The organism is Xanthomonas sp. WHRI 7065, from assembly GCF_040203115.2.
Taxonomy (GTDB): Bacteria; Pseudomonadota; Gammaproteobacteria; order Xanthomonadales; family Xanthomonadaceae; genus Xanthomonas; species Xanthomonas arboricola.
The window spans coordinates 2,166,116-2,223,065 of the sequence record NZ_CP168194.1; the positions used below are offsets into that span (position 1 = coordinate 2,166,116).

Consider the following 56,950-nt stretch of genomic DNA (forward strand, 5'->3'; position numbering starts at 1 on the left):
TCGCGCAACTGGCGCATCTGCGCCAGCGGCGTGCGGCAGACCCGGCTGTCGATGATGGCTTCGATATCGTGGCGGTGCTGCGGGGTTTCGGTCAGCCCCACGTAATCGCCCGGCAGCACGAAGCCGGTGACCTGGCGGCGGCCGTCGGCTAGCGTGCGCACCATGCGCAGCGCGCCGGAGGTGAGCGTATAGACGTGGTGGCGGGTGTCGCCGGCGCGCACCAGGGTGCTGCCGGGCGCGTAGGACTGGGCGCTGGTGGCCTGGTCGAGCGCGTCCATTTCCTGCGGCGACAGCGCCGCGCAGATGGCCCGGCCGCGGACCGCACACTGTGCGCAGTCGGAACCGCGCGCATCGGTGCGCGCGGCCGCGCTGGGCGCCGGGCAGGTCGTGCTGGGGTCTGGAAGCTGCCGGTACATGAGTCACGCACTGCTGGAACGCGTGTGAATGATACGCCATGCGGTCAGCGCGGCCGGCAGCCGGTAGAATTGCGCGTTCGCCACATTGCCCTGCAGGAGTTTCGCTCGTGATCAAGCCCCGTACGCCGCCCGGCATCATGGAATTGCTGCCGCGCGAGCAGATCGCGTTCCAGCGCATGCTGGACGTCATCCGCCGCAATTACGAGCGGTTCGGGTTCCTGCCGGTCGAAACCCCGGTGTTCGAGCTGTCCGACGTGTTGCTGACCAAGTCCGGCGGCGAGACCGAACGCCAGGTCTACTTCGTGCAGTCCACCGGCGCGCTGGCTAATGCCGCCGCGGCGGCAGACGAGGGCGGCGAGGGCGGCCTGCCGGAGCTGGCGCTGCGTTTCGACCTGACCGTGCCACTGGCCCGCTACGTGGCCGAGCACGAGCACGACTTGAGCTTCCCGTTCCGCCGCTACCAGATGCAGCGCGTGTATCGCGGCGAGCGCGCCCAGCGCGGGCGGTTCCGCGAGTTCTACCAGTGCGACATCGACGTGATCGGCAAGGATGCGCTGAGCATCCGCTACGACGCCGAAGTGCTGGCGGTGATCCACGCGGTGTTCGCCGAGCTGGGCATTGGCGCGTTCAAGGTGCAGTTGAACAACCGCAAGCTGTTGCGCGGCTTCTTCGAAAGCCTGGGCGTGGCCGAGGGCGAGCTGCAGCTGGCGGTGTTGCGCGAGGTCGACAAGATCGACAAGCGCGGCGCCGACTACGTGCGCGACACGCTGGTGGGCGAAGGCTTCGGCATCGCCGCCGCGCAGGTCGACAGGATCCTGGCCTTCGTGGCGGTGCGCTCGAACGGGCATGCCGATGCGCTGGCACAGCTGCAGGCGCTGGAGGCCTCGGTCGCTGCGAGCGCGACCCTGGGCGAGGGCATCGCCGAGCTGCGCGAGGTGCTGGAACTGGTCAAGGCACTGGGCGTGCCCGAGAGCGCGTACTGCCTGAACTTCTCGATCGCGCGCGGGCTGGACTACTACACCGGCACGGTCTACGAGACCACGCTGACCGACCACCCGCAGATCGGCTCGATCTGCTCGGGCGGCCGTTACGAAAGCCTGGCCAGCCACTACACCAAGTCCAAGTTGCCCGGCGTGGGCATCTCGATCGGCCTGACCCGGCTATTCTGGCAGCTGCGCGAGGCCGGCCTGATCCAGGGCATCGCCGAGAGCAGCGTGCACGCGATGGTCGCGCTGATGGACGAGTCGCGCCTGGGCGACGCGCTGGATATCGCGCGCCGGCTGCGCATCGGCGGCATCAATACCGAAGTGCAGATGGAGCCGAAGAAGATCGGCAAGCAGTTCCAGTACGCCGCACGCGCGGGCATCCGCTTCGTGGTGCTGGCCGGCGACGACGAGCTGGCGCGCGGGGTGGTGGCGGTCAAGGACCTGGTGCGCGAGCAGCAGTTCGATGTGGCCCGCGACGAGCTGGCCAGCACCTTGCTGGTGGAGCTGGAGCAGGCCAGGGCGATGCTGGTGGCCGGTAACGTCAACGGCGATTGACGCCTCCGGAAGCAGCGCTATGGCGCCTCCAGGGTGGTAAAACGGGTAGCAGCGCTCACGCCTGCCGAAGCATGCACAGGCCCACTGGCACCTCGGTGTCGGTGGGTTTGTCGTTTCTGGTCCGCCGCACGGTCCGGGGCTTATCTGAACGCTTTGCCCGTCGGACTTGTCCCGCCGCCTATGTTTGCGTTAATGTACTAACACGCTATTACATTAACGCAATGAAACAACGACCTGCCCCCCGCGAAAGTGCCGATGCCGCCGCCTCCCTCAAGATGCTGGCCGATGCGCTGGCGTGCCTGAAGGACCCCGGCGCGGTCGAGGCCTTTCTGCGCGACCTGTGCACGCCCGCCGAGCTGGAGGCCATGTCCGACCGCTGGCGGGTGGTGCCCTTGTTGATCAAGGGCGTGCCGTATCGCGAAATCCACGAGCTGACCCAGGTCAGCGTGACCACCATCGGGCGCGTTGCGCGCACCCTGGAACACGGCGCCGGCGGCTATGCCGAGGCCCTGCGCGAGCAATCGTCGCGCCCTGTCGAATCCCACTGAGAGAACAAGATGAGTGCTTCCACGGCAGCACCGGCACGTGACCGGTTGCGTATCGCCATCCAGAAGAGCGGCCGCCTGGCCGAACCGGCGCGCAGCCTGCTGGCCGCCTGCGGGCTGAGCTGGCGGCAGAGCCGCGACAAGCTGTTCTGCTACGGCGAATCGCTGCCGGTGGACCTGCTGCTGGTGCGCGATGACGACATCCCCGGCCTGATCGCCGATGGCGTCTGCGATCTGGGCATCGTTGGCCAGAACGAACTCGAAGAGCAGGCATCCGAGCGCCGCCGCAACGGCCTGCCGGCCGCGTATCACGCAGTGCGCGGGGTCGGTTTCGGCCAGTGCCGGTTGATGCTCGCGGTGCCGGAAGAGTGGGACTGGCAGGGCGTGGCGCAACTGGCCGGCAAGCGTATCGCCACCAGCTACCCGTCAATCCTGGCCGACTGGCTGGAGCGCAAGGGCATCGACGCGGCGGTGGTGGAGCTGTCCGGCTCGGTGGAGATCGCCCCGCGCCTGGGCACCGCCGATCTGATCTGCGATCTGGTTTCCAGCGGCGCCACCCTGGCCGCCAACCAGCTCAAGCCGGTCGAGCTGGTCATGGAGAGCGAAGCGGTGCTGGCCGGTGCGGTGCGCGAGCCGGCCGACGCACGCGCCGCGCTGCTGGCGATGCTGCTGCGGCGCATGGACGGCGTGCTCAAGCTGCGCGACAGCAAGCTGCTGATGTTCCGCGCTGAACACGGCGACGTGGATGCGCTGCGCCGTCTGCTGCCCGATGCAGAGCCGCTGGTGCAGCTGCCCGACGATGGCAACGGTGCGTTGCGCTTGCAGACCATGTGTCATGGCGCGGTGACCTGGCAACGCTTGGAAGAACTCGAACGCGCAGGTGCGCAAGGTTTGATGGTGTTGACGGTGGAGCGCTCGCTGGCATGAATATTCTCGATTGGTCGCAACTGGATGCCGCTGCGCGGACGCAGGCATTGACCCGTCCGGTGCAGACCGTGGCCACGCAGACGCGCGACGCGGTGGCTGCATTGATTGCCGATGCGCGCGCGCGCGGCGATACCGCCTTGCGCGAGATCACCGCGCGTTTCGATGGCGTGGCGCTGGACAGCTTTGCCGTGAGCGAGGCCGAATTCGCCGCCGCCGAAGCGGCGGTGGCGCCGGAACTGCGTCAGGCCATGCAGGATGCGGTGGCGCGCATCGACACCTTCCACCGCGCCGGCATGAGCGAGGGGTATGCGGTGGAGACCGCGCCGGGCGTGGTGTGCGAAAAGATCGTGCGGCCGATCGGCCGGGTCGGCCTGTACGTGCCGGCCGGCAGTGCGCCGTTGCCGTCGACTGCGTTGATGCTGGGCGTGCCGGCACGTCTGGCCGGATGCCGCGAGGTGGTGTTGTGCACGCCGCCGCGCAAGGACGGCAGCGTGGATCCGGCAGTGCTGGTCGCCGCGCAGCTGACCGGCGTGCGCCGGGTGTTCAAGCTCGGCGGTGCGCAGGCGATTGCGGCGATGGCGTATGGCAGCGAATCGGTTCCGAGTTGCGACAAGCTGTTCGGCCCGGGCAACAGCTTCGTCACCGAGGCCAAGCAGCAGGTGGCGCAGTCCGGCGCGGCGGCCATCGACATGCCGGCCGGTCCGTCCGAAGTGCTGGTGATCGCCGATGCCGGTGCGCAGCCGGCCTTCGTTGCCGCCGATCTGCTGTCGCAGGCCGAACATGGCCCGGACTCGCAGGTGCTGCTGCTGTCCGACAGCGATGCGCTGATCGCAGCGGTGCAGGTGGAACTGGACACCCAGTTGGCGCAACTGTCGCGCGCCGGGATCGCACGCCAGGCGCTGGCGCAATCGCGCCTGATCAAGGTGCAGACCCTGGACGAGGCGTTTGCGATCAGCAACCGCTACGCACCTGAGCATTTGATTCTTGCGCTGCGCGAGCCGCGTGCGTGGCTGAGCCAGGTCGAAGCGGCCGGCTCGGTATTTCTCGGCGATTACACGCCCGAAGCATTGGGCGATTACTGCAGCGGCACCAACCATGTGTTGCCGACCAGCGGCGCGGCGCGCGCCTACAGCGGCGTGAGCGTGGCCAGCTTCCAGAAAATGGTCAGCGTGCAGGCGGCCAGCAAGGCCGGGATCGACGGCATCGGCGCATGCGCGCTGATTCTGGCGCGCGCCGAAGGCCTGGATGCGCACGCCAATGCAGTGGCATTGCGCATGGGAGTGGCAGCATGAGCACGTCATCGATTCTGGATCTGGTGCGCGAGGATTTGCGTGCGTTCGCCGGCTATTCGTCGGCACGCACCAGCGCCTTGCAGGGCGATGTGTGGCTCAACGCCAACGAGTCGGCTTGGGGCAATCCGGCCGACCCGGGCGCAAGCACGCGGCGCTACCCGGATCCGCAACCTAAGGGTTTGCGCAGCGCACTGGCGGCGCTGTACGGCTGCGCGCCCGAGCAGCTGTTGATCGGCCGCGGCAGTGACGAGGCGATCGATCTGCTGGTGCGCGGCCTGTGCGCCCCCGGGCGCGATGCGGTGGTGGTGACGCCGCCGGTGTTCGGCATGTACGCGGTGTGCGCACGCCTGCAGAACGCACCCCTGGTCGAGGTGCCGCTGGTGGACGGGCCTGCGGGTTTCCACGCGGATATTCCGGCGATCGTTGCGGCAGCGCTGGCATCGCAGGCCAAGCTGGTATTCCTGTGTTCGCCGTCTAACCCGGCCGGCTCGGCGATTGCCCTGGACGAGATCGAAACCGCGGTGCAGGCCCTGCAGGGGAAGGCGCTGGTGGTGGTCGACGAGGCCTACGGCGAATTCTCCGACGTGCCGTCGGCAGTGGGCCTGCTTGCGCGCTACGACAATCTGGCGGTGTTGCGCACGTTGTCCAAGGCGCATGCGCTGGCAGCGGCGCGCATCGGCAGCCTGATTGCCAACGCCGAGCTGATCGCCCTGCTGCGGCGCTGCCAGGCGCCGTACCCGGTGCCGACGCCGTGCGCGGCAATGGCCGAGCAGGCCTTGTCGGCGCCTGCGCTGGAGGTCACGCGTCGGCGCATCGCCGAGGTGCGCAGCGAGCGCACGCGTGTGCACCAGGCGCTGGAGCAGCTGGCCGGGGTGCGTCAGGTGTATCCCTCGCAGGGCAACTTCTTGCTGGTGCGCTTCGACGATGCCGAAGCGGCATTCCAGGCGCTGCTGGAGGCTGGTGTGGTGGTACGCGACCAACGCGCGGTTGCGCAGCTGTCCGACGCGCTGCGCATCACCCTGGGCACGCCCGAACAGAACGAGCGCGTGCTGAGCGCGCTGCAACGCAAGCAGGAGGCCGCCGCATGACCCCGATTCTTTTCGTCGACCGCGACGGCACGCTGATCACCGAGCCGGCCGATTACCAGATCGACGCCTACGAAAAACTGCGCCTGGTCGACAACGTGATTCCGGCGATGCTCAAGTTGCGCGATGCCGGCTATCAGTTCGTCATCGTCAGCAACCAGGACGGGCTGGGCAGCGACAGCTATCCGCGCGCGTCCTTCGATGGCCCCAACAACCTGATGCTGCAGATCTTCGCCAGCCAGGGCATCGTGTTCCGCGAGGTGTTGATTGATTGCAGCTGGCCGGCCGACAACGCGCCCACGCGCAAACCCGGTGTCGGCCTGATGGTGCCTTACCTGCAGGACCGCACGATCGACTGGGCACGCTCGGCAATGGTGGGCGACCGCATCACCGACATCCAGTTCGCGCAGAATCTCAATATCCGTGGCTTCCAGCTGCGCACCGACGAGTTCGGTGGCGAGTGGGACTGGCCCGGCATCGCACACGAGCTCGCCGATGCACCAAGGCGCGCGGTGGTTCAGCGCAACACCAAGGAAACAAAGATCCGCGTCGAACTGGATCTGGACCGCGTGGCCGAGCCGAAGACCGCCACCGGCCTGCCGTTCTTCGATCACATGCTGGAACAGATCGGCAAGCACGGCGGTTTTGCGCTGGACATCCGTGCCGAAGGCGACCTGCACATCGACGAGCATCACACCATCGAAGACACCGGTCTGGCACTGGGCCAAGCCTTGCGCGAAGCGCTGGGCGACAAGCGCGGCATCGGCCGTTACGGCTTCGATCCCGACGACAGCCCGTGGCGCGTGGCCGGCGCCACCGCGCAGCATGGCTTCACGCTGCCGATGGACGAAACCATCGCCAGTGCCGCGCTGGATTTCAGTGGCCGGCCGTACTTCGTGTTCGACGGCGAGTTCAAACGCGAGCGCGTGGGCGACATGCCGACCGAGCTGGTGCCGCATTTCTTCCGTTCGATCAGCGACGCCTCGGGTTTGAACCTGCACCTGAGCGTGCGCGGTGAGAACGATCACCACAAGGTCGAAGCCTGCTTCAAGGCCCTGGCGCGTGCGTTGCGCCAGGCGATCCGTCGCGAAGGCACCGCCTTGCCCACCACCAAGGGTGCGCTATGACCGATGTCGCGTTGATCGATGCCGGCGGCGCCAACCTGGGCTCGGTGCGCTACGCGTTGGAGCGGCTGGGCGTGGAAGCGCGCCTGGTACGCGATGCAGCCGGGTTGCAGGGCGCGCAGCGGGTGATCCTGCCTGGCGTCGGCGCTGCGCCCGAAGCGATGTCGCGCCTGCGCGCACAGGGCCTGGTCGAGCCGTTGCGACAACTGCAGGTGCCGCTGATCGGCATCTGCTTAGGGATGCAATTGCTGTTCGAACATTCCGAAGAAGGCGATGTCGATTGCCTGGGTCTGCTGCCGGGCATCGTGCGTCACATGACGCCGGCGCTCGGCATTCGCGTACCGCATATGGGCTGGAACCAGCTGGTGCCGATGCGCGCGTCCGCGCTGCTGGACGGCCTGCCGGAGCGTGCCAGTGCGTATTTCGTGCATGGTTATGCCGCGCCGGTGACGGCCGACACCGTGGCCGCCTGCGATCACGGCGGCCTGTTCACGGCGGTGGTGCAGCAAGGCCTGCGCTGCGGCGCGCAGTTCCACCCCGAGCGTTCGGCCGAAACCGGTGCACGCATCCTGCGCAATTTTCTTGAGATGAGCTTCCCATGAGTTTCACCGTTTACCCGGCCCTGGATATCCGCAACGGCCGCGTGGTGCGCCTGCTGCAAGGCGACTACGCACGCGAGACGCAGTACGGCGACGATGTGCTGCCGCGCGCGCAGGCGTTTGCCGATGCCGGCGCGCAGTGGATGCATCTGGTCGATCTGGATGCGGCAAAGGCCGGTGGTTACACCCTGGCCACCACACTGGGCGAGATCGCACGTGCCACCGGCTTGCGGGTGCAGACCGGTGGTGGCGTCCGCTCACGCGAGGACGTGGCGCGCATCCTCGATGCCGGCGCCGCACGCGTGGTGATCGGCTCGTTGGCGGTGCGCCAGGCCGACACCGTCATCGCCTGGCTGCAGGAATTTGGCGCCGATCGGCTGACCATCGCGCTGGACACGCGCCAGGACGCGGACGGCGTATGGCAGTTGCCTGTGCACGGCTGGACCGAGGCCGCCGAGGCCACGCTGGATCAGTTGGCCGTACGTTACGCGCAGGCCGGCCTGCAGCATCTGCTGTGCACCGACATCGCGCGCGACGGCATGCTGTCCGGCCCGAACATGGATTTGTACGCGCACCTGCGCACGCTGGCGCCGCAGTTGCAGGTGCAGGTGTCCGGCGGTGCGCGCAACCTGGCCGATGTCGCGGCCGCCAAGGCTGCCGGCTGCGCCGGCATCGTGCTCGGCAAGGCCTTGCTGGAAGGGCATCTGGTACTGAAGGAGGCACTGGCATGCTGAGCCGCCGCATCATTCCGTGCCTGGACGTGCGCGACGGGCGCGTGGTCAAGGGCGTCAAGTTCCGCGACCACATCGACATGGGCGACATCGTCGAACTGGCGCTGCGCTACCGCGACCAGGGCGCAGACGAGTTGGTGTTCTACGACATCGGTGCCAGCCCGGAAGGGCGCTCGGTCGACTACACCTGGGTCGAGCGGGTGGCGCGGCTGATCGATATCCCGTTCTGCGTGGCCGGCGGCATCGGTAATGTGGAAACCGCGCGCGCGGTGCTGCATGCCGGTGCCGACAAGATTTCGATCAACTCGCCGGCGCTCGGCAGGCCGCAGTTGATCTCCGAGCTGGCCGATGCCTTCGGCGTGCAGTGCGTGGTGGTCGGTGTCGACTCGATTCGTGAGGACGATGGGCAATGGCGCGTGCGTCGCTATACCGGCGACCCGAGCAAGACCCAGGCCTTGCCGATGCGCACGCTGGACTGGGTGGCCGAAGCGCAGCGCCTGGGTGCGGGCGAGATCGTGCTCAACTGCATGGACAACGACGGCGTGCGGCGTGGTTACGACATTGCACAGCTGCGTCAGGTGCGCGCGCTCTGCCACGTGCCACTGATTGCCTCCGGCGGTGCTGGCGAGATGCAGCATTTTGCCGACGTGTTCGACCAGGCCGATGTCGATGGCGCGCTGGCGGCAAGCGTGTTTCACAGCGGCGCGATTCCGATCCCGGCACTCAAGCAATTCCTGCGCGCGCAACAGATCGAGGTACGTGATGGGCAGTAACGAGATGACAGCGGGCGACGCGCTCGCCGCGCTGGACTGGAGCAAGGGCGAGGGCCTGTTGCCGGTGGTCGTGCAGGACGCCGACAACCTGCGCGTGCTGATGCTGGGCTACATGAACGCCGAAGCGCTGGCGGTGACGCAGCAGCGTGGCGAAGTGACCTTCTTCAGCCGCAGCAAGCAGCGCCTGTGGACCAAGGGCGAGAGCTCGGGCAACGTGTTGCGGGTGGTGTCGATCGAGACCGATTGCGACGCCGACACGCTGCTGGTGCAGGCACGCCCGCACGGGCCGACCTGCCATCTGGGCCGCACCAGCTGCTTTCCGGGCGCGCCCGGCCAGTTCCTCGGCAGCCTGGACGCCTTGATCGCCACGCGCGAGCAGGAGCGCCCGCACGGCAGCTACACCACCAAGCTGTTCGAGCAGGGCATCCGCCGCATCGCGCAGAAAGTGGGCGAGGAGGGCGTGGAAACCGCCTTGGCCGGCGTGGTGCAGGGCGATGCCGAGTTGCTCGGCGAGTCGGCCGATCTGCTGTATCACCTGATCGTGCTGCTGCGTGCGCGCGGCCTGGGCCTGGGCGATGCGGTGGCGCTATTGGAGTCGCGGCACAAGTAACGTAGTCATGTAGGAGCGCACCCGGGCGCGACGGGCGTTATCGGTAATGCCCGTCGCGCCCAGGTGCGCTCCTACGGAATGTGTCGGCGTGTCTTTCGCGCCGTGCGCCTGGCGAGGGCGGGTACAATTTCCGCTGATCTTCGCGCGGGAAAACGCATGCAGCTTCGCTTCGCTCTGTTGGCCCTGGGTGTGCTCGCGGGAAGCGCCTACGCGCGCGATGCCGTGGTCGATGGCACCGTCTACGAAGAACGCGACGGGCGTGCCGGGCGCAGTGCCGATGAGCCGGGCATTGCCGGTGTAGTGGTCTCCAACGGCGAGCAACTGGTACGTACCGACGCGCAAGGCCGCTATCGCCTGCCGGTGCGCGACGGGCAGACGGTGTTCGTGATCAAACCGGGCGAGCGCAGCTTCGTGCCAGCCGCCGACGGACTGCCTGGTTTCTGGCGTCACTACGCGCCCAAGGGCTCGGCCAAGCGCAAATACCCAGGCATCGCCGCAACCGGGCGCAATACGCAGCACTGGGATTTCGCGCTGACCCCGCGCGCCAGTGCCGGCGGCAAGGAAGGCTTCCAGATGCTGGTGTTTGCCGACAGCCAGACCGCCAGCCTGACCGATGTGGGCTACTACCAGCGCGACATCGTGGCACCGATCGTCGGCAAGACCTCGGCCAGGCTGGGCACCACGCTGGGCGATATCGTCAGCGACGATCTGAGCCTGTACCCGGCCTTGAACAAGGTCACCACCCAATTGGGCGTGCCGTGGTTCCATGTGCCGGGCAATCACGATCTCAACGTCGACGCCGGCGACGATGCGCATTCGCTGGACAGCTGGCGTGCCGTCTATGGCCCGGACACCTATGCGGTGGAAGAGGCCAACGCCAGCTTCGTGTTCCTGGACGATGTGATTTATACGCCAGGCGGCAAACCGGCTTATGTGGGCGGCCTGCGCGAGGATCAGTTCACGTTCCTGCAGGCCTATCTGGCGCAGCTGCCGCGCGAGCGGCTGCTGGTGCTGGGCATGCATATTCCGTTGTTCGACGCAGCGCCGGGGCAGGAGACCTTTCGGCATGCTGATCGTCGCCGCCTGTTCGCCTTGTTGAAGGATTTTCCGCATGTGCTGGTGCTCAGCGCACACAGCCATACCCAGCGACAGGTCGATCACGGCGCCGATGAAGGTTGGCAGGGCACCCGCCCGCTGCACGAATACAACGTCGGCGCGGCCTGCGGTGCGTTCTGGTCCGGTGCCAAGGATGCCGACGGCATTCCCGACGCGACGATGAGCGACGGCACGCCGAACGGGTACGCGGTGCTGCAGGTCGCGCCCGGCGGTGACTACACGCTGGCCTATCACGTCGCGCGCTCGGTCGATGACGCGCAACTGCTGCTGCACGCGCCCAAGGTGCTGCGCCAGGGTGCGTATGCGGCCTGGGGGATCTACGCCAATGTCTTCATGGGCCAGGACGACACCCTCGTCGAGATGCGCATCGACAATGGCGCATGGCAACCGATGAAGCGGGTGGAGCGTGCCGATCCGCGCCTGCTGGCCGAGAACGTGCGCGACGATGCGGCCGAGCAATTGCGCGGCTACGACCGCTCGCCCGAGGCCACGCCGTCCACGCATCTATGGCGTGGTGCGCTGCCGACCACGCTGGAAGTGGGCGAACACGCGGTGGACGTACGCGCATCGCTGCCGACCGGGCAGTACAGCGCACGTACGGTGTATCGCTTGCAGCGCGCCGATCCCTGAGGGGGAGGCGTGTGTGGGGCGGGGTTCTGATGTGGAGCCCGTCGCGCATAAATGCGCTCCTACGGTGATTGGTTGTTGGTTCGTTGACGCTTGAACCCTATCGCCGGAAACACAAACGCCTCCACGAGGGAGGCGTTTTGGGATCCGGGCTGGCAGGCGATGGCGCGCTGGCGGGGATCGATGCTGGCTGGCGTGAGCTGGCTGGCCGGGCGAGTGTAGCGAGGCTGCGCCAGCGCTGACGAAATGAGAATTAGTCTCAGCGCGTGGCAATCTTCATGGCGTCGCGGATGCTGGCACGGGCGACGGTTTGCGCGGGCTGGCCGGTGCGGCCGGCACCTTGACCTTGGTCGGGTCGTCCAGCGACTTGCTATCGGGACCGGCTTCCGGATCCTGGTCCTGCCCGGCGTCCGGGGCGGTCTCCAGCGGCGGATACGGGTAGGCTACGGCCGCACCTGCATGTAGCCCTGCACGCCAGCGTGCCAGCACCGGCGCGATGCGCTTGCCGAGCGATTGCTGCGGCAACGACGGCAGTTCGCCTTCCTGCTTCTCGCGCGCGGTGATCGCCGTCTTGGCCATATCGAACGCGGCCAGCGGGTCGTCGCTGCGGTTCATCGCATCGATCAGCCAAGCCTGGCCGAAGTAGGTTGCATTGGAGGTGTTGCCGCAGCCGAACGAGGGCCGGTCCGCGCGCGCGGCGGTGAGGATCAGCGTGTCCGGCGAACGCAGCGCCGGAATGAAGCCGCCCGAGTAGCACGCCGACAGCACGATGATGCGATTGCCGATGCCGGCATCGTCCAATGCCTGCCGCAGATCCTGCGGGCTGATGAAGTCTTCCTCGTCCTGGTCCACCTGCACGTACAGCGTGTGGTCTTCGGTGCCATGGGTGGTGACGAACAGCAGCAGCGCGTCTTCCTTGCGATCCATGCGCTTGCCGATTGCGGCAAGCGTGTCGTACAGGTTGTCGTAGGTTGCCAGCGGTGCGTACGGCTGCTCGCCCAGATTGTCGGGGTTGTTGACCAGCGTCACCACGCGGCCGCGCGCAGCGAAGCGTTGTTCGAACAGTTGCCTGAGGTAGAGCGTCTCGTTGCGAAACACATCGTCGCTGGCATCCCCGGCGAAACCGACCACATACAGGTCGGTCACCCCAGGACGCTGTGGCTGCAGCGCGTTCAATGCCTGCGCAAGCGCCGCCTGGTCGACCGGGTCCACCTCATCCTTGCCTGCCGCCGCCTGGTTCGGCAGTGCGGCACCGGCATCGGGATGACAGCCGGCCATCAAGGCCACGATGACGATCAACAAGGAGAGTCGCCGCAACAAGGCGTTCGGTCCGAAGGGGGAATGCAGCGACATGACAAACGCCGAGGTCTGGGAGAACGGGTGGAGCGCCTGGGCGCAGTGATCGCAACGCAGGCCATGACGTTGCACAACGTCCATCGATCCGCTTCAAGCACATCTTGCAGAACACGTTGCCTGCAGCAGGCCTTGCCTGCCAAGTCTCGCCACTGCGCATCGTCAAGGCCGGCTGACCCATGCCTGCAATCGCGCCGCAAGCCTGCCGTCAAGCGGGTGCGGACGGCGCGCTTGAACCGCAATACATCAGGAGCGCATGCAACGCCGAGTAACGACTGCGCTCACCCGAAGATGAGCGCAGCAGGCTTGCCGACCGCGCCTACAGCGCCAGCTCGGTGAAACTCTCCACGCGCTGGTGGCTGCCGATCTCGTCGGCCGAGCGTGGGGTGGGGTAATCCTCGCGACGGTCCAGCAACGCGGTACGCATTCCGGCACGCTTGGCTGCGTCCAGCTCTTCGATCACGTCCGACAGGAACAGGATCTCGCCCGGCGGCACGCCGATGCGTTCGGCGATGCGGCGGTAGCTGGCGCTCTCTCGCTTGGGGCCGACCTCGGTATCGAACCAGTCGCTGACCAGCCCGCTCAGGTCGCCGGCATCGCTATGGGCGAAGAACAGCTTCTGCGCCGGCACCGAGCCGGACGAATACACGTACAGCGGAATGCCGGCCGCATGCCAGGCCTGCAGCTGGATCGCTGCGTCGGCATAGATGTGCGCGGTGAAGTCGGCGGTCTTGTAGCCGTCGCTCCAGATCATCCCCTGCAGCGCCTTGAGCGCAGTGTGCTTGCGATCCTCGTCGATCCAGGTCTGCAGGGTGCTGACCAGGACTTCGTCCGGTACGTCCTCGCCGATCTCGTCGGCCACCTGGTTGAGCCAGTGCCGCACCTGCGGGTGACCGCCGTGCTCCTGCACGTAGGCCGGCATGGCGCGGCGCGCATACGGAAACAACACGTCCTTGACGAACGAGATGCTGCTGGTGGTGCCTTCGATATCGGTGAGGATCGCTTGCGGTCGTGTCATCGTCAGCTGGCCTTTGGAGGTTTCTCGGGGGCGTAGCGGGGGAATTGTTGGGCGATTTCGGTGCCGGTGAAGTGGCCGACCCAGCCATCGGGCTCGGTGAAGAAGCGGATCGCCACAAAGTGCGGCTCCGGCCCCATGTCGAACCAGTGCAGGGTGCTGTCGGGCACGGCGATCAGGTCGTCCTTCACGCATTCGATCTCGTAGACCTTGTTGTCCACGTGCAGCGTGAACTGGCCCGAGCCGGCGACGAAGAAGCGCACCTCGTCTTCCTTGTGGAAGTGCTCGTCCAGGAACTTGGCGCGCATTTCCTCGCGCTTGGGATTGTCCGGCGCGATGCTGACCACATCGACAGTCTTCAGCCCGCGCTCGGCGCTGAGCCGCTCGATATCCTCGCGGTAGGCCGCCATCACCTGCTCGGGCGATGCGCCCGGCTCGATCGGCTGATTGGCCTTCCAGCGCTCGAAGGTCACGCCGATCTTGCTCAGCTCGGCGGCAATCTGCTCGCCGTCGCGGCTATCGAGCTGCGGCAGGTTGGGATCGGAATCGTTGTAGATGCGAAGTCGGCTCATGGCGATCTGGCTCACAAGGAAAGAGGGAGGTGGCGAGGACTTAGCGCGGGCCGCGCAGCTTCAGCAGTTCGAGTTCGCAATGCAGCAGAAATTCGAAGGCCTCCAGGTGACGGCGCGCCTCGGCCATGTTGCGGCCCCAGGCATACAGACCGTGTCCTTCGATGAGATACCCCCACAGGCTCTGTTTGTCCAGCAGGGCCTCGACCTGCGCGGCCAGCACCTGCATGTCCTGCGTATTGGCGAACACTGGCACGTCCACCGCCGTTTCATGTGTGGTGTTGCCTTCGAAGGCTTTCAACAGCTCATAGCCCTCCAGCCGGATCATGCCGCTGCCGGCGTACAGCCGCGAGGCAATGGTCTGCACCGGCGAATGCGTGTGCAGCACGCAGCCGATCTCGGGGAAGCGGCGATACAGCTGGGTGTGCAGCAGCGTTTCCGCAGACGGGCGCAACGGACGGCCAACCGCCAGGCCATCGAAGTCCACCACCATGATGTCTTCTTCGACCAGGCGGCCCTTGTCGCGGCCGGACACGGTGATCGCAGCGTGCTGTTCGTCCAGGCGATGGGAGAAATTGCTGCTGGTGGCCGGCGTCCAGCCGGCCTGGGCCAGCTCGCGGATATTGCCGATCAGCAGGTGCGCCAGCTCGTGCAGACGCGCGGCGCTATAGGGCAGGGGGGCAGTGGTCGCATTCATGGACCTATTCTACTGCCCCGCCGGATTACGGTCAGGTGCAGCGCAGCAGGGTTTTGTTCCTGCCAGGCCCGTACCCAGAGCGGCCGACAAAACGTGAGGAGCGCGCGCCTGGCAGTGAGCGAGGTGGTTTCGTCAGTCGTCTGTTGTCGGATGCAGTCACCAGCTCAGGTCAAATGCCTGTTCGGTCGAGGGCGCGGTGCCCTCACCGCCCGCGTGACACGCCGCAAGTACGTCCATGTAGGCTCGGTGGCGGCATCCATGCCGCCACACGGTCCCGCAATCGGCGAGGCCACCGCACCAGAGAGTGAATCGGTGGTCGTGTGAAAGCTGCTTGTTGCTCGGGTTGAATCTGAAAGCTGATCGGAAGCGATGCGATCCGAGCAACACACCGCGTGCTCTGCTCGCAACCATGCGTACCGACTATCTCGACAGGTCCTTGCCCGCCCACCGTCGCGGGACCTTACGCGGCATGGATGCCGCGTAAGAGCCTACAGGGACGTACTTGCGGCGTGTCCCGCGACGGTGGGCGGGCAAGGACCCTGCAGCCAAGCCGCAGACCAGCACCCACTAACCAACCAAGCTACAGATCAGCCGCGCTGCAATAGACCGGCGCGCAGGCGTTCTACCATCCGCTCAAACCACGGATATGCTCAGTGACCGTCGCGCAGACGGCTGTGGCGGTAACCGTAGCCGAAATAGACCACCAGCCCGACCAGCGTCCACACCCCCATCAGCATCCAGTTGTGCAGGGTCATCGCCGACAGCAGGGCCAGGCAGCTCAACACGCCGGCGCTGCAGATCAGCCAGGCCACCGGCATGCGGAACGGACGCGGCAGTTCCGGGTGGGTGCGGCGCAGGATCAGCACGCCGGCGCACACCGCGGCGAAGGCGATCAGCGTGCCCATCGAGGTTAGCTCGCCCAGCACATCCAGCGGGAACACCGCTGCCAGCAGGGCGATGCCCACGCCGGTGATCACGGTATTGACGTGTGGGGTGCGGTACTTGGGATGGATGCGGGTGAAGATCGACGGCAGCAGCCCGTCGCGCGCGATGATCATGAAGATGCGCGGCTGGCCGATGATCATCACCAGCACCACCGACGACAGCCCGATCAGCGCGCCGACTTCCACCACCACGCGCAACCAGGCCAGCTGCGGATGCGCCGCTACCGCGGTCACCACCGGCTCGTCGGTGCCGAGCAGGGTGTAGGGCACCAGGCCGGTCATCACCGCCGCCATGGCGATGTACAGCACGGTGCAGATGACCAGCGACAGGATCATGCCGATCGGCAGGTCGCGTTGCGGGCGGTGTGACTCCTGTGCCGCCACCGACACCGCCTCGAAGCCGATATAGGCGAAGAACACCATCGCCGCGCCGCGCAGCACGCCTTCCATGCCGTACTTGCCCGGACCTTCGTTGGCCGGAATGAACGGGTGCCAGTTGGCGGTATCCACGTACTTCCAGCCCACCGCGATCACCAGCAGGATCAGCCCGGTCTTGAGGATCACCATCGCCATGTTCATCGCCGACGACTTGCGGATGCCCACGTAGCACAGCCAGGTCAGCAGCAGCACGATACCGGCAGCGGGCAGGTTGGCGATTGCGCCGGTGCGCTGCAGCTTGCCGTCCAGCGGCGCGCTGACCAAGGCAGCCGGCAGGTGGATGTTGAAATGCTCCAGCAGGCTGAGGAAATAGCCGGTCCAGCTGACCGCCACCGCCGAGGCGGACACGCCGTATTCCAGCACCAGCATCCAGCCGATGAACCAGGCCGCCAGTTCGCCGAAGGTGGCATAGGTATAGGTGTAGGCGCTGCCGGATACCGGCACCATCGCCGCGAACTCGGCGTAGGCCATTGCGCAGAACGCGCAGCACACCGCGGCCAGCACGAACGACAGCATGATCGCCGGGCCGGCGTGGTCGGCCGCGGCCTGGCCGGTGATGACGAAGATGCCGCCACCGATCACCGCCCCGATGCCCAGGGCGGTCAGCCCCCACGGCCCGAGTGCGCGTTGCAGGCCCAGCCCGTCGGCCGCCTCGTGGCTGGCGTGCGGATGCTTGGTGGCCCAGAGTTGCTTGAACATGCAGCGGTTCCTGTTGAATCCCTGCACGTAGCAGTGCGGGCGTGTGCGAGATGTGCGGGCTGTTGCGAGGGACTCGTGTTGTCAAATCCCCGCACACGGATGTGCGGGCTGTTGCAAAGGACTCTTGTCGTCAAATCCCCGCACACGGATGTGCGGGCTCTTGCGAGGGACTCGTGTTGTCAAATCCCCGCACATGGATGTGCGGGCTCTTGCGAGGGACTCGCAGTTACGCCTTACGGGCCAGCCGGCTATGGCGAATGCCATAACCGAAATAGATGACCAGGCCGATCATGGTCCAGCCCACGAACACCTTCCAGTGTTCCTGGAAGGCCTGGAAGAACAGGAACAGGCAGGCCAGCGCGCCCAGCGGGCAGATCAGCATCGCCAGCGGCACCCGGAACGGGCGCGGCAGATCCGGCTTGGTGAAGCGCAGCACCATCACCCCGGCGCACACGGTGGCAAAGGCGAGCAGGGTGCCCATCGACACCAGTTCGCCCAGCACACTGAGCGGGATCAACCCGGCCAGCAGCGCGGCGACCACGCCGACGAAGATCGTGCCGACATAGGGGGTATGGAACTTCGGATGCACCTTGCCGAACAGTCGGGGCATCAACCCGTCCTTGGCCATGGTGTAGAAGATGCGCGGCTGCGCCATCAGCATCACCAGCACCACCGAGGACAGGCCGGCGATCGCGCCGATCTCCACTGCGGTCTTGAGCCAGGTCAGTTGCGGGTGCGCTTCCAGCGCAGTGGCCACCGGCTTGGCGGTGCCGAGCTGGGTGTAGGGCAACAGGCCGGTCAACACCGCACAAACGATGATGTAGATGACGGTGCAAACCGCCAGCGATACCAGAATGCCGATCGGCATGTTCTTCTGCGGATCCTTGGTCTCGCCGGCGGAGGTGGAGACCGCGTCGAAGCCGATGTAGGAAAAGAACACGATGGACGCGGCGCGGAACACGCCGTCCCAGCCGAACTGGCCCGGCCCGGTATTTTCCGGGATGAAGGGATGCCAGTTGGCCGGGTCGATGTAGGCGATACCGAAGCCGACGAACAGGCAGATCACCACCACCTTGATCGCCACCACGATGGCGTTGGCGAATGCCGACTGGGTGACGCCGACGTAGCACAGCATGCTCACCGCAGCCACGATCAGCACGGCCGGCAGGTTGATGAGGTTGCCGGAGCTGACAAAGTTGTGGCCGTCCCAGGCCAGTGGCGCGCCGGCCAGCTCGGCCGGGAACGGCAATCCGAGTGTGCCGGTCAGGAAACTGATCAGGTAGGCGGACCAGCCGACCGCAACGCTGGATCCGGCGAACAGGTATTCCAGCACCAGGCACCAGCCGATGAACCAGGCGATGCCCTCGCCGAGAGTGGCATATGAATACGAGTAGGCGCTGCCGGAGACTGGCATCATCGCCGCGAACTCCGCGTAGCACAGGCCGGCGAATGCACAGGCGATGCCGGCGAACACGAAGGACAGCATCACCGCCGGGCCGGCATGGTTGGCAGCGGCCTGGCCGGTCAGTACGAAGATGCCGGCACCGATCACCGCGCCGATCCCCAACATGATCAGGTGCTTGGCGGTGAGGGTGCGTTGCAGGGTGGCTTCGCCTTGCAGGCTGCCTTCGACCGGTTCGCCCCCATCGACATGTCCAGCGGGCTCGATCGGTTTGACCCTCAACAGAGACTTCAGCATTCGGTACATCCCTAAGTGGCAAAGCTAAGGCGCGCGCGCCTGGGCGAAGGTGGTGCGCCGCGTCCCGGTGGGACAGGCAAGCGGCCTACCTTGCCAAAGCTACACGCTCACGACAAGCACGTACGCAGCATGAATGGCGATAATGGCCGCCTGGCCCGCGACGGGCGACCGGGAACGACAGATGGTGGATGCAACCCTGCAACAGCGATTGGCCGACTACCGCGCACGCTGGCCTGACGAGGCGGAGCTGGCCGAGCAGTTCGCTCAGCTGCTGGACGATGCCACCAACCCGTTCCTGCGCGAGCGTGTCGAAGGTCATTTCACCGGCTCGGCGTGGGTGGTCAGCGCCGATGGCACGCGCACGTTGCTGACCCATCACCGCAAGCTGCAACGCTGGCTGCAACTGGGCGGGCACGCCGACGGCGACCGCGACCTGGCGCAGGTGGCCTTGCGCGAGGCGCAGGAGGAATCCGGATTGACCGGCTTGCGCCTGGCTGACGCGGCCATTTTCGACCTGGACCGGCACTGGATTCCCGCGCGCGGCGAGGTGGCCGGGCACTGGCATTACGACGCGCGCTATGTGGTGATGGCTGGGGCGGACGAGGCGTTCGAAGTCAGCGAAGAATCGCTGGCCCTGGCGTGGCGCCCGGTCGCCGAGCTGCTTGCCGATCCGCAACTGGATCCGTCGATGCGGCGCATGGCGGAGAAGTGGGTGGCGCGCGCGCGTTGAGCAGCTTGTTAAAGCCCCTTTTGTCGGGGCGATAAGGTGCTGCTTGCGCGCCACTGGCTCAGGTGCCGCAAGCGCGGGCACGCCTGTTACTTGCCGGCTTCGGTGGGCGGCAGCAGCGCGGCCGGGGATCGGCTGCTCGGCTCGGTCAGACATCCTGTCTGACTCGCCGCCGCGGCACATCCCTGTGCCGCTTTCCGCCAATCCCCGGCCACGCTGCTGCCTCGGCCATTCGCTGTCATGGCCTTGGAAGCATTGAGTGAGTGATGAGACGTTGCCTAACGCTTACGTCTGCGAACCAAAGCCCCTCTCCTGTCGGGGCGAGCAGGCACAGCTTGCGCGCCATGGGCGCGCGTGTCTGCGAGCGCCCGCGCCGCAAGCGCGGACCGGGGGAGGGTACGGTTGACTAATTGGGGGATAAAGCACTGCCTGCGCGCCACTGGCGCGGAGCGGGGGTTTGGGGGTGAGTACCGCCAGGTATCGGCTGCCAGTCTACGAGTCACCCTTACTGGCGCGGGGCGACGCGTTTGCCATGGCAGACGCGCCGAAATTGGCCGCAGCACCCCTCATCCGGCCCTTCGGGCCACCTTCTCCCGTTGGGAGAAGGGATCACCTCAGTACAAAGTCCGCTCAGTACAGAATGCGCGTCCGCAAGGTCCCTTCGATCAAGGCCAGGCCTTCCTTCAGTGCGGTGGCCTGCGCCTCGCTGGCGCTGACGTCGATCACCACGTAGCCGACCTTGGGATCGGTGCGCAGGAACTGGCCGTCGATGTTGACGTTGTGGCGCGAGAACAGTTCGTTGATCTTGGACAGCACGCCGGGCACATTGCGGTGGATATGTAGCAGACGCAGGCTGTCGGGGTGCTCGGGCAGGGTGACCTCGGGGAAGTTCACCGCCGACAGGGTGCTGCCGTTGTCGCTGTAGCGCACCAGCTTGGCAGCCACTTCGACGCCGATATTGTCCTGCGCTTCCAGCGTGCTGCCGCCGACGTGCGGGGTCAGGATCACGTTGTCGTGTGCGGTCAACTTTGATTCAAACGCATCGCCATTGCCCTTGGGCTCGATCGGGAACACGTCCACCGCCGCGCCGCCGATCTGGCCCGAGCTCAGCGCCGCGTCCAGTGCGTCGATGTCGATCACCGTACCGCGCGAGGCGTTGATCAAATGCGCGCCGTGCTTCATGCGCGCGATTTCCGCCGCGCCGATCATGTCCTTGGTCGACGGCGTCTCCGGCACATGCAGGGTCACCACGTCCGAGCGTGCCAGCAGGTCGTCCAGATCGATCGCCGCGCGCGCGTTGCCCAGCGACAGCTTGGTTTCGATGTCGTGGAAGATCACCTGCATGCCCAGCGACTCGGCCAGCACGCCGACCTGGGTGCCGATATGCCCGTAACCGACGATGCCCAGCACCTTGCCGCGCGTTTCGTGGCTGCCGGCGGCCGACTTCGACCACCCACCGCGATGGCATTCGGCGTTCTTCTGCGGGATGCCGCGCAACAGCAGGATCGCCTCGGCGATGACCAGTTCGGCCACGCTGCGGGTGTTGGAGTAGGGCGCGTTGAACACCGGGATGCCGGCCAGCTCGGCTGCGTCCAGATCGACCTGGTTGGTGCCGATGCAGAAGCAACCCACTGCGATCAGCCGCTTGGCATGCGCCAGCACCTCGGCGCTCAACTGCGTGCGCGAGCGGATGCCGACGATATGCGCCTCGGCGATGCGCGCGATGAGCTCGTCTTCCGGCAACGACTTGGCGTGCAGTTCGATCTGCGAATAACCGGCGGCGCGGAACACATCCACGGCAGTCTGGCTGATGCCTTCCAGCAACAGGACGCGGATGTCCTGCTTGGGAAACGAGGTTCTCTTCGGCGACATGGGGGAGCGCATTGCAGCAATCGGGTCGGCAACTATGCCAGATGGGCCGCGCGATGGGGCGCCCGCAACGCAGTGTTTGCGCAGGCAAAGTCCTTGCGGTGCAACGGTTTCAGCTGAATCCAACGCCGCGGCGGCGCCATGTCGTGCAACTGGACGAGGCTGGCGCGCACTGGCACGCTGTGCGGTTCCTACTGCAGCGCCGTGTGCCATGACCGATCCCCGCATCCTTTCGTTGCAACAGGCCGTGCCCGCGTTGCGTTTGAAGACCGAGCCGGCCGACCTGGAACACTACGGCCGCGACTGGACGCGGCGCTGGACGCCCAATCCGCTGGCGATCGCCTTGCCCGGTGCGGTGGACGAGGTGCAGGCGGTGCTGCGCTGGGCCAATGCGAACGCGGTTGCGGTGGTGCCTTCGGGCGGGCGCACCGGTCTTTCCGGCGGTGCGGTGGCTGCCAATGGCGAGCTGGTGCTGAGCCTGGAGCGCCTGAACAAGCCGCTGGAGTTCAATGCGGTGGATCGCACGCTCACCGTCCAGGCCGGCATGCCGCTGGAAGCGGTGCACAATGCCGCGCGCGAGCATGGGCTGGTGTATCCGGTGGATTTCGCCGCGCGCGGTTCGTGCTCGATCGGCGGCAACATCGCCACCAATGCCGGCGGCATCCGCGTGATCCGTTACGGCAATACCCGCGACTGGGTGGCCGGCCTGAAGGTGGTCACCGGTGCCGGCGAACTGCTGGAACTCAACAACGCGCTGGTGAAAAATTCCAGCGGCTACGATTTCCGCCATTTGATGATCGGCTCCGAAGGCACGCTCGGCGTGGTGGTCGAGGCGACATTGCGACTGACCGACCCGCCGCCGCCCAGCAACGTGATGCTGCTGGCACTGCCCTCGTTCGAGGTGCTGATGCAGGTGTTTGCCGCGTTCCGCGCGCAGCTGCGGCTCGAGGCGTTCGAGTTCTTCACCGACCGCGCGCTCGAACACGTGCTGGCGCACGGCGCGCAGGCGCCGTTTGCGCAGGTGCATCCGTATTACGTGGTCACTGAATTCGCCGCCGGCGACGAGGCGCAGGAAGCCGCGGCGATGGCGGCATTCGAGACCTGCATGGAGCAGGGTTGGGTCAGCGACGGGGTGATCAGCCAGAGCGATGCGCAGGCCGCGCAACTGTGGCGGCTGCGCGAAGGCATCACCGAAGCGCTGGCGCGCTACACGCCGTACAAGAACGACGTGTCGGTGCGCATCTCGGCGATGCCGGCGTTCCTGGCCGAAACCCAGGCGTTGCTGCACGATGCGTATCCGCATTTCGATGTGGTGTGGTTCGGCCATATCGGCGATGGCAATCTGCATATCAACGTGCTCAAGCCCGACGACACCAGCCAGGCCGATTTCGTGACGGCCTGCGATCAGGTGACCAAGTTGCTGGCGCAGGCCTTGCAGCGTTTTGGCGGCAGCATCTCTGCCGAACACGGCATCGGCCTGGTCAAGAAGGCCTATCTGTGGAGTACGCGCTCGGCCGAGGAGATCGTCTTGATGCGCGGGATCAAACATGTGCTCGATCCTCATCTTTTGCTGAATCCCGGCAAGCTGTTCGAGATGGACGACGCGCCTGCCGCCACGCGTGCCGGTTAGTCTTTCACCACCTTTACATGGAATCGATACGCCAATGATGCGCTCCCTCGTGTTTTGCGCTTTGACGCTGCTGCCGCTGGCGGCCTTCGCATCCAGCCTGGCCGGAACCTCGGCGGGTGCATCGTCGGCCGGTTCGTCCAATTCCTCCGGCAGCAGTTCCGGCGACGACAAGGTGGTGGCCGACGCACGCGAAGATGCCGCCGGCTTCGTCGCCAGCGATGGTGCGATCCGCGGCGCGCGGCTGGAAGCGGCGCTGCTGCAGTTGCGCAGCCGTAGCGATGCGGCGCGGCTGTCCAGCGACCTGGAACTGGCGCAGTCCATCCTGGCCCAGTGAGTTCTCTTCGCCGGTGCTGGTGGCTGTGGCTGGCCGCAGCGATCGCACCGGCGGCGCAGGCCGAATTACGCATCGATGTCGATCCGCAGGGCCTGTCTGCGGCGCAGATCGACACCACGCACGCATTGGTGAAACAGGTGGCGCAGCGTCTGCCGCCTGCCTGGATGCAGCGCATCGACGCACCGATCCAGCTGCAGTGGCGCACGGACTTGCCGGCACACGTGCACGGCCGCGCGATCGGCCGGCGCATCCTGCTTGATCGTGCGCTGCTGGATGCCTGGAGCGCGCAGGCGACGGCCACGCAGACCGACCCCGAGGCACCGGCCACGCGCGCGGCAATGGCCGCCGTGGTACATGAACTGGCGCATGTGCTGGACCGCGGTGCGCACGGCCGCCTGTCGCGCGACCCGCGGCTGCGCGACCTGGCCGGCTGGCAGGTGCGTCCCTGGCGGATCGGGCGTGGCGCAAACCGGTTCAGCGATCGCAGCCCCGACGATTACGAGCGGCGCAGCCCAGCCGAATTCGTCGCGGTGAATCTCGAACATTACGTGCTCGATGCCGACTATCACTGCCGGCGTCCGGCGCTGGCCGCCTGGTTCGCCGAGCAGGTCGGTGCCATGCCCGATGCAACGCATTGCGAGACGACGCTACCGTACCTGCAGGCTGATAACGATGCCGGCGCGATGTCGCTGCTGGCACTGGATCCAGCGCGTGTGTACGCGGTGGACTACCTGCTGGCCGAGGGCAATGCGCAGCCGATGAGCCGCTGGGGCCACAGCATGCTGCGTCTGGTGATCTGTGCCCCTGGCCGCACGCCCGGTCCCGATTGCCGTCTGGATCTGCAGTATCACCGCGTGCTGTCGTTCCGCGCCTTCGTCGGCGATGTGCAGATTTCCAGCTGGCGCGGGCTGACCGGCTCGTATCCCTCGCGGTTGTTCGTATTGCCGTTGAATCAGGTCGTGGACGAATACACCAAGGTGGAGCTGCGCGCGCTGTCGTCGGTGCCGCTGACACTGACGCGCGAGGAGATCGCCGCGCTGCTCGCACGCGCCGCGCAGGTGCATTGGAGTTACGACGGGCGCTACTACTTCATCGGCAACAACTGCGCGGTGGAGACCTTCAAGCTCCTGCACGACGGCGTGCCGCGGCTTGCCGCGGCCGGGCTGTCGTCGATCACCCCGCGCGGCGTGAGGCAGCGCTTGCAGCGCGCCGGCATCGCCGACATGCAGGTGCTGGACGACCCTGCGCAGGCGATTCGCCAGGGCTATTACTTCGAGTCGGCGGCAGCGCATTACCAAACCATGTTCGAGGTGATCCGCCGCGGCCTGCCGGTGCCGCAGACCAGCGTGGAGCAATGGCTGGACGCGCGCGCGGACGCGCGTGCGCAGTGGTTCGACCGCGGCGGTCTACGCGAGACCGCTGCAGCGTTGTTGCTGGAACAGGCCGCGTTGCGCCGCCAGGAGTTGCTGGCACGCGATGCGCTCAAGCGCCTGCTGACACCCGGCGCTGCCGGGCGCGACTCGGTGCAGGGTCAGCTGCAGTCGCTGTTCGCGCGGCAGGCCCAGCTCAGTCACCCGGCCACGCTGTTGGGCAGCGCCGGCTACGGGCTGCCGCAAGCGGAAGAGCAGCAAGACCTGAGCGTGCGCGTGGCGCAGGAAACCGGCGTACTGGTCGACGGCTGGAAACAGCTGCAGGCGCTGGGGCGGCAGCAACTGCCGGCCGACGTCCGCGCCGGACTAGAGCAGGGCGAGGCGAATGTGCAGCGCCTGCGCGCACGCCTGCGCGTGCTAGCGCGCGGTGATGCGGCTGCCGACAAAATGCGGTCGGAGATGGGTATACCTTTGCAGGCGCAATAGCGATTCGGACCACGCCGGGGGCGCGGTACCAGCCGCTCTCCCTGCGGGGCGAGAAGGCACTGCTTGCGCGCCATCGGGGCGCGGAGCTGAGGATAGGGCGAAGCTCTCGTGTGAGTCCAACTGCACGAGGCTTCGCCCGTACCCTCATCCGGCGCTTTGCGCCTACCTTCTCCCGATGGGAGAAGGTAGGCGCTGTGGCCTGCAGCTGTAAGTCCCAGTCCCCAGTGCTCCGGCCAGGGACAATGCATTGCACAGCTGGCACCTGTCACACCAGCCGGCGCACCTCAGCCAGCCGGTTGCAGATCCGCCTGCACCGAATACTTGCGCAGCCACTCGCTGACCCGCGCGTTGTTGCGGTATTGCTTCAGTAGCTTTGCAAGCCGTGCCGGTGCCGGCGTGCAGAATTGCGCGATCGCCACCTCGATCTCGTGGCGACGATCGGCGTCGTACGGGTCCTCGCCCGCGAAGTGCTCGCAGGTGTCGTAGTCCTCCACCAGCGTGCGCACATCCTCCGGCATGCCGCACAGGCCGGGCGGATGTTGCAGCCACTCCTCGTCCACCTTGGCATCGGTGCAGGCCACCGGCGCAGGTGCGTGCGTGGCTGTCGGCGCCGGGGCTGGTTGCGCCGTGCAGGCGCCCAGCAGCCCCAGCATCACCACAACGACCAGCTTGCGCATCAGTCGGCGCGGCCTGCGAATTCGCCGGTGGTGGTGTTGACCAGCACGCGCTCACCGTTGGTGATGTATTCGGGCACCATGATTTCCAGGCCGGTGTTGAGCTTGGCCGGCTTGGGCCGCTTGGTGGCGGTGCCGCCCTTGAGTTCGGGCGGGGTTTCGACCACTTCCAGCGTCACCGTCTGCGGTAGTTGCACGGCCACCGGTTGGTCGTCGATCACCTGCACGTAGATGCCGGTCAGCCCGTCGATGATGTAGCCGGCATCGGTGCCGATCACGTCCGCATCCAGCGTGTAGGGTGTGAAGTCCTCGTCGTCCATGAACACGAACGCCTCGCCATCCTTGTACGAGAACGTCGACAGGCGACGCAGCAACTCCACTTCCGGCAGGTTGTCGTCGGCGTCGAAGCTGGCGTCCAGCTTGGCGCCGCCGGGCACGCTGTACATGATAAAGCGGAAGCGCACGTTGCCACCGCGGCCCTGCGGCGAGCTACGCTCGATGTCGCGGATCTGGTAGATGCCGCCGTTGTATTCGACGACGTTGCCTTTCTTGATGTCGTTAGCTTTCATGGGAATCGGGAGTTGGGAATGGGGAATCGAAAAAGCCGGGGCCGGGGTGCTGAGAGTAGGGCGCCGTTACGATTCCCCATTCCCGATTCCCCATTCCCTGCTACTTGGGCGCCAACCGCACGCCACCGTCCAGGCGAATCACATCGCCGTTGAGATAGCGATTGCGCAGGATGAAGGCGACGGTGTCGGCGTATTCGCCGGGCTGGCCCAGGCGCGAGGGGAACGGGATCGTCGCGGCCAGCGATTGCTGCACCGCCTCGGGCATGCCGTCCACCATCGGGGTCCAGAACACGCCCGGTGCGATCGTCATCACGCGGATGCCAAAGCGGGCCAGCTCGCGTGCCATCGGCAAGGTCATGCCGACCACGCCCCCCTTGCTGGCGGCATAGGCGGCCTGGCCGATCTGGCCTTCGTAGGCGGCCACCGAGGCGGTGTTGATGATCACGCCGCGCTCGCCGTCGTCGCCGGCACTGTTGTGCTGCATCACATCGGCCGCGGCCTTGGCCACGTTGAAGCTGCCGACCAGGTTGACCAGCACGGTGGTGCGGAAGGTTGCCAGCGGCATCGGCGCTTCCTTGCCGAGCACGCGGCCCGAACCCAGGATGCCGGCGCAGTTCACCGCCAGGTTGAGCCCGCCCAGCGCCTGCGCGGCCTGCGCCACGTTGGCGGCGACCTGCGCTTCGTCGGTGACGTCGGTGGCGAAATACTGCGCGTTGCCGTCACCGAGCAGTGCCAGCGCCGCCTCGGCCTTGTCGGCGTTGACGTCGAACAGGGCGACCTTGCCGCCGTCGGCCACGATGCGCTGCGCCACGGCCAGGCCCAGGCCGGACACGCCGCCGGTGACGATGGCAAGAACAGAAGAAGGCTGCATGCGGTGGTTCCTTGGAAATCCTGGAAGCCGGTGGATGCCGGCAGGCGAACGGGTGACGACGCAGCCGGCGATTCTAGCCGAAGCGTCCGTGTGACCGCCCTGGAAGATGCGCGGGCGTGGCGGCGGCGTGCGGGACTAAAATCTTAGCCGGCGGCCGCCAAGGCCTTGCCGACCTTGCTGCCGGTCTCGCGACCCAGCAGCTGCGCCAGCCAGCGGCCGGTGCGGGCGAGGGCGGGCAGGTCGATGCCGGTCGGCATGCCCAGCCCATGCAGCAGATACACCACGTCTTCGCTGGCCACATTGCCGCTGGCGCCCTTGGCGTAGGGACAGCCGCCGGCACCGGACACCGCCGCATCGACCACGCGCACGCCTTGCTCCAGGCAGGCGGCGATGTTGGCCAGTGCCTGGCCGTAGGTGTCGTGGAAGTGCACGGCCAATGCCGGCATCGGGACCGCCTGCGCCACCGCGGCCAGCATCTGGCGTGCCTTGGCCGGGGTGCCGACGCCGATGGTGTCGCCCAGCGAAATCTCGTAGCAGCCCAGTGCGTACAACCGTTGCGCGACATCGACCACGTCGGCCACCGGCACCGCGCCCTGATACGGGCAGCCCAGCACGGTGGAGACGTAACCGCGCACGCGCACGCCGTCGAGCGCGGCCTGCTCCAGGATCGGCCGAAAGCGCGCGATCGATTCGTCGATGCCGGCGTTGGTATTGGTGCGATTGAAGGCCTCCGACGCCGCGGTGAACACCGCCACCTCCTGCACACCGGCGGCGCGTGCGCGCGCATAGCCCTGCAGGTTCGGCACCAGCACCGGATAGGCGATGCCCGGCGCCTGGGTGATGCCGGCGAACACCTCGGCCGCATCGGCCAGTTGCGGCACCCAGCGCGGGCTGACGAAGCTGGTCGCCTCGATGCTGCGCAGCCCGGTCGCGGAAAGTTGATCGATCAAGGCGATCTTGTCGGCGGTGGCGATCGGCGTCGCTTCGTTCTGCAGGCCATCGCGCGGGCCGACCTCGACAATGCGGACGAAGTCGCTCACGCCGCGCCCTCCGGCACCCAGGCCGGGCTACGCTTGTCGAGGAAGGCGCCCAGGCCTTCCTGGCCTTCCGCGGAAACGCGCAGGCGTGCGATCCACGCGGCATTGGCAGCGTCGATGGCGTCACGGTCGATCGGCGGCAGCACCGCGCGCACCAGCGCCTTGGCGCTGGCCGCCGCCAGTGGCGCGGCCGCCAGCAACAGGCGGACCTGGCGCTCCACCGCGATATCCAGTTGGTCGGCGGCCACCAGTTGATGCAACAGGCCCAGCAGCTGCGCGGTGGCCGCGTCGAAGATCTCGGCAGTGGCGAACCAGCGCCGTGCCTGGCGCGCGCCGATCGCTGCGATCACATACGGCGAAATCACCGCCGGCAGCAGGCCGAGCTTGCTCTCGGTCAGCCCGAAGCGCGCCTCGGTGCAGCCGATGGCGATATCGCAGCACGCCACCAGGCCCACGCCGCCGCCGAACGCCGCGCCGTTGACGCGCGCGATGGTCGGCTTGGGCAACTCGTCCAGCGTGCGCATCAAACGCGCCAGGGCGAGCGCATCGGCCGCGTTGTCGGCCTCGCTGGCACCGGCCATGCCGCGCATCCAGTTCAGGTCGGCGCCCGCGGAGAACGCAGCGCCGGCACCGGTGATCACGACGACGCGGATCTGCGCCGCCCGGCCGGCCTGTTGCAAGGCGTCGGTGAGCGCGCCGATCAAGGTCGCATCGAAGGCGTTGTGCACCGCCGGGCGGTGCAGTCGCAACGTGCGGACCGCTTCCTGGTCCTCCACGATCAAGCCGGTGTCGTGCATTGCGTCAACGTCCATGAATGGGATGCGAACCATGATAGCGGCACGGGTCGGCTGAGCCATGACGCGGTGCGTCGATGCTAGAATTGAGAACCATTCCTAACAATCAGGCCGTCTTTGTGACGCTGTCCGACATGCCCTTGCATCGCGCCGCCATCGTGGATTCCGTGGAGGATCGCCTCCCCAACGACACGATCGCCCGGCGTCTGCGCGAACTGGGTTTTGTCGCCGGCGAAGAAGTCACGGTGCTGGCGACCGGGCCGGTCGGGCGCGAACCGCTGCTGGTACAGGTCGGTTACACGCGGTTCGCCCTGCGCCGTAGCGAGGCCGCACGCGTGCAGGTACGCGTCGATGGAGCACAGGCATGAGCGTGGCAAGCGTTCCGTTGCGGCTGGCGCTGGTGGGCAATCCCAACAGCGGCAAGACCGCGCTGTTCAATCAGCTGACCGGCAGCCGGCAGAAGGTCGCCAACTACACCGGCGTCACCGTCGAACGCAAGGAAGGGCAGTTCCGTGCGCCGTCTGGGCGCGACTTCGCGGTGCTGGATCTGCCCGGCGCCTACAGCCTGCAGCCGGCCAGCCTGGACGAGGCGATCACCCGCGACCTGTGCCGTGGCTTCTACCCCGGCGAACCGGCACCGGACGTGCTGATCTGCGTGATGGATGCGACCAACCTGCGCCTGCATCTGCGCTTTGCGCTGGAACTGCGCGAGCTGGGCCGGCCGATGATCGTGGCCTTGAACATGGTCGACGCCGCGCAACGACGCGGCATCGTCATCGACCTGCCGGCGCTGGAACAGGCGCTTGGGGTGCCGGTAGTGGAAACGGTGGCGGTGCGCCGCGGCGGTGCCAAGGCGCTGGTCGAGCGCATCGACGCGCAGGCCGCGCGCCTGGCGGCACCGAGCGCCACGCCGCCTGCCGATGGCAACTACCATGCGCAGGTGCGACAGATCCTGAGTGCGGCGGTGACCATGCCGACGCGGACCTCGCGCGTGGACGATGCGCTGGACCGCTGGCTGCTGCATCCGCTCTGGGGCCTGGTCACACTGGCGGTGGTGATGTTCCTGATCTTCCAGGCGGTGTATGCCTGGGCCAACCCAGTGATGGACCTGATCGATGCCGGCACCGCGATGCTGGGCGAGTGGGCTGGCACCACGCTGCCGGAGGGCCCGCTCAACAGCCTGCTCAAGGACGGCATCATCACCGGCCTGGGCGGGGTGATCAAATTCCTGCCGCAGATCCTGATCCTGTTTGCCTTCATCCTGGCGCTGGAGGAGTCCGGCTACCTGCCGCGCGCGGCCTTCCTGCTCGACCGCATGATGTCTGCCGCCGGCTTGTCCGGGCGCTCGTTCATTCCGTTGCTGTCGAGCTTTGCCTGTGCAGTGCCGGGCATCATGTCCACCCGCAGCATCCAGGACCCGCGCGACCGACTCGCCACCATCATGGTCGCGCCATTGATGACGTGTTCGGCGCGCCTGCCGGTGTATGCCTTGCTGATCGGTGCCTTCATCCCGCAGAAGACCGTGTGGGGCATCTTCAACCAGCAGGGCCTGATCCTGTTCGGGTTGTATGCCGCGGCCATCGTCAGCGCGCTGCTGGTGTCGTGGACGATGAAGAAGTGGCGCCGCGACAAGAGCGAGCATCCGCTGATGCTGGAGTTGCCGTCGTACCGCCTGCCGCATCTGCCCGACCTGGCGCTGGGGCTGTGGGAGCGTGCGCTGATCTTCCTCAAGCGCGTCGGCGGCATCATTCTGGCCCTGACCATCCTGCTGTGGTTCCTGCTGTCGTTTCCGGCTGCGCCGGCCGACGCCACCTTGCCGGCGATCGATTACAGCTTCGCCGGGCGCATCGGCCATGCGATGGCGATCTTCTTCGCGCCGCTGGGCTTCAACTGGCAGATCTGCATCGCGCTGATCCCGGGCCTGGCCGCGCGCGAAGTGGCGGTGGCCTCGCTGGCAACCGTGTACGCGCTGTCGGCGGCCGACGACGATGCCGCGGCGCAGGCCTTGTCGCCGCTGATCAGTGATGGCTGGTCGCTGGCCACAGCGCTGTCGCTGCTGGTCTGGTACATCTACGCGCCGATGTGCATCTCCACGCTGGCCACGATCAAGCGCGAAACCAACTCGTGGAAGCAGATGACGGTCAGCGCGGTGTACCTGTTCGCGCTGGCCTACCTGGCCTCGCTGGTGACCTACCAGCTGGCCGTGCTGCTGGGAGCCGGCTGAGGTGGATCTCTCGCTCACGCTGCAATACGTGGTCATCGCGGTAGCGGTGTTGCTCAGCCTGTGGGTGGTGATGAAGAAGCAATTTCCCGGCACGCTGCGGCGTGTGCGTGGCGCAGTGGCGATCGGCCTGCTGCGCGATGGGCGGCCTGCGTGGATGCGGGCGCTGGGCCGCCGCGTGGCGCCGCAGGCGGCGCAGAGCGCCGCAGCCTGCGGTGGCTGCGACAGCTGCGGGCCGGCGCCGCCACGTCGTCACTGATCCATCGCATCCCTTACACTTGCGCGGCCGCAGGACGCGGTGATGCAGGGGGCGCAGATGCGGTTGTTGGTGTTATTGGCAGTCCTGGCGGCGGTTGCCGGCATTTATAACTACTGTGGCAACGCGCTGGACGAAGCGCAGGTGCGCGATTTCTACGCCGCGCACGACAAGGCGATGCTTGGTCAGGACGGCGAAGCGCTGTGCGCGATGACCGCGCCGGCGTTCGAAATGGTGGTGCTGTACCGCATGGATTCGCACCAGAAGCGGCAGACCACCACGCGCGAGCAGTACTGCAAGTCCAATGGCGAATGGGCGCAGGTGCTGCGTCAGATGCGTCATGTGGCTAACCCGGAAGAGGTGATCGACTACAAGCAGTCGATCACCAGGATCGAGATTGCTGCCGATGAGGCCTCAGCCATGGTCGAGACGCGCGCCACGCTCGGCTTGCCGGGCTTGCGAATGACCTTCCGCTCGCGCGACAAGCTGGTCCGCAAGCGCTGGAAGACCTTGATCGAACGCAGCGAAGGCACTGCCTGGGTCGGCCCGGCGTACGACTGAACGCCGTCGGCACGATTGCTGCCGCATTGTCGTGCCGGCGCCATCGATGCGCGGAAGGGCTGCCTGTGATCGGTACGCGCTGCCCTGGCTCGCGACCCAGCCGATTTGCGCACGTAACCCGCGTCGACGACAGAAGCCGGTGACCATCCTGGGCGAGGGGATGCGCGTGTAGCGATTGCCTTGCCGGCTGGCATCGGCGCCAGTGCATCGGCATCACTGCAGCGCGTGTTCGTTAGCGCCACCGCAACCCAGGCGTGTGTGGTGACGCGTGGCGATGGTCGGTGCAGCAGCGATACCGTCACTGGCCGGGTCGCGTAGCCGACGCTGCAGTGCACAGCGCGTCGGCCACGGGCCTTCGCTATGCTTGCGCGATGACGACTTCCTTCCAGATCTCCCGACGTGCGCAGGCGCTGACCAGTTCGGCGATTCGCGAAATCCTCAAGGTGACCGAGCGGCCGGAGGTGATTTCCTTCGCCGGCGGGCTGCCGTCGCCGGCCACCTTTCCGGTGGAGCGCATGCGCGCGGCCAGCGATCAGGTGCTGCGCGATGCGCCGCAGGCCGCGCTGCAATACGGCCCCACCGAAGGCTATGCGCCGCTGCGCGAATGGGTGGCCACACGCCTGAGCCGCGACGGCGCCAGCATCCGGCCCAGCCAGGTGTTGATCACCACCGGCTCGCAGCAGGGTCTGGACCTGCTCGGCAAGGTCTTCATCGACGAAGGCAGCAAGGTGCTGGTGGAAACGCCGAGCTACCTGGGCGCGCTGCAGGCGTTCTCGCTGTTCCAGCCGAGTTTCGTCGGCATGCCCTCGGACGAGGACGGGGTGGTGGTGGACGCGCTGGATCCTGCAGTGCTGGCCGATGCGCGCTTTCTGTATTGCCTGCCGAACTTCCAGAACCCCACCGGTCGCCGGCTGCCGCTGGCGCGCCGTCAGGCCCTGGTGGCGCGGGCGGCGGAGGCGGGCGTGCCGATTGTCGAAGACGATCCGTATGGCGAGCTGTATTACAGCGGCCAGCCGCTGCCGAGCCTGCTGTCGCTCAACCCGGAGGGCGTCATCTACATGGGTTCGTTCTCCAAGGTGCTCGCGCCCGGGTTGCGGCTGGGCTATGTGGTCGCGCCCGAAGCGGTGCTGGGCAAGCTGATCCAGGCCAAGCAGGCGGCCGATCTGCATACGCCCTCGTTCACCCAGCGCGTGGTCCACCAGACGTTGCAGGACGATTTCCTGGACACGCATATCCCGCAGATCCGCGCGCTGTATGCGCGTCAATGCAGCCTGATGCTGGAGGCACTGGATCGGCATTTCCCGCCCCAGGTGCAATGGAATCGCCCCGAAGGCGGCATGTTCCTGTGGGTGACCCTGCCGCCCGGGCTGGATGGCACCGCGCTGCTGGCGCGTGCGATCGCGCGCAATGTGGCATTCGTGCCGGGCGCGCCGTTCTACGCCACCTTGCCGCAGGTCAATACCTTGCGGCTGTCGTTCGTCACCGTGCCTGGCGACAGGATCGACGCCGGCATCCAGGTCCTGGGTGAAGTGCTACGCGAGGCGCTGGCCGAATTGCCCGGGCAGGGCGCGTGAGTACGCAGACCGCTGGCGTGCAGGCGCCTGCGCTTGCGACCACCATCGACAGCATTGCGATCGGCATCGCACGCGACTTCACCCGGCCCGGTAGCCGCAGCGCTATCGACAAGCGGGTGGTGGACGGCAGGGTGCACGTCGGTCCCGACGGTCTGCACGGCGACGAGCAGGGCGACCGGCGTGTGCATGGCGGGCCGGACAAGGCGATCCATCACTATCCCCGTGAGCACTACGCCGCCTGGCAGGCCGAGCTCGGTGCGCATGCGTTGCTGGAGACGGCCGGCGCATTCGGCGAGAACCTGAGCAGCCTCGGCCTTACCGAAGCCGACGTCTGCCTGGGCGATCGCTTTGCATTGGGTACGGCGGTGGTGGAGGTCTCGCAGCTGCGTCAGCCATGCTGGAAGCTGTCCGACCGTTTCGGCCTGCGCGACATGGCGCGCCGCGTGCAGGACACCGGCCGCACCGGCTGGTATTACCGCGTGCTGCAGTCCGGCGACATTGCGGCCGGCGATACGCTGACACTGCAGCAGCGACCGCATCCGCAATGGACGCTGTCGCGCCTGCAACAGCTGCTGTATGCGCGCGATGTCGATGTCGCCGCCATCACCGAGGTGCTGCAGCTGCCGCTGGTGCCGTCATGGCAGGCGCTATTCGAACGCCGCCTGCAACGCCGCGAAATAGAGAGCTGGAGCAAACGCCTGCACGGCGCAAGCGACTGAGAGCCGCCAACACCATCGCGCGCAATCAAAGGCCTCAGCCGCGCTAGCTGCAGGGCTGAGATTTGGGATTCGGGAGTCGGGATTGGGGAATCGCGGTCACGAAGTCGGCAAACGCCACCTTCCAGGCGCCACCATGATGGCCGTGTGCCATGCGTCCTAATCGTCCTTACCAGCGTGCAGCGACGCAGCCCTCACCAACCCATGACCGCTCGCGCCGTTGTGTGCCAACCACCACGCGCACCCCACGGACGCCACCAAGCCAAAGCGCCACAGCACGTAAAACGCGCACACCCGCATCCGCTCTCACGATTCCCTAATCCCGATTCCCGATTCCCAGCTATCTTGTACAACCCCATCGCCCAGCTAGGCCTGCCGCCATGACACCGTCTCCTGTGAAAGTTCTGATCCACGGCGCCTCCGGGCGGATGGGCAAGGCATTGCTGCGCCTGGCTGCCGAAGACGAGGCGCTGCACGTCGTCGGTGCGGTGGTGGGGCGCTCGCCGTCGCAGCGCGTGGTGGACGGTGTGCCGTACTTTGCCGCCAGCGAACTCGGCGGTGCGCCGGCCTTCGATGTGGCAATCGACTTCAGCCTGCCGCAGGGCTTCGCACCGATCCTGGCGCTGTGCGCGCAGCGCGGCAAACCGCTGGTGTCCGGCACCACCGGCCTGGATGAGGCGCAGCGCGCCGCGTTGCTGCAGGCCGCGCAACAGATCCCGTTGGTGTGGGCGTCCAACTTCAGCCTGGGCGTTGCGGTGCTGACCGAACTGGTGGAGCGTGCCGCCGGCAGCCTGCCGGGCTGGGATTGCGACATCGTCGAGGCGCATCACGTACACAAGCAGGACGCACCCTCCGGGACCGCACTGACGCTGGGGGAGGCGGCCACTGGCAGCGGCGCGCAGCCGCGCTTTGCCAGCCTGCGCGCCGGCGACATCGTCGGCGAGCACACGGTGCAGTTCACCGGGCTGGGTGAGCGGGTGGAGCTGGTGCACCGCGCCACCAACCGCGACATCTTCGCGCGCGGTGCCCTGCATGCGGCCAAGCGGCTGCTCGGCAAGCCGGCCGGCAGCTATCGCGTGCGCGATCTGGTGCTGTAAGCCGGCGCGTCGCCGCGCATGAATGGCGAGTGATCGCGGTGGCGCATTCATCCCGCCATTGCCATGCCAGCGCGGCGACCAGTGTTCTCCAGGCTGGCATGCCGGGGCACTTGCCTTTACAATTCTCGCTTGCCCGAACCAGCGTCGGACCGGTCCTCAGCACCGCGTCCGCGCTTTGCTGCAACCGGAATTTGGCCGGAAGCGCATCGGAGTCCCAGGCAGCCAGAGCGAGACCCCCACGTGACCCAACCCGCAATCCTTGTCCTCGAAGACGGCACCGTGTTCGAGGGCGAATCCGTAGGCGCCAACGGGCTTTCCGTCGGCGAAGTGGTGTTCAACACCGCCATGACCGGTTACCAGGAAGTCCTGACCGATCCCTCCTACGCCCGCCAGATGGTCACGCTGACCTATCCGCATATCGGCAACACCGGCTTTACCGATCAGGATGACGAGGCCAGCAAGATCTGGGCCGCCGGCCTGATCGTGCGCGACGTGCCGCGTCGCCCCAGCAGCTGGCGCAGCGAAGTCGCGCTGCCGGAGTGGTTGCAGGCCCGCGGTGTGGTGGCCATTTCCGGCATCGACACCCGCAAGCTGACCCGCCTGCTGCGGCAGAAGGGCGCCCAGAACGGCGCACTGATGGCCGGCGAGATCGATGTCGCCAAGGCACTGGAAGCCGCGCGCAGCTTCCCCGGCCTGAAGGGCATGGACCTGGCCAAGGTGGTTTCCACCGAGACCAGCTACAGCTGGCAGGAAGGCTCGCTGGATCTGAATTCCGACACCTTCGTGCGCGCCGAGCTGAAGCACAAGGTTGTTGCTTACGATTACGGCGTCAAGCTCAACATCCTGCGCATGCTGGCCGACCGTGGGTGCGACGTCACCGTGGTGCCGGCACGCACGCCGGTGGCCGAGGTGCTGGCGATGAATCCGGACGGCGTGTTCCTGTCCAACGGACCGGGCGATCCGGAACCCTGCGATTACGCCATCAGCGCCATCCAGGAATTGATCGCCAGGCAGGTGCCCACCTTCGGCATCTGTCTGGGCCATCAGCTGCTGGCGCTGGCCGCCGGCGCCAGCACGGTCAAGATGACCACCGGCCATCACGGCGCCAACCATCCGGTGCAGGATCTGGACGGCGGGCGGGTGATGATCACCTCGCAGAACCATGGCTTTGCGGTCGACGAAAGCACGCTGCCGGCCAATGTGCGGGTGACCCATCGGTCGCTGTTCGATGGCACCAATCAGGGCATCGCGCTGACCGACGCACCGGCGTTCTCGTTCCAGGGCCACCCGGAAGCCTCGCCGGGCCCGCGCGATGTAGGGCCGTTGTTCGATCGGTTCGTGGAGTTGATGGCCAAGGATGCCAAGCCCGCATGAGCGCTCGTTTGATGGGCGTGCTGATCGTGCTGATGGGCGTCGCGCTGACGTATTGGGGCGTGTGGATGCCGCTGGAGCAGGCACGCGCTGGTGCACAGTCAATCACGCTGCACGGCGGCATGAAGCTGGCCTTGCTGGTACCGATGTGCTTCGTTTTCGGCGTCGGCTATGTGGCTGGAGGGGAATCCTTTCACCACCGCATGCAGAACACCGACCCGGACAAGGTACGCCGTTGGGGCAAGACCTCCGGGATCGGCTGGCTGCTGATCCTGGGCAGCTTTGCCGCGTCCTTCGGGCTGTATCAATGGCTTCAGCACACCCTGCGCGCCCTCGGCTATGGATCTGCCGGATGAACCCGGCGTTCGACTCCGCTGAGTCGATGCACTATCACGCCGCGTCGCGATGCGATCGCCGCGGCCACTCTTCCGCACCTGCGGCTTGCCGCATGTTCCTAATCGAGTAAAGAAATGCCAAAGCGCACCGACCTAAAAACCATCCTGATCATCGGCGCCGGCCCGATCGTCATCGGCCAGGCCTGCGAGTTCGATTACTCCGGCGCGCAGGCGTGCAAGGCGCTGCGCGACGAGGGCTATCGCGTGGTGCTGGTCAACAGCAATCCGGCCACGATCATGACCGACCCGGACATGGCCGATGCGGTGTACATCGAGCCGATCAACTGGCAGACGGTCGAGAAGATCATCGCCAAGGAAAAGCCTGACGCCCTGCTGCCGACCATGGGCGGTCAGACCGCGCTGAACTGCGCGCTGGATCTGGCCGACCACGGCGTGCTGGAGAAGTACAACGTCGAGCTGATCGGCGCCAAGCGCGAAGCCATCCGCATGGCCGAAGACCGCGAGCTGTTCCGCGTGGCGATGGGCGAGATCGGCCTGGATTGCCCCCGCGCCGAAGTGGCGCACACGCTGGAAGAGGCGCTGGATATCCAGACCCGGGTCGGCTACCCGACCATCATCCGTCCCAGCTTCACCCTGGGCGGTAGCGGCGGCGGCATCGCCTACAACCGCGAAGAGCTGATCGAGATCGTCGGCCGTGGCCTGGAACTGTCGCCGACCACCGAAGTGCTGGTGGAAGAATCGGTGCTGGGCTGGAAGGAATTCGAGATGGAAGTGGTCCGCGACACCGCGGACAACTGCATCATCGTCTGCGCGATCGAAAACCTCGATCCGATGGGCGTGCATACCGGCGACTCGATCACCGTGGCGCCGGCGCAGACGCTGACCGACAAGGAATACCAGCGCCTGCGCGATGCCTCGATCGCGGTGCTGCGCAAGATCGGTGTGGATACCGGCGGCTCCAACGTGCAGTTCGGCATCAGCCCGACCACCGGCCGCGTGGTGGTGATCGAGATGAACCCGCGCGTGTCGCGCTCCTCGGCGCTGGCGTCCAAGGCCACCGGTTTCCCGATCGCCAAGGTCGCCGCCAAGCTGGCGGTGGGCTACACGCTGGACGAATTGAAGAACGAGATCACCGGTGGCCTGACCCCGGCCTCGTTCGAGCCGTCGATCGACTACGTGGTCACCAAGATCCCGCGCTTTGCGTTCGAGAAATTCCCGCAGGCCGATGCGCGCCTGACCACCCAGATGAAGTCGGTGGGCGAGGTGATGGCGATGGGCCGCACCTTCCAGGAATCGCTGCAGAAGGCACTGCGTGGCCTGGAAACCGGCAAGATCGGGCTGGACCCGACCGGCCTGGATCTGAGCAGCGAAGACGATATCGCCGCGCTCAAGCGCGAGCTCAAGGCACCGGGCCCGGAGCGTTTGTTCTATGTCGCCGATGCGTTCCGCGCCGGCATGAGCGTGGCCGATGTCTACGCGCTGTCGTTCATCGACCCGTGGTTTCTGGATCAGATCGAAGAACTGATCAGCCACGAACAGCAACTGGCCGACGACGGGATGCCGGCACTGGATGCGGCGCGTCTGCGCACGCTCAAGCGCGCCGGTTTCTCCGACGCGCGGCTGGCCGAGCTGACCGGCACCAATGAGGAATCGGTGCGCACGCTGCGTCGCGCGCTCAAGGTGCGCCCGGTCTACAAGCGCGTGGATTCCTGCGCCGCCGAGTTCGCCACCAGCACCGCGTATCTGTATTCGACCTACGAGGACGAGTGCGAGGCGCTGCCGACCGACCGCGACAAGATCATGATCCTGGGCGGTGGCCCCAACCGCATCGGCCAGGGCATCGAGTTCGACTACTGCTGCGTGCATGCGGCGCTGGCGCTGCGCGATGACGGCTACGAGACCATCATGGTCAACTGCAACCCGGAGACCGTGTCCACCGACTACGACACCTCCGACCGTCTGTACTTCGAGCCGCTGACGCTGGAAGACGTGCTGGAAATCGTCGAGCTGGAAAAACCCAAGGGCGTGATCGTGCAGTACGGCGGCCAGACCCCGCTGAAGCTGGCGCGCGCGCTGGAAGCCAACGGCGTGCCGGTGATCGGCACCTCGCCCGATTCGATCGATCTGGCCGAAGACCGCGAGCGTTTCCAGCAACTGGTCGACAAGCTGGGCCTGAAGCAGCCGCCGAACCGCATTGCCCGCAATGCCGAGGAAGCCCTGGTGCTGGCGCGCGAAATCGGCTATCCGCTGGTGGTGCGCCCGAGCTACGTGCTGGGCGGCCGCGCGATGGAAATCGTCTACGGCGAATCCGACCTGGCGCGTTATGTGCGCGACGCGGTCAAGGTCTCCAACGATTCGCCGGTGCTGCTGGACCGCTTCCTCGACAACGCGGTGGAAGTGGACGTGGACATCATTGCCGACAAGGACGGCAACGTGCTGATTGGCGGGCTGATGGAACACATCGAAGAGGCCGGCGTGCATTCGGGCGATTCGTCCTGCTCGTTGCCGCCGTATTCGCTCTCGCCCAAGACCCAGGCCGAGCTGCGCCGTCAGGTGGTGATGCTGGCCGAAGGCCTGAACGTGGTCGGCCTGATGAACACCCAGTTCGCGGTGCAGGTGAACGAGGCCGGCGACGACGTGGTGTTCCTGCTGGAAGTGAACCCGCGTGCCTCGCGTACCGTGCCGTTCGTGTCCAAGGCGATCGGCATGCCGCTGGCCAAGATCGCCGCGCGCTGCATGGCCGGCAAGACGCTGGCCGAGCAGGGCGCCACCAAGGAAATCGTGCCGGGCTATTACTCGGTGAAGGAGGCGATCTTCCCGTTCGCCAAGTTCCAGGGCGTGGACCCGATCCTCGGGCCGGAGATGCGCTCCACCGGTGAGGTGATGGGCGTGGGCCGCAGCTTCAGCGCCGCGTTTGCGCGTGCGCAGGAGGCCGGCGGCATCAAGGCACCGCCGGTGGGCAAGGCCTTCGTGTCGGTGCGCGATCCGGACAAGCAGCGCGTGTTGCCGGTGGCGCAGGCGCTGGTGGAGCGTGGCTATACGCTGGTCGCCACGCGCGGCACCGGAGCCTGGCTGCAGCAGAACGGGCTGAGCTGCGAGATCGTCAACAAGGTCGCCGAAGGGCGCCCGCATATCGTCGATTCGATCAAGAACGGCGAGATCGTGTATATCGTCAACACCACCGAAGGTCGCGCCGCCATCTCCGACTCGTTCTCGATCCGGCGTGAAGCGTTGCAGCATCGCGTGACCTATTCGACCACCGTTGCCGGCGCCAAGGCGCTGGTGCATTCGCTGGAATTCCGCGGCACCGGCCCTGTCTGGTCGCTGCAGGAACTGCACAAGGAGCTGGAAGCATGAGAGCACCCATGACGGCAAAGGGCGCGCAGCGTCTGCGCGAAGAGCTGGACCAGCTGAAGTCGGTCAAGCGTCCGGCGGTGATCAACGCGATCGCCGAAGCGCGCGCGCACGGCGATCTGAAGGAAAACGCCGAGTACCACGCCGCGCGCGAGCAGCAGAGCTTCATCGAAGGCCGCATCAAGCAGTTGGAAGGCGAGCTCTCGCATGCCGAGATCATCGACATCACCAAGCTGTCGGCCGGCAACAAGATCGTGTTCGGCGCCACGGTGACGCTGGCCGACACCGAGACCGACGAAGAGAAGCGCTACCAGATCGTTGGCGATCTGGAAGCGGACATCAAACTGGGCATGATCGCGATCTCCTCGCCGCTGGCGCGTGCGTTGATCGGCAAGCTGGAAGGCGACTCGGTCACCATCGATGCGCCGGCCGGCCAGCGCGAGTACGAAGTGGTCAGCGTTGCCTATCTGGACTGACGGGCCGGGATTGAACGACGCCACCGCCCGATGACCACCGCCACGCTGCTGCTGCCGGAAAAACGCCGCCTGCCCGGTGAACTGGGCGACACGCCGGTGGCGCGTGCGCTGGCGCGTGCCGACCAGCAAGGTGCCGAGCCCGGCGAAGTGGCGCAGCTGCAGCGCCACTTCTCGCTGACGCCTGCGCACTGGCCGGTGGCCGCGTTGACCCGCCAGCTCGATGCCGGCGATGCGGCCGGTGCGACCTGGGTGCGTGCCGATCCGGCCTATGTGGTGCCGGATATGCAGGGCGCGCGCTTGATGGGCTACGGCGAGGCGCTCGGCCCCACGGCCGAGGACCTGGCGGTGTTGCTGCCCATCCTCAAGCCGATGTTTGGCGATGCCGGCTTCCTGCTGGATGCGCCCACGCCTGCGCGCTGGTATCTGCGGCTGTCGCCGGATGCCAAATTGCCAGAATTTGCGCCACCGGATCTGGCGATCGGCGATGACCTGTTCGAGCATCTGCCGGCCGGCGAGATCGGCCGGCGCTGGCGTGCCTTGCTGACCGAGGCGCAGGTGCTGCTGCATCAGCATCCCTGGAACGAGGGCCGCGTGGCCAGCGGCAAGCCGGCGATCAATTCGCTGTGGTTCTGGGGCGGTGGCGTGCTGCCGCATGCGGTCAGCTCGCCGCACCGTCAGGTACGCAGCCGCGAATCACTCCTACGTGCGCTGGCGCTGGCGGCCGGTGCCGATGCGCAGGGCGAACAACGCGTGGATGCGTTGGTGGACCTGCGCCATCTGCGCTCGCTGCAGCAGTTCAGCGACGACGCGGTGGCGCCGCTGCTGGCGGCGATGGCACGCGGCGAACTGGATCGGCTGGTGCTGGATTTCCAGGACGGCGAAACCGTGTCGCTGACGCATGCGCAACGCTGGCGTTTCTGGCGCAAGCCGCGCGTACAGCTGGCGCAATGACCTCCACCCCGCGGATCGTCCGGCGCCCGCCCGGGCAGGCCGGCAGCTGGCCCGATGCCATGTTACCGCTGCTGCGCCGCATCTATGCCGCGCGTGGCGTTACCGATACGCACGGCGCGCAGCCGCGCCTGGGTCAGTTGCTGTCGCCGCAGTTGCTGCACAACAGTGACGTGGCGGCCGAGTTGCTGGCCGATGCGATCGCCCGGCAACGGCGCATCCTGGTGGTGGGCGATTTCGACTGCGATGGCGCCACCGCCTGTGCGGTCGGCGTGCGTGGCTTGCGCATGCTCGGCGCGCTGGATGTGCATCACGCGGTACCCAATCGCATGGTGCATGGCTATGGCCTGTCGCCGGCACTGGTGGAGGAGCTGGCCGCATTGCAGCCGGATCTGCTGGTCACGGTCGATCACGGCATCGCCTGCCACGCCGGCGTGGCCGCCGCCAAGGCGCGCGGCTGGACGGTGCTGGTCACCGACCACCACCTGCCTGGCGAGGTGCTGCCGCCGGCCGATGCGATCGTCGATCCGAATCTGGCCAACGATCGCTTCCCGAGCAAATCCCTGGCCGGGGTCGGGGTGATCTTCTATGTGCTGATGGCCTTGCGCGGCGTGCTGCGCGCGCGCGGTGCCTTCGCCGAGCGCGCCGAACCGGATCTGTCGGTATTGCTGGACCTGGTGGCAGTCGGCACCGTTGCCGATCTGGTGCCGCTGGACACCAACAACCGGGCGCTGGTGTCGGCCGGCCTGCGCCGCCTGCGCGAAGGCAAGGGTTGCATCGGCCTGCGCGCCTTGATCGATGCCAGCGGCCGCGACGTGGCGCGCTTGAGCGCCAGCGATATCGGATTTGCATTGGGCCCGCGTCTCAACGCAGCCGGCCGGCTGGAAGACATGGCGCTGGGCATCGAGCTGCTGCTCAGCGAGGACTGGAACCGGGCGCGCGAGATCGCCGGCATGCTGGAAGAGATCAACGCCGAGCGACGGGCGGTGCAGCAGTTGATGACCGACGATGCCGAGCAGGCCGTCACCAAGGTGGTGCTGGATGCCGATGGCGCGTTGCCGATCGCCGCGTGCCTGTTCGATGCCGACTGGCACCCGGGCGTGATCGGCCTGGTCGCCTCCAAGCTCAAGGACCGCCTGCATCGCCCGGTGATTGCATTGGCGCCGGCCGAGCCGGGCAGCAGTCAGCTGCGTGGTTCGGCACGTTCGATCCCCGGCCTGCATATCCGCGATGTGCTGGCGGCAGTGGATGCGCGCCACCCGGGCCTGATCCAGAAGTTCGGCGGGCATGCGATGGCGGCCGGGCTGAGTCTGGAGCATGCCGCGCTCGCGACCTTTGAACAGGCATTCCAGCGCCAGGTGCAGGCGATGGTCGACGCCTCGCTGCTGCATGCCGAATTGCACAGCGATGGCGAACTGGCTGTGCACGAACTCGATCACCTGCATGCAGAGGCGCTGCGCGTGGCCGGGCCGTGGGGGCAGGGCTTTCCCGAGCCGCTGTTCGATGGTCAGTTCGAAGTGCTGCAATGGCGCCTGCTCAAGGAACGCCATCTCAAGCTCACCCTGCGCTGCGCCGGCCGCGCCGAACCGCTCAACGCCATCCACTTCAACGGCTGGCGCGGCAGCGAGCCGGCACGCATGGTGCGGCTGGCGTACCGCCTGGTCAGCGACGACTATCGCGGCGGCACCGCGGTGCAGTTGATCGTCGAGCACTGCGAGCCGGCGGCAGTCACGGGCTGAGCGCGCGGCTGTCAATCGCGGGCTTCGGTAGGGGCGACAGCGCGGCCCTGCAGCCAGGCTGCACATCAACCGCTCTACACGGGACGGCGCACCCACAGCCGGCATGCACTTGGTGGTACATGCCGCAAGTGGCGCCTGCCTGATGATGGCGGCAAAGTAGTTCCGTTCGCCGCTCAAGGCGTCTTGCAGGGCAGTGCAAGCGCACGCTCGCACCGTTCTCGCCTCGATCAGGGCGCCTTCTTGACCTCGGTCACCAAGGTCGGCAATTCCCACGCCCCGCCAGCGGCCACCAGCCGACACAGGCCGGAGGTGGATTTGGAGGTCGGCACAAAACGGCGGCCGTCCCAGGTCCAGCTGGCCTCGCTGTAGCAGTCGCCCAGGCCGCGGCCCTTCTGCGATGCAAGGATGGTGGAACCGTCGATATCGCTGGCGTGCGTGGTCACCAACGTCGGCGCGAACGGCGCGCGTGCATTGATGACCCAGAAACCGGTGCCGACGTTGTAGGCGCCCATCCAGCAGTCGGTCGAGACCAGCAGTTTGTCGCTGCTGAGCCGGGTAACCGTCAGCGGCTCGGTTGCGTCACCGGCCTGCAGTCCCTTGCATTCCTCATCGGCCGGCAAGCTGGCACGCAGTGCTTGATAGAGCGCCGGCAGTGTGCCCAGGCGCGCATCGGCTGCTTGCGTTGCTGCGAGTCTGACTGCTCGCACCTGCGGTGCGGGCACGGCCGGCAGCACTGCAGCGTCGTCGCGATCGCCCTTGCGCACCAGTGCGCCACGCGTGCCCAGCCGACCCTGGAACTCGTCCATCTTCAGCAGCACCGCTGCGGCGCCGCGGTCGGACAGCTGCCAGCGGCGACCATCGTTGCCGAGCGCCACGATCTTGCTGCTGCGGGTCAGTGCGGCCAGCAGCGCGGTCACCTGCGCGCTGGTCAGCGGAGCGGTGCCGCTGTCGCGATTCAGTGTCAGCTTGCCCAGGTCGCGCTGGTCGATGCGCAAGGTGAGCGATGCCGGCATCTTGATCTCGTCGTACTGGCCCAGCACCAACTCGGCGGTGACCGCTTGCCCGGCACCGGCCTTGCGCGTCAGCAAGACCGATACCGGCGTGCTGCCGTCGTCATCCGGCTGATAACCGGCAGCGCGGCAGGTGCGGGTGTTGTCGCAGGCGATGGTCCAGTCCTGGTGATCGAAGGCAATGCCGACCGGCGCATCGGCAAGGGCGGCGACGGGTGCGAGCAACAAGGTGGCGGCAAGCAGGGTAGGGCGCATGGTGTCTTCGAAAGAGCGTATCCGGCGGGCATCTTGCGTTGCTGCCGACGGGCCGTCCAGTGCGTCGCATGCCGAAGCGGGACACGCCTGCGCAACATTTTCATGACGGCACCGGCGCGCTGTCGGTCTTGCTCGCCGGTCGCGGCCTGCGTGCACGCAATCCGAACAAGGGACGCAACCAGCGCACCCGGCGGATCGCAAACTCATGCAACGCCAGGCAGCCGATCACGGTGGCGGCGATCACCAGCGCCGGCTCCAGCCAGGCATTCAGATGCAGCGGCATCAGCCAGTACAGCGTCACGATGATCAGGCTTTGGTGCAGGATGTACCACGGGAACACCGCCTCCGTGCAGTACGGCAGCCAGCGGAACGGGCGATTCCATCGAAGCCTTGCCCAGCCAAGAATGGTCAGCAGCGCCAGCCAGGTGTAGGCGGCCCGTGCGCCGTGTTCGATCGCCTCCCACGGCAGCGCGGCCAGCGGTGCACCCAGTTGCGCAGTCTGCCCCTGGATGCTGGCATAGCGAATGCCCAGTTCGGTGCCGATCGCCACAAGTGCGGCGCCCAATGTGAGCCAGCGCAGTTGTACGGCCAGCTGCCAGAAGCGCTCGCGGCGTGCCAGCAGATACCCCAGGACGAACAGCGGGAACGATTCGGCGTGCACGAACCAGTCGCCAAACAGGGCGTGGGTGGGCGGATGCCGCGGCATCACCCACAGCACACAGAACGCTTCCCACAGGATCGGCAACAGCAGCAGTGCCGGCACCACCAGCGCAGCGGGCAAGCGCGGCCACGCGGCCAACCGCAGCGGTCGGGCCAGCGACACCAGCGCCATCAAGGCAATGGTGTAGGGCAGCAAATAGGCCAGATACCACAGATGGTTCCAGGTGATGCCGTGCTCCCAGCCATCGAAACTGCCGGCCGGCCATGGCCGCACCTGCCAGTAGCGCAGCAGGAAGCTGCCGAAGCCCGGGCTGACCTTGCCGTTGCTCACGCCCTGGCAATAGGCCTGCACCGCGACCACCACGAACATGCCGAACAACAGCGGCGGCAGCAATCGCCCGCAGCGCTGCAAGGCAAAGCGCCAGGGCCTGGCCTGCGGCCGCGCCAGCCCGATCGCGATGCCGGAGATCATGAACAGCAGGGGCATCCGCCAGCGGTTGAGCACGATCATCGGCCATTGCAGCCACTGCGCGGTGTGCACACTCTTGAGGTGGAAATCCCAGTCGGCCACATAGGCCATGCCCACGTGATAGAGGATCAGCAGGGCGAAGGCGAAGACGCGCAAGGCATCGATATCGTGACGGCGTTCGGTCATGGTGGTGTCGACAGGAGGCATGCCCGCATCCTCGGCAACGCAGGCCGCAAGCAGCTGCGCCAAGGGCGGCAATGTCGTCCCCGAGTGACCAGTTGCGGTCCCACAGGGACGAACTGGGGACGGCAAACGGGCGGTTTGCATAGAATGCGCGGATGAATTCACCTGTGTCCGGGGCTATCGCACACGAGACCGACAGCGATGCCAGCGCGGGCAGGCGCTGGGTAGCGTTGATCTGGCTGCTGGTTTTCTATGGCAGCGCGCTGGGCAACACCGCGAGCACATGGCTGGCGGCACGGCGCGACGGTCAGCCGCTGCTGCTGTGGCAGGTGCTGACCTGGGAGCTAAGCAGCGCGACTGTCTCACTGCTGCTCTTGCCGCCGCTGATCTGGCTCTGCACGCGTTGGCCATTGCATGCCGATGTCTGGCGGCGGCGCGTTCCTCTTTATCTCGCGGCCGCACTTGTCTGGTGGCTGCTGCACGTGAGCGGCATGGTGCTGCTGCGCAAGCTGGTCTATCTGGCGGTCGGTGCGCACTACGATTTCGGTGCCTTGCAGTTGCAGTGGCTGTATGAACTCTCCAAGGATCTGCGCACCTTTGCCCTGCTGGTGGCGTTACGACATGCGCTGGCATGGTATGGCCGGCGTCGGCAGGGCGAGGCACATCTGCTGGCCGCCCCGGACGAGGGCCCGCCGGTCGAGCCGCTGGACCGTCCGGAACGTTTTCTGGTGCGCAAGCTGGGGCGCGATTTCCTGGTCGCCACTGCCGACATCGAATGGGTCCAGGCGTCGGGCAACTACGTCAATCTGCATGTGCGCGGCCACGATTACCCACTGCGCAGCACGATGGCCGCGATCGAGGCCAGGCTCGAGCCGTCCGTGTTTGTGCGCATCCACCGCAGCTACCTGGTGCAGCTGGCACGCATACAGGCGATCGAGCCGCTGGAATCCGGCGACGCCCGCGTGCACCTGGCCGACGCCACCGTGCTGCCGTGCAGTCGCCGTTACCTGGCCGCGTTACGGGCGGTGGCAGGGCAGGCGCCTACACCGCAGCGTGTCGAGGCCGCACAGGGCTGACCGGTTGTGCGGGCTGTCAGCCCTGCGATCGTGCCGAGGGCTTCGCGGTGGCAGATGAGCCCAGGCGCTCGTCGTCTGAGCCGCCTCCTGGCTGCCTTGTTCCGGTCTGAGCTTGCAGTGCTCGCCATGACGTCCACGGCCGGCACGAAACTGCGGCCCGTCACGATCGCCACCGCGTTCCGCCACCGTCGCCCGCTTGCTAAACTAGCCAGCTTGTTTGCCGGAAGTCCGTCATGATCGAAACCAATCCGATCCGCCAGCGCATCACCGATCTCAACGATCGCGTGCTCTCGCTCAGGGGGTATCTTTGACTACGACGTCAAGAAAGAGCGTCTAGAAGAAGTCAGCCGGGAGCTTGAGAGCCCCGATGTGTGGAACGACGCCGAGCGCGCGCAGGCCCTGGGCCGCGAGCGCTCGATGCTGGAAAAGACCGTCATCGGCATCGCCGATGTGCTGACCGGCCTGAGCGATGCCGGCGATCTGCTGGAACTGGCCGAAAGCGAGCAGGACGAAGACACCGCGGTGGCGGTGATCGCCGATCTGGACAAGTACCAGGCCCATGTCGAAAAGCTGGAATTCCAGCGCATGTTCTCCGGCCAGATGGACGGCGCCAACGCGTTCGTCGACATCCAGGCCGGCGCCGGCGGCACCGAGGCGCAGGACTGGGCCGAAATCCTGTTGCGCATGTACCTGCGCTGGGCCGAGTCGCGCGGCTGGAAGACCGAGCTGATGGAAGTGTCCGGCGGCGAAGTGGCGGGCATCAAGTCGGCCACGATCCGCATCGAGGGCGAGTACGCCTATGGCTGGCTGAAGACCGAGATCGGCGTGCACCGGCTGGTGCGCAAGTCGCCGTTCGATTCGGACAACCGCCGGCATACCAGCTTCACCTCGGTGTTCGTGTCGCCGGAAGTGGACGACAACATCGAGATCGACATCAACCCGGCCGATCTGCGGACCGACGTGTATCGCTCCTCCGGCGCCGGTGGTCAGCACGTCAACAAGACCGAATCGGCAGTGCGTATCACGCATATTCCGACCAATACCGTGGTCGCCTGCCAGACCGGCCGCAGCCAGCACCAGAACCGCGACAACGCGATGAAGATGCTGGCGGCCAAGTTGTACGAGCTGGAGGTGCAGAAGCGCAACGTCGAGCGCGACGCGCTGGAAGCCACCAAGTCCGACATCGGCTGGGGCAGCCAGATCCGCAACTACGTGCTCGACCAGAGCCGCATCAAGGATCTGCGCACCGGCATCGAACGCAGCGACACGCAGAAGGTGCTGGACGGCGACCTGGACGAATTCGTCGAGGCCAGCCTCAAGGCCGGTCTGGCGGCAGGCTCCAAACGCCTGGATGCCTGACCGTAGCAAGACGTCGCCGCGCCCGCCGCGCAGCGACGTCTTCCGCGGATGCTGCGATATGTGCAGCGCCGCGCAGCCTGTACATCGCCACGCAATTCCATTGCGCCGTGCAGTTGTCACCGATACACCGTAAAACGCAGGAACCGGCCAGCCCGGTTCCGCATTCTCCACCGGGCACGCGCCCGACCTATCGCAGACCGATTCCCGCCATGACCGAACAGACCCCCGCGCCGCAGATCCCCGCCGACGAGAACAGCCTCATCGCCGAGCGTCGCGCGAAACTGGGCGCGTTGCGCGGCCAGGGCATCGCCTATCCCAACGATTTCGTGCGCGAACACTTCGCTGGCGATCTGCAGGCCGAGTTCGCCGATGCCGACACCTGGACCTCCGAGGCGCTGGAAGCAAGCGGGCGCACGGTCAGGATGGCTGGCCGCCTGATGGCCAAGCGGGTGATGGGCAAGGCCAGCTTTGCGCAGATCCAGGACGAGTCCGGACGCGTGCAGCTGTTCCTGCAGGGCAATGTGCTGGGCGATGCCTATACCGCGTTCAAGGGCTGGGATGTCGGCGACATCGTGGCGGTGGAGGGCGGGCTGACCCGCACCAAGACCGGCGAGCTGTCGGTCAAGGCCAGCGCGTTGCGCCTGCTGACCAAGTCGCTGCGTCCGTTGCCGGACAAGTGGCACGGCCTGTCGGACGTGGAGCAGCGCTATCGCCAGCGCTACGTCGATCTGATCGTCACCCCGGAGGCGCGCGAGGTCTTCATCAAGCGCTCCAGGATCATCCGCGCGATCCGCGCCTGGCTGGATACGCGCCGCTTCCTGGAAGTGGAAACGCCGATGATGCATTACATCCCCGGTGGCGCCACCGCCAAGCCGTTCACCACCCACCACAACGCGCTGGATCTGGACCTGTACCTGCGCGTGGCGCCGGAGCTGTACCTCAAGCGGCTGGTGGTCGGTGGGCTGGAGCGGGTCTACGAGATCAACCGCAACTTCCGCAACGAGGGCGTGTCGACCCGGCACAACCCCGAGTTCACCATGCTCGAGCTCTACGAGGCCTATGCGACGTACCACGAGATCATGGACCTGACCGAGCAGGTGATCCGCGACACCGCGCAGTCGGTGCTGGGCACCGCCCAGGTGAACTGGGACGGCGCCGCCATCGATCTGGCGCCGGCTTTCCGGCGCTGGCGCATGGATGAGGCCGTTCGTCACCACAATCCGGAGATCAGCGCGGCCGATTGCACCGATCGCGATGCGCTGCTGCGCCATTGCGAGCGGCTGAAGATCAAGGTCAAGCCGTCCTACGGCTGGGGCAAGTTGCTGCTGGAAATCTTCGAGGCCACCGTGGAACACACCCTGGTGCAGCCGACCTTCATCACCGACCACCCGGTCGAGGTGTCGCCGCTGGCACGTTCCAGCGACACCGAGCCGGGGTATACAGACCGCTTCGAGCTGTTCATCAACGGCAAGGAGCTCGCCAATGGCTTCTCCGAGCTCAACGACCCGGAAGACCAGGCCGCACGCTTCCAGGCGCAGGTGCAGGCCAAGGACGGTGGCGACGACGAAGCGATGCATTACGACGCCGATTACATCCGTGCGTTGGAGTACGGCATGGCGCCGACCGGCGGCCTGGGCATCGGCATCGACCGCCTGGTGATGCTGCTGACCGGCAGCACCTCGATCCGCGATGTGCTGCTGTTCCCGTACATGCGTCCGGAAGCCTGATCTTTTTTGTGCCGTCGGCGTGCCGACGGCACAGATACTGCATATGCTAGAGCGGAGCCCCGAATGGCGTATCGTCGGGGGAGTCGGCACAGCGGCCGGCGTCATCGCTTTTCCGTTCTCGGGATAGAGGAGCAACGGCTATGCAGGATGTTTTGGGTAATCTTGCCGGCGTATCGTCGGCGGATCCATCGGGAAGCTGGTCGGAAAAGGCGGATCTGGGATTGAACATCGTCATTGTCGATGACCAGATGTCTGCGCGGACGATGCTGCGCCACGTCATCGAGGACATCGCACCGGAGTTGAAAGTCCACGATTTCGGTGACCCGCTCGACGCGCTGGCGTGGTGCGAGGCCGGACGGGTGGACCTGTTGCTGCTCGACTACCGCATGCCCGGCATGGATGGGCTGGAGTTCGCCCGGCGTCTGCGCCGGCTGCCCAGCCATCGCGATATTCCGATCATCCTGATCACCATCGTCGGTGACGAGCCGATCCGCCAGGCGGCGCTGGAAGCGGGCGTGATCGATTTCCTGGTCAAGCCGATCCGCCCGCGCGAACTGCGTGCGCGCTGCGCCAATTTGCTGCAGCTGCGTCAGCAGAGCGAAAGCGTCAAGCAACGCGCACTGTCGCTGGAGCAGCGTCTGCTGGCCAGCATGAACGAGGTCGAGGAGCGCGAACGCGAGACGCTGTCGCGGCTGGCGCGTGCCATCGAGTACCGCGACTCGGGCACCAGCGCCTTCCTGGAGCGCATGTCGCACGTGGCCGGCCTGATCGCCGAGCAGCTCGGCTTGTCGGAAGAAGAAGTGCGCATCATCGAGATGGCCGCACCGCTGCACGACATGGGCAAGATCGCCATTCCCGATGCGGTGCTGCTCAAGCCGGGCAAGCTCACCGACGACGAGATGAGCATCATGAAACGGCATCCGCGGATCGGCTACGAGCTGCTCAGCGGCAGCCAGAACCGCTTCATCCAGGTCGGCGCCCTGATCGCGCTGCGTCACCACGAGCGCTACGACGGCACCGGCTATCCGGATGGACTGGTGGGCGAGGCGATTCCGCTGGAAGCGCGCATCGTGGCGGTGGCCGACGTCTTCGACGCACTGCTGTCGCCGCGCCCGTACAAGGAGGCCTGGACCATGGACGCCGCGCTGGCTTATCTCTACGCACAACGCGGTCGCCTGTTCGACCCACGCTGCGTGGATGCGCTGCTGCGCGGCCGCGCGCAGCTGGACCAGATCTGCGGCGAATTCTCGACCGCATCGGCACGACCCGGGGTGTAAAGCTATGAATCCGTTCGGAAGGATCCGGCAGCGGTTGATGAATCGACCTGACAGCGAACATGGCCAGGCGATCGTCCGCATCGTTCTGATCAGCCTGATCCTGTCGTATGTCCTCGTGCCGAGCGTCCGGCACAGCTTGCCGCTGCACCAGCACACCGGTGTCTTGGTCATCGTGCTGACAGGCCTCGGGCTTGGCCTGGCCTTGTTCGGATGGCTGCTGTGGCGACCCGACCGCTCGGATGCGCGTCGCATCCTGGGCATGCTGGCCGATTACGGGCTGATGGCAGCCGGCATGATCCAGATGGGCGAGCCGCTGGCCTGGGTCTATGTCGTGGTGATGTGGGTCACCGTCGGTAACGGCCTGCGCTACGGCAACCGCTATCTGTATCTTGCGGTGGCAATGGCAGTGGTGAGTTTTTCCACGACGCTGTCGATGACCGAATACTGGCAACACAACCAGCGCCTTGGGGTCGGGCTTGCGGTTGGTCTAGCCGCCGTTCCGCTGTATTTCTCCAGTCTGCTGCGGCAGTTGACCCGTGCAACCGCCGAGGCGCGCCGCGCCAGCGAGGCCAAGAGCCGCTTTCTGGCCAACATGAGTCACGAGTTCCGGACACCGCTGAACGGTCTGTCCGGCATGACCGAGGTATTGGCAACGACGCGTCTGGACGATGAGCAGCGCGAATGCCTGAAAACCATTCAAGCCTCCACACGCAGTCTGCTGGCACTGGTGGAAGAGGTGCTGGACATCTCGGCCATCGAAGCCGGCAAGCTGCGGATCAACGCATCCGACTTTGCTGTGCATGACACCTTGCAGGCAATCGGTCTGATCCTGGAGCCGCAGGCCAAGGCCAAGGGCTTGCGTTATCAGGCAACTATCGCCGCAGATGTCCCTCCCCGTGTGCACGGGGATGCGGGACATCTGCAGCAGATCCTGCTCAATCTGGTCGGCAATGCGGTCAAGTTCACCGACCACGGCGGTGTCCAGTTGAAGGTGGCGGCCACCGAGGCCAGTGGCCGCGCTGGTCTGCTGCTCCGTTTTGAAGTGCTCGATACCGGGATCGGTGTGCCGATCGATATGCGTCCGCGTTTGTTCGAGGCGTTCGAACAGGCGGACACCGGACTGGCGCGCCGGTTCGAAGGCAGCGGCCTCGGAACGACGATCGCCAGGGGGCTGGTGCAGTCGATGGGTGGCGCGATCGGGTTTGAGGAAAATCCCGAAGGCGGCAGCTTGTTCTGGTTTGAACTGCCGTTCGGCCTGGCGACTGCCAAGCCTGCAGCAACTCCGTCGCCTGTGCTGCACGAGACGGAGTCCACCACCATACCGGGCAACGTGATTGCGTTTGCCGATCCGTTCCTACGTCACCGTGCCCGCGTGCGTAGCATGCAGATCCTGGTGGCAGACGACCATCTGGCAAATCGCCTTGTGCTGCAGCGGCTGCTGCAAAAAGCAGGGCATCGCGTGACCTGTGTTGATGGCGGCGAAGCCGTCCTGGATGCGTTGGCCGAAGCCGACTACGACGCGGCCATCGTCGACCTGCACATGCCTGGTGTCAGCGGTCTGGACATGTTGAAGCAGCTGAGGGTCATGCAGGCCGGTGGTAAGCCGGGAACCCCGATCGTGGTATTGAGCGCTGATGTCACCCCCGAGTCGATTCGCAGCTGCGAACAGGCGGGCGCCTATGCATTCCTGGCCAAGCCGGTGGCGGCGATCAAGTTGCTGGATACGCTGGCCGAAATCGCCGTCAACCAGAAGCTGCGCCAAACCGATCTGAGCATTGGTACCCGTAGCGCGGCGCCAAGCGGCGCAGTCCTCGATCCTGCCGTGCTCGACGAGCTGGCGGAACTGGGGATGGGAAATGAGTTCGAACGCGAGTTCATTCAACAATGTCTCAGCGATGCTGCGGCATGTGTTGTCCAGCTCGGTAAGGCGGCGGCGGACGGAGACTGGGCACGTCTGCGCGAGCATGCTCACGCGGTCAAAGGTGTTTCCAGCAATCTCGGGCTGGTGATGTTGGCCGAACAGGGCGGTGAGTTGATGCGCCTGCCGGAAGCGCAGCTGCGAGCAGAATGGAGTCAAAGACTGGAGCAGCTGAAGACTGGTTTGAAGCTTGGGCGCGAAGCGCTCGCCCAGCGTGCTCAAAATAAGTCCGACGGAGGCGTCAGCGGGAATGGCGACCGTGGGTAAGCGAAGCCCGGCAATAGGCCGGGCCTGATTCCCCCAGTATTGGATCCACCAAAATCAGGCGACACCCGCGCCTGCGCGGCGGTTCTGTGCTTTGACCAAACGGCCCATCGTGCGCAGTGATTTCTCACTGAGTGCCAGGGCCGTGTCTACCCAGACTTCGGTGATGCGCAGCAATTCCTCGTAAGGCACCGCCTGCGCGAGATTGCGTGCGGCGTTCATCCCCAGATAGGAGTGGGAGATGCGCTTTTGCTGGCGAATCAGCGTTTCGGTGGCAACCACGCCTTGGCCCTTCGGTACGAGTACGTCCACGATCCCCATCGCATGCATTTCTTCGCTGCTGTAAATGCGTCCATCGAGAATGATTTTTTCCGCCAGATGGGGCGAAACGCGACGGCACAGGAAGGAATACGCGCCCATGCCCGGAAACAGGCCGAACAGGACCTCGGGCAGTCCCATGCCGATGCCTTCCTCGGCCACGATGGTATGGCAGGCCAGGGCCATCTCCAGCCCGCCTCCCAATGCATCGCCCTGCAGCAGCGCAATGCTGCGCACATCCCCACCGAAGCCGGTATGCAGGTGATGGACGCCTTCCACGCAGCGAATGGCATACCGCATGAGTTGCTCGCGATTCTGTTCGCGGATCAAGCGTGCGAACAGGTCCAGATCGCCACCGAGATTGAAGGCATCCGCGTCGGAGGCGAGTACGAAATGGCGCAGTTCCCCACTGCGTCGCTCATGCGGGGCGCGGGTGATGGAGCCCATGACATCCCAGATGTCGTCCAGTAACTCAGGACTGCAGCAGGGACGTATGCCAAAAGGCGCATCGGCATGCATGAACAACCAGTGGGTGCCGTCAGCAGCCGAAGAATCGACCCGAATGGTGGAGTGGGGACGACCGAGGGAAATCTTTTCAATCGTGTTCATGGGCGTGATCCTGGAAAAGCCCGCAGTGGGAGAGTGAACGCCGGCGGGCGCGCGCGATCCACTCCGAATCGATGCTACACCGGCACTATCTCCATGAACGCAGAGGGCTTCCTTTCTATCCGGTGAGCCCTATGACCTGAATCTTTCAGTGAATTTCCGCAAGCAAAAGTAGTTTATTGTGAATTGCACATTCTTGAAATTATGTGTTCCGTGATTCTGTCTTCTGGGTCCACCGAAGTACTCCCTGGGAGACTTTCATGAGCTCTAAAAACGCATGGTATTTCCATGCATCGGAACGGCGCAGATAACCAAGTGCAAATCGGCCCTTATTCCGGCGCGCGCGTCATCGCACGCTGGCCGTCCGAAGCGAACGTTCCGTCCGAAGCGTTCAAAAACAAACGCCCGCAAGCCTGGCGGCAGTGCGGGCGTTGGATAACAGCCGGGTGGCTGTCGATCTACGCTGGCGTAGGTGGATTATCCCTTAGGCGCATCCCGCAATTCGCGGCGCAGGATCTTGCCGACATTGGTTTTCGGCAGTTCCTTGCGGAATTCGATCACTCGCGGCTGCTTGTAGCCGGTCAGGTTGGCGCGGCAGTGCGCCTTGACGGCGTCGGCGGTCAGGGCAGGGTCCTTCTTCACGATGACGGCCTTGACGATCTCGCCGGACTTCTCGTCCGGTACGCCGACGGCGGCCACTTCCAGCACGCCGGGCATCTCGGCGATCACGTCCTCGATCTCGTTCGGATATACGTTGAAGCCGGACACCAGGATCATGTCCTTCTTGCGGTCGACGATGTAGACGAAGCCCTGTTCGTCCATTCGCGCGATATCGCCGGTATGCAGCCAGCCATCGGCATCCATGACCTTGGCGGTTTCTTCGGGCTTCTTCCAGTAGCCCTTCATCACCTGCGGGCCCTTGATGCACAGCTCGCCGATCTCGCCCAATGGCAGCGCCGCGCCGGCGTCGTCCTTGATGCAGGCATCGGTGGACGGAATCGGCAGGCCGATCGAGCCGTTGTAGTCCTTCAGGTCCATCGGGTTGATGCAGGCGGCCGGCGAGGTTTCGGTCAGGCCGTAGGCCTCGACTAGGGTCAGGCCGGTGACCTTTTTCCAGCGTTCGGCGACCGAACGTTGCACCGCCATGCCGCCGCCCAGGGTCATCTTGAGCGACGAGAAATCCACCTGATCGAAGCCGGGGGTATTGAGCAGGCCGTTGAACAGCGTGTTGACCCCGGTGAAGGCGGTGAAGCGGGTCTTCTTCAGTTCCTTGACGAAGCCGGGCATGTCGCGCGGATTGCTGATCAGGTGATTGCAGCCGCCGATCTTCATGAAGACCAGGCCGTTGGCCGTCAATGCAAAGATGTGGTACAGCGGCAGCGCGGTGATCACCACCTCGGCGCCTTCTTCCAGCTTGCCGGTGCCGGCAAGCCACTGATGGGCCTGCTGCATGTTGGCCACCAGATTGCGGTGGGTGAGCATCGCGCCCTTGGCCACGCCGGTGGTGCCGCCGGTGTACTGCAGGAAGGCGATGTCGTCGGGCTCGATCTGCAAGGTCGGCATGCTGTGCTTGCGGCCCAGCGCCAGTGCATCGCGGAAACGGATCGCGCCATTGAGGCGGTAATCGGGCACCAGCTTCTTGACGTACTTGACGACGAAGTTGACCAGCGCCGCTTTCGGGAAACCGAGCATGTCGCCCAGCCCGGTGGTGATCACCTGCTTGACCGGGGTGTCGGCGATGACCTGCTGCACGGTGGTGCCGAAGTTGTCGATCACCACCAGCACGCTGGCGCCGGAGTCGATCAGCTGATGCTTCAGCTCACGCGGGGTGTAGAGCGGATTGACATTGACCACGGTCAGGCCGGCACGCAGGATGCCGAAGGTGGCGACCGGATACTGCAGGCAGTTGGGCATCATCAGGGCGACGCGGTCGCCTTTCTTCAACTGCAGTTCGCCAAGCAGATAGGCGGCGAATTGTTCGACCAGCTGATCAGCTTC

At 66.1% G+C, this 56,950-nt stretch carries 51 protein-coding genes (2 of these 51 cut by a window edge); 33 read left to right on the plus strand and 18 right to left on the minus strand.

Annotation, left to right across the window (positions count from 1 at the left end; genetic code table 11):
* Window positions 1–278, minus strand: partial view of a helix-turn-helix domain-containing protein gene (locus ABQY64_RS09355; protein WP_349780673.1) — the 5' portion only. The gene continues 346 nt to the left of window position 1, outside the view; only the first 278 of its 624 coding nucleotides appear in the window; the start codon lies at window positions 276–278; its stop codon lies beyond the left edge, outside the window.
* Window positions 279–523: 245 nt separating this feature from the next.
* Between ABQY64_RS09355 and hisS the strand changes: the two genes are divergently transcribed.
* The 11 genes from hisS (at window position 524) to ABQY64_RS09410 (ending at window position 11,389) form a co-directional block, all read left to right on the plus strand.
* Entirely contained in the window at window positions 524–1,957 is a 1,434-nt protein-coding gene (hisS, locus tag ABQY64_RS09360) for a histidine--tRNA ligase (protein ID WP_349780672.1), read from the plus strand.
* Window positions 1,958–2,178: 221 nt separating this feature from the next.
* Window positions 2,179–2,505, plus strand: coding sequence for a YerC/YecD family TrpR-related protein (locus tag ABQY64_RS09365; protein ID WP_047128609.1), 327 nt, complete (start codon window positions 2,179–2,181; stop codon window positions 2,503–2,505).
* A 9-nt stretch (window positions 2,506–2,514) separates the two neighbouring features.
* Window positions 2,515–3,429, plus strand: a complete 915-nt coding sequence (hisG, locus tag ABQY64_RS09370) for an ATP phosphoribosyltransferase (RefSeq protein WP_349780671.1) — start codon at window positions 2,515–2,517, stop codon at window positions 3,427–3,429.
* On the plus strand, window positions 3,426–4,721 hold the full coding sequence (gene hisD / locus ABQY64_RS09375) for a histidinol dehydrogenase (RefSeq protein ID WP_349780670.1): 1,296 nt from the start codon (window positions 3,426–3,428) through the stop codon (window positions 4,719–4,721). The genes hisG and hisD overlap by 4 nt, the downstream gene beginning before the upstream one ends.
* Window positions 4,718–5,809: a histidinol-phosphate transaminase gene (hisC, locus tag ABQY64_RS09380; RefSeq protein WP_349780669.1), complete on the plus strand. Its 1,092-nt coding sequence runs from the start codon at window positions 4,718–4,720 to the stop codon at window positions 5,807–5,809. The genes hisD and hisC overlap by 4 nt, the downstream gene beginning before the upstream one ends.
* Window positions 5,806–6,933: a bifunctional histidinol-phosphatase/imidazoleglycerol-phosphate dehydratase HisB gene (hisB, locus tag ABQY64_RS09385; RefSeq protein WP_349780668.1), complete on the plus strand. Its 1,128-nt coding sequence runs from the start codon at window positions 5,806–5,808 to the stop codon at window positions 6,931–6,933. Before hisC ends, hisB begins: the two co-directional genes overlap by 4 nt.
* On the plus strand, window positions 6,930–7,532 hold the full coding sequence (gene hisH, locus ABQY64_RS09390) for an imidazole glycerol phosphate synthase subunit HisH (RefSeq protein ID WP_039521347.1): 603 nt from the start codon (window positions 6,930–6,932) through the stop codon (window positions 7,530–7,532). The genes hisB and hisH overlap by 4 nt, the downstream gene beginning before the upstream one ends.
* Complete coding sequence (gene hisA / locus ABQY64_RS09395) at window positions 7,529–8,263, plus strand: 1-(5-phosphoribosyl)-5-[(5-phosphoribosylamino)methylideneamino]imidazole-4-carboxamide isomerase (protein ID WP_211915188.1); 735 nt, start codon at window positions 7,529–7,531, stop codon at window positions 8,261–8,263. The genes hisH and hisA overlap by 4 nt, the downstream gene beginning before the upstream one ends.
* Window positions 8,257–9,033 carry an imidazole glycerol phosphate synthase subunit HisF gene (hisF, locus tag ABQY64_RS09400; protein ID WP_024937742.1) on the plus strand — a complete coding sequence of 259 codons (777 nt, stop codon included), beginning with the start codon at window positions 8,257–8,259 and terminating at the stop codon, window positions 9,031–9,033. Before hisA ends, hisF begins: the two co-directional genes overlap by 7 nt.
* Window positions 9,023–9,643 carry a bifunctional phosphoribosyl-AMP cyclohydrolase/phosphoribosyl-ATP diphosphatase HisIE gene (gene hisIE, locus ABQY64_RS09405; RefSeq protein ID WP_024937741.1) on the plus strand — a complete coding sequence of 207 codons (621 nt, stop codon included), beginning with the start codon at window positions 9,023–9,025 and terminating at the stop codon, window positions 9,641–9,643. Before hisF ends, hisIE begins: the two co-directional genes overlap by 11 nt.
* Window positions 9,644–9,799: 156 nt before the next feature.
* Window positions 9,800–11,389 (plus strand): calcineurin-like phosphoesterase family protein, encoded by a 1,590-nt coding sequence (locus ABQY64_RS09410; protein ID WP_349780667.1) that lies wholly within the window; start codon window positions 9,800–9,802, stop codon window positions 11,387–11,389.
* Window positions 11,390–11,662: 273 nt separating this feature from the next.
* Here ABQY64_RS09410 and ABQY64_RS09415 read toward each other — a convergent pair whose 3' ends face one another.
* The 6 genes from ABQY64_RS09415 to ABQY64_RS09440 all read right to left on the minus strand — a co-directional run bounded on the left by ABQY64_RS09415 (window position 11,663) and on the right by ABQY64_RS09440 (window position 18,800).
* Entirely contained in the window at window positions 11,663–12,739 is a 1,077-nt protein-coding gene (locus ABQY64_RS09415) for a C13 family peptidase (RefSeq protein ID WP_349780666.1), read from the minus strand.
* 319 nt (window positions 12,740–13,058) lie between these two features.
* Window positions 13,059–13,757 (minus strand): acireductone synthase, encoded by a 699-nt coding sequence (gene mtnC / locus ABQY64_RS09420; RefSeq protein WP_349780665.1) that lies wholly within the window; start codon window positions 13,755–13,757, stop codon window positions 13,059–13,061.
* A gap of 2 nt (window positions 13,758–13,759) precedes the next feature.
* Entirely contained in the window at window positions 13,760–14,326 is a 567-nt protein-coding gene (locus ABQY64_RS09425) for an acireductone dioxygenase (protein WP_024937737.1), read from the minus strand.
* A 40-nt stretch (window positions 14,327–14,366) separates the two neighbouring features.
* The gene (locus tag ABQY64_RS09430; protein ID WP_016904399.1) at window positions 14,367–15,020 is read right to left on the minus strand and encodes a methylthioribulose 1-phosphate dehydratase; all 654 of its coding nucleotides are present in this window, start codon (window positions 15,018–15,020) and stop codon (window positions 14,367–14,369) included.
* Between the two features lie 650 nt (window positions 15,021–15,670).
* Window positions 15,671–17,101, minus strand: a complete 1,431-nt coding sequence (locus tag ABQY64_RS09435; protein WP_104589236.1) for an amino acid permease — start codon at window positions 17,099–17,101, stop codon at window positions 15,671–15,673.
* 226 nt (window positions 17,102–17,327) lie between these two features.
* On the minus strand, window positions 17,328–18,800 hold the full coding sequence (locus ABQY64_RS09440; protein WP_026064795.1) for an amino acid permease: 1,473 nt from the start codon (window positions 18,798–18,800) through the stop codon (window positions 17,328–17,330).
* A 142-nt stretch (window positions 18,801–18,942) separates the two neighbouring features.
* Between ABQY64_RS09440 and ABQY64_RS09445 the strand changes: the two genes are divergently transcribed.
* Window positions 18,943–19,530, plus strand: coding sequence for an NUDIX hydrolase (locus ABQY64_RS09445; protein ID WP_051633988.1), 588 nt, complete (start codon window positions 18,943–18,945; stop codon window positions 19,528–19,530).
* Between the two features lie 627 nt (window positions 19,531–20,157).
* Here ABQY64_RS09445 and serA read toward each other — a convergent pair.
* A complete protein-coding gene (gene serA / locus ABQY64_RS09450) occupies window positions 20,158–21,399 on the minus strand; it encodes a phosphoglycerate dehydrogenase (RefSeq protein ID WP_047125460.1) in 1,242 nt (413 codons plus the stop codon).
* Window positions 21,400–21,607: 208 nt separating this feature from the next.
* Here serA and ABQY64_RS09455 point away from each other — a divergent pair, with 208 nt between their 5' ends.
* Genes ABQY64_RS09455 through ABQY64_RS09465 form a run of 3 tightly spaced genes read left to right on the plus strand, consistent with a single transcriptional unit; the run spans window position 21,608 to window position 25,216 of the window.
* Window positions 21,608–23,026 (plus strand): FAD-binding oxidoreductase, encoded by a 1,419-nt coding sequence (locus tag ABQY64_RS09455; RefSeq protein ID WP_349780687.1) that lies wholly within the window; start codon window positions 21,608–21,610, stop codon window positions 23,024–23,026.
* 34 nt (window positions 23,027–23,060) lie between these two features.
* Window positions 23,061–23,360: a DUF2388 domain-containing protein gene (locus ABQY64_RS09460; RefSeq protein ID WP_024937732.1), complete on the plus strand. Its 300-nt coding sequence runs from the start codon at window positions 23,061–23,063 to the stop codon at window positions 23,358–23,360.
* On the plus strand, window positions 23,357–25,216 hold the full coding sequence (locus tag ABQY64_RS09465; protein ID WP_349780688.1) for a DUF4105 domain-containing protein: 1,860 nt from the start codon (window positions 23,357–23,359) through the stop codon (window positions 25,214–25,216). The genes ABQY64_RS09460 and ABQY64_RS09465 overlap by 4 nt, the downstream gene beginning before the upstream one ends.
* 284 nt (window positions 25,217–25,500) lie before the next feature.
* Here the strand turns inward: ABQY64_RS09465 and ABQY64_RS09470 are convergent, their stop codons facing one another.
* From ABQY64_RS09470 to ABQY64_RS09490, 5 genes are all read right to left on the minus strand, one after another.
* The gene (locus tag ABQY64_RS09470) at window positions 25,501–25,893 is read right to left on the minus strand and encodes a hypothetical protein (RefSeq protein WP_349780689.1); all 393 of its coding nucleotides are present in this window, start codon (window positions 25,891–25,893) and stop codon (window positions 25,501–25,503) included.
* A complete protein-coding gene (gene yeiP, locus ABQY64_RS09475; RefSeq protein WP_016904354.1) occupies window positions 25,893–26,459 on the minus strand; it encodes an elongation factor P-like protein YeiP in 567 nt (188 codons plus the stop codon). The genes ABQY64_RS09470 and yeiP overlap by 1 nt, the downstream gene beginning before the upstream one ends.
* A 100-nt stretch (window positions 26,460–26,559) precedes the next feature.
* Complete coding sequence (locus tag ABQY64_RS09480) at window positions 26,560–27,330, minus strand: SDR family NAD(P)-dependent oxidoreductase (RefSeq protein WP_349780690.1); 771 nt, start codon at window positions 27,328–27,330, stop codon at window positions 26,560–26,562.
* Between the two features lie 143 nt (window positions 27,331–27,473).
* Entirely contained in the window at window positions 27,474–28,370 is an 897-nt protein-coding gene (locus tag ABQY64_RS09485; RefSeq protein WP_039521372.1) for a hydroxymethylglutaryl-CoA lyase, read from the minus strand.
* Window positions 28,367–29,164, minus strand: a complete 798-nt coding sequence (locus tag ABQY64_RS09490) for an enoyl-CoA hydratase-related protein (protein WP_349780706.1) — start codon at window positions 29,162–29,164, stop codon at window positions 28,367–28,369. Before ABQY64_RS09490 ends, ABQY64_RS09485 begins: the two co-directional genes overlap by 4 nt.
* Before the next feature lie 116 nt (window positions 29,165–29,280).
* Between ABQY64_RS09490 and ABQY64_RS09495 the strand changes: the two genes are divergently transcribed.
* The 6 genes from ABQY64_RS09495 (at window position 29,281) to ABQY64_RS09520 (ending at window position 34,492) form a co-directional block, all read left to right on the plus strand.
* Window positions 29,281–29,529 carry a FeoA family protein gene (locus ABQY64_RS09495; RefSeq protein ID WP_016904358.1) on the plus strand — a complete coding sequence of 83 codons (249 nt, stop codon included), beginning with the start codon at window positions 29,281–29,283 and terminating at the stop codon, window positions 29,527–29,529.
* Entirely contained in the window at window positions 29,526–31,385 is a 1,860-nt protein-coding gene (locus ABQY64_RS09500) for a ferrous iron transporter B (RefSeq protein ID WP_349780691.1), read from the plus strand. Before ABQY64_RS09495 ends, ABQY64_RS09500 begins: the two co-directional genes overlap by 4 nt.
* 1 nt (window position 31,386) lies before the next feature.
* Window positions 31,387–31,641, plus strand: coding sequence for a DUF6587 family protein (locus tag ABQY64_RS09505; RefSeq protein ID WP_349780692.1), 255 nt, complete (start codon window positions 31,387–31,389; stop codon window positions 31,639–31,641).
* Between the two features lie 57 nt (window positions 31,642–31,698).
* Entirely contained in the window at window positions 31,699–32,199 is a 501-nt protein-coding gene (locus tag ABQY64_RS09510) for a nuclear transport factor 2 family protein (protein WP_349780693.1), read from the plus strand.
* Window positions 32,200–32,570: 371 nt separating this feature from the next.
* The gene (locus tag ABQY64_RS09515) at window positions 32,571–33,773 is read left to right on the plus strand and encodes a PLP-dependent aminotransferase family protein (RefSeq protein ID WP_179465918.1); all 1,203 of its coding nucleotides are present in this window, start codon (window positions 32,571–32,573) and stop codon (window positions 33,771–33,773) included.
* Window positions 33,770–34,492: an MOSC domain-containing protein gene (locus ABQY64_RS09520; RefSeq protein ID WP_349780694.1), complete on the plus strand. Its 723-nt coding sequence runs from the start codon at window positions 33,770–33,772 to the stop codon at window positions 34,490–34,492. The genes ABQY64_RS09515 and ABQY64_RS09520 overlap by 4 nt, the downstream gene beginning before the upstream one ends.
* Window positions 34,493–34,535: 43 nt before the next feature.
* Here the strand turns inward: ABQY64_RS09520 and ABQY64_RS09525 are convergent, their stop codons facing one another.
* A complete protein-coding gene (locus ABQY64_RS09525; protein ID WP_115655336.1) occupies window positions 34,536–34,643 on the minus strand; it encodes a flagellar motor protein MotB in 108 nt (35 codons plus the stop codon).
* Window positions 34,644–34,869: 226 nt separating this feature from the next.
* On the opposite strand from ABQY64_RS09525, the gene dapB reads away from it, so the two are divergent.
* The 7 genes from dapB to recJ all read left to right on the plus strand — a co-directional run bounded on the left by dapB (window position 34,870) and on the right by recJ (window position 43,830).
* A complete protein-coding gene (gene dapB, locus ABQY64_RS09530) occupies window positions 34,870–35,586 on the plus strand; it encodes a 4-hydroxy-tetrahydrodipicolinate reductase (RefSeq protein WP_349780695.1) in 717 nt (238 codons plus the stop codon).
* A 240-nt stretch (window positions 35,587–35,826) separates the two neighbouring features.
* Window positions 35,827–36,960: a glutamine-hydrolyzing carbamoyl-phosphate synthase small subunit gene (gene carA / locus ABQY64_RS09535; RefSeq protein WP_349780696.1), complete on the plus strand. Its 1,134-nt coding sequence runs from the start codon at window positions 35,827–35,829 to the stop codon at window positions 36,958–36,960.
* Window positions 36,961–36,971: 11 nt separating this feature from the next.
* Window positions 36,972–37,313: a type II secretion system protein M gene (locus ABQY64_RS09540; RefSeq protein ID WP_230584004.1), complete on the plus strand. Its 342-nt coding sequence runs from the start codon at window positions 36,972–36,974 to the stop codon at window positions 37,311–37,313.
* A gap of 114 nt (window positions 37,314–37,427) precedes the next feature.
* Window positions 37,428–40,670 carry a carbamoyl-phosphate synthase large subunit gene (gene carB / locus ABQY64_RS09545; RefSeq protein WP_024937721.1) on the plus strand — a complete coding sequence of 1,081 codons (3,243 nt, stop codon included), beginning with the start codon at window positions 37,428–37,430 and terminating at the stop codon, window positions 40,668–40,670.
* An 8-nt stretch (window positions 40,671–40,678) separates the two neighbouring features.
* Window positions 40,679–41,143 (plus strand): transcription elongation factor GreA, encoded by a 465-nt coding sequence (greA, locus tag ABQY64_RS09550; RefSeq protein WP_016903166.1) that lies wholly within the window; start codon window positions 40,679–40,681, stop codon window positions 41,141–41,143.
* 30 nt (window positions 41,144–41,173) lie between these two features.
* Window positions 41,174–42,094, plus strand: coding sequence for a phosphoglycerate mutase (locus tag ABQY64_RS09555; protein ID WP_039527509.1), 921 nt, complete (start codon window positions 41,174–41,176; stop codon window positions 42,092–42,094).
* Window positions 42,091–43,830, plus strand: a complete 1,740-nt coding sequence (gene recJ / locus ABQY64_RS09560; protein WP_349780697.1) for a single-stranded-DNA-specific exonuclease RecJ — start codon at window positions 42,091–42,093, stop codon at window positions 43,828–43,830. The genes ABQY64_RS09555 and recJ overlap by 4 nt, the downstream gene beginning before the upstream one ends.
* Before the next feature lie 227 nt (window positions 43,831–44,057).
* On the opposite strand, the gene ABQY64_RS09565 is transcribed toward recJ, so the two are convergent.
* The gene (locus ABQY64_RS09565; RefSeq protein ID WP_349780698.1) at window positions 44,058–45,095 is read right to left on the minus strand and encodes a DUF1176 domain-containing protein; all 1,038 of its coding nucleotides are present in this window, start codon (window positions 45,093–45,095) and stop codon (window positions 44,058–44,060) included.
* Between the two features lie 100 nt (window positions 45,096–45,195).
* Window positions 45,196–46,410, minus strand: a complete 1,215-nt coding sequence (locus ABQY64_RS09570; RefSeq protein WP_349780707.1) for an acyltransferase family protein — start codon at window positions 46,408–46,410, stop codon at window positions 45,196–45,198.
* Window positions 46,411–46,562: 152 nt separating this feature from the next.
* Between ABQY64_RS09570 and ABQY64_RS09575 the strand changes: the two genes are divergently transcribed.
* From ABQY64_RS09575 to ABQY64_RS09595, 5 genes are all read left to right on the plus strand, one after another.
* Complete coding sequence (locus tag ABQY64_RS09575) at window positions 46,563–47,483, plus strand: LytTR family DNA-binding domain-containing protein (protein WP_349780699.1); 921 nt, start codon at window positions 46,563–46,565, stop codon at window positions 47,481–47,483.
* A 233-nt stretch (window positions 47,484–47,716) separates the two neighbouring features.
* A protein-coding gene (gene prfB / locus ABQY64_RS09580) for a peptide chain release factor 2 (RefSeq protein WP_102254087.1) occupies window positions 47,717–48,842 on the plus strand; the annotation gives its coding sequence in 2 pieces (ribosomal slippage) (window positions 47,717–47,791 and window positions 47,793–48,842; 1,125 coding nt in all).
* Window positions 48,843–49,051: 209 nt separating this feature from the next.
* Window positions 49,052–50,569: a lysine--tRNA ligase gene (gene lysS, locus ABQY64_RS09585; RefSeq protein WP_104576814.1), complete on the plus strand. Its 1,518-nt coding sequence runs from the start codon at window positions 49,052–49,054 to the stop codon at window positions 50,567–50,569.
* Window positions 50,570–50,709: 140 nt separating this feature from the next.
* Window positions 50,710–51,846: an HD-GYP domain-containing protein gene (locus tag ABQY64_RS09590; protein ID WP_024937712.1), complete on the plus strand. Its 1,137-nt coding sequence runs from the start codon at window positions 50,710–50,712 to the stop codon at window positions 51,844–51,846.
* Window positions 51,847–51,883: 37 nt separating this feature from the next.
* Entirely contained in the window at window positions 51,884–54,031 is a 2,148-nt protein-coding gene (locus ABQY64_RS09595) for an ATP-binding protein (protein WP_349780700.1), read from the plus strand.
* Between the two features lie 54 nt (window positions 54,032–54,085).
* Here ABQY64_RS09595 and ABQY64_RS09600 read toward each other — a convergent pair whose 3' ends face one another.
* Together ABQY64_RS09600 and ABQY64_RS09605 are read right to left on the minus strand one after the other, a co-directional pair.
* A complete protein-coding gene (locus ABQY64_RS09600; protein WP_349780701.1) occupies window positions 54,086–54,955 on the minus strand; it encodes a crotonase/enoyl-CoA hydratase family protein in 870 nt (289 codons plus the stop codon).
* 474 nt (window positions 54,956–55,429) lie between these two features.
* Window positions 55,430–56,950, minus strand: the 3' portion of a protein-coding gene (locus ABQY64_RS09605) for a long-chain fatty acid--CoA ligase (protein WP_039521407.1). Its footprint extends 162 nt past the window's final position; 1,521 of the gene's 1,683 nt are visible here — the last part of the coding sequence; its start codon lies beyond the right edge, outside the window — the gene reads right to left on this strand; the stop codon is at window positions 55,430–55,432.

What these genes read in the sequence shown, in the direction of transcription:
- ABQY64_RS09570 (WP_349780707.1), bottom strand. Translation starts at nt 46,410, where the DNA reads ATGACCGAACGCCGTCACGATATCGATGCCTTGCGCGTCTTCGCCTTC.
- ABQY64_RS09435 (WP_104589236.1), bottom strand. Translation starts at nt 17,101, where the DNA reads ATGTTCAAGCAACTCTGGGCCACCAAGCATCCGCACGCCAGCCACGAG.
- ABQY64_RS09425 (WP_024937737.1), bottom strand. Translation starts at nt 14,326, where the DNA reads ATGAGCCGACTTCGCATCTACAACGATTCCGATCCCAACCTGCCGCAG.
- ABQY64_RS09455 (WP_349780687.1), top strand. Translation starts at nt 21,608, where the DNA reads ATGACCGATCCCCGCATCCTTTCGTTGCAACAGGCCGTGCCCGCGTTG.
- ABQY64_RS09470 (WP_349780689.1), bottom strand. Translation starts at nt 25,893, where the DNA reads ATGCGCAAGCTGGTCGTTGTGGTGATGCTGGGGCTGCTGGGCGCCTGC.
- greA (WP_016903166.1), top strand. Translation starts at nt 40,679, where the DNA reads ATGACGGCAAAGGGCGCGCAGCGTCTGCGCGAAGAGCTGGACCAGCTG.
- ABQY64_RS09510 (WP_349780693.1), top strand. Translation starts at nt 31,699, where the DNA reads ATGCGGTTGTTGGTGTTATTGGCAGTCCTGGCGGCGGTTGCCGGCATT.
- ABQY64_RS09490 (WP_349780706.1), bottom strand. Translation starts at nt 29,164, where the DNA reads ATGCACGACACCGGCTTGATCGTGGAGGACCAGGAAGCGGTCCGCACG.
- ABQY64_RS09430 (WP_016904399.1), bottom strand. Translation starts at nt 15,020, where the DNA reads ATGAATGCGACCACTGCCCCCCTGCCCTATAGCGCCGCGCGTCTGCAC.
- ABQY64_RS09565 (WP_349780698.1), bottom strand. Translation starts at nt 45,095, where the DNA reads ATGCGCCCTACCCTGCTTGCCGCCACCTTGTTGCTCGCACCCGTCGCC.
- mtnC (WP_349780665.1), bottom strand. Translation starts at nt 13,757, where the DNA reads ATGACACGACCGCAAGCGATCCTCACCGATATCGAAGGCACCACCAGC.
- dapB (WP_349780695.1), top strand. Translation starts at nt 34,870, where the DNA reads ATGACACCGTCTCCTGTGAAAGTTCTGATCCACGGCGCCTCCGGGCGG.
- hisB (WP_349780668.1), top strand. Translation starts at nt 5,806, where the DNA reads ATGACCCCGATTCTTTTCGTCGACCGCGACGGCACGCTGATCACCGAG.
- ABQY64_RS09515 (WP_179465918.1), top strand. Translation starts at nt 32,571, where the DNA reads ATGACGACTTCCTTCCAGATCTCCCGACGTGCGCAGGCGCTGACCAGT.
- hisF (WP_024937742.1), top strand. Translation starts at nt 8,257, where the DNA reads ATGCTGAGCCGCCGCATCATTCCGTGCCTGGACGTGCGCGACGGGCGC.
- ABQY64_RS09445 (WP_051633988.1), top strand. Translation starts at nt 18,943, where the DNA reads ATGGCCGCCTGGCCCGCGACGGGCGACCGGGAACGACAGATGGTGGAT.
- recJ (WP_349780697.1), top strand. Translation starts at nt 42,091, where the DNA reads ATGACCTCCACCCCGCGGATCGTCCGGCGCCCGCCCGGGCAGGCCGGC.
- ABQY64_RS09600 (WP_349780701.1), bottom strand. Translation starts at nt 54,955, where the DNA reads ATGAACACGATTGAAAAGATTTCCCTCGGTCGTCCCCACTCCACCATT.
- ABQY64_RS09540 (WP_230584004.1), top strand. Translation starts at nt 36,972, where the DNA reads ATGGGCGTGCTGATCGTGCTGATGGGCGTCGCGCTGACGTATTGGGGC.
- serA (WP_047125460.1), bottom strand. Translation starts at nt 21,399, where the DNA reads ATGTCGCCGAAGAGAACCTCGTTTCCCAAGCAGGACATCCGCGTCCTG.
- hisD (WP_349780670.1), top strand. Translation starts at nt 3,426, where the DNA reads ATGAATATTCTCGATTGGTCGCAACTGGATGCCGCTGCGCGGACGCAG.
- ABQY64_RS09410 (WP_349780667.1), top strand. Translation starts at nt 9,800, where the DNA reads ATGCAGCTTCGCTTCGCTCTGTTGGCCCTGGGTGTGCTCGCGGGAAGC.
- ABQY64_RS09460 (WP_024937732.1), top strand. Translation starts at nt 23,061, where the DNA reads ATGATGCGCTCCCTCGTGTTTTGCGCTTTGACGCTGCTGCCGCTGGCG.
- carB (WP_024937721.1), top strand. Translation starts at nt 37,428, where the DNA reads ATGCCAAAGCGCACCGACCTAAAAACCATCCTGATCATCGGCGCCGGC.
- ABQY64_RS09595 (WP_349780700.1), top strand. Translation starts at nt 51,884, where the DNA reads ATGAATCGACCTGACAGCGAACATGGCCAGGCGATCGTCCGCATCGTT.
- ABQY64_RS09555 (WP_039527509.1), top strand. Translation starts at nt 41,174, where the DNA reads ATGACCACCGCCACGCTGCTGCTGCCGGAAAAACGCCGCCTGCCCGGT.
- hisG (WP_349780671.1), top strand. Translation starts at nt 2,515, where the DNA reads ATGAGTGCTTCCACGGCAGCACCGGCACGTGACCGGTTGCGTATCGCC.
- ABQY64_RS09575 (WP_349780699.1), top strand. Translation starts at nt 46,563, where the DNA reads ATGAATTCACCTGTGTCCGGGGCTATCGCACACGAGACCGACAGCGAT.
- hisA (WP_211915188.1), top strand. Translation starts at nt 7,529, where the DNA reads ATGAGTTTCACCGTTTACCCGGCCCTGGATATCCGCAACGGCCGCGTG.
- ABQY64_RS09415 (WP_349780666.1), bottom strand. Translation starts at nt 12,739, where the DNA reads ATGTCGCTGCATTCCCCCTTCGGACCGAACGCCTTGTTGCGGCGACTC.
- ABQY64_RS09365 (WP_047128609.1), top strand. Translation starts at nt 2,179, where the DNA reads ATGAAACAACGACCTGCCCCCCGCGAAAGTGCCGATGCCGCCGCCTCC.
- ABQY64_RS09440 (WP_026064795.1), bottom strand. Translation starts at nt 18,800, where the DNA reads ATGCTGAAGTCTCTGTTGAGGGTCAAACCGATCGAGCCCGCTGGACAT.
- ABQY64_RS09525 (WP_115655336.1), bottom strand. Translation starts at nt 34,643, where the DNA reads ATGGCACACGGCCATCATGGTGGCGCCTGGAAGGTGGCGTTTGCCGAC.
- ABQY64_RS09500 (WP_349780691.1), top strand. Translation starts at nt 29,526, where the DNA reads ATGAGCGTGGCAAGCGTTCCGTTGCGGCTGGCGCTGGTGGGCAATCCC.
- hisH (WP_039521347.1), top strand. Translation starts at nt 6,930, where the DNA reads ATGACCGATGTCGCGTTGATCGATGCCGGCGGCGCCAACCTGGGCTCG.
- lysS (WP_104576814.1), top strand. Translation starts at nt 49,052, where the DNA reads ATGACCGAACAGACCCCCGCGCCGCAGATCCCCGCCGACGAGAACAGC.
- yeiP (WP_016904354.1), bottom strand. Translation starts at nt 26,459, where the DNA reads ATGAAAGCTAACGACATCAAGAAAGGCAACGTCGTCGAATACAACGGC.
- ABQY64_RS09590 (WP_024937712.1), top strand. Translation starts at nt 50,710, where the DNA reads ATGCAGGATGTTTTGGGTAATCTTGCCGGCGTATCGTCGGCGGATCCA.
- ABQY64_RS09480 (WP_349780690.1), bottom strand. Translation starts at nt 27,330, where the DNA reads ATGCAGCCTTCTTCTGTTCTTGCCATCGTCACCGGCGGCGTGTCCGGC.
- hisC (WP_349780669.1), top strand. Translation starts at nt 4,718, where the DNA reads ATGAGCACGTCATCGATTCTGGATCTGGTGCGCGAGGATTTGCGTGCG.
- hisIE (WP_024937741.1), top strand. Translation starts at nt 9,023, where the DNA reads ATGGGCAGTAACGAGATGACAGCGGGCGACGCGCTCGCCGCGCTGGAC.